At 42.4% G+C, this 57,671-nt stretch carries 48 protein-coding genes and 2 pseudogenes (1 of these 50 running past the window's edge); 28 read left to right on the top strand and 22 right to left on the bottom strand.

Annotated elements, in window-relative coordinates:
• From BFC17_RS12600 to BFC17_RS12575, 6 genes are all read right to left on the bottom strand, one after another.
• Positions 1-652: the 5' portion of an STY4851/ECs_5259 family protein gene (locus BFC17_RS12600; RefSeq protein WP_070176831.1), read on the bottom strand. The gene continues 2,579 nt to the left of window position 1, outside the view; only the first 652 of its 3,231 coding nucleotides appear in the window; its start codon is at positions 650-652; its stop codon lies beyond the left edge, outside the window.
• A 140-nt stretch (positions 653-792) separates the two neighbouring features.
• Entirely contained in the window at positions 793-2,793 is a 2,001-nt protein-coding gene (locus BFC17_RS12595; RefSeq protein ID WP_070176830.1) for an EH signature domain-containing protein, read from the bottom strand.
• Complete coding sequence (locus tag BFC17_RS12590; protein ID WP_070176829.1) at positions 2,780-3,442, bottom strand: OmpA family protein; 663 nt, start codon at positions 3,440-3,442, stop codon at positions 2,780-2,782. Before BFC17_RS12590 ends, BFC17_RS12595 begins: the two co-directional genes overlap by 14 nt.
• A 2-nt stretch (positions 3,443-3,444) precedes the next feature.
• The gene (locus BFC17_RS12585; protein ID WP_070176828.1) at positions 3,445-5,526 is read right to left on the bottom strand and encodes a coiled-coil domain-containing protein; all 2,082 of its coding nucleotides are present in this window, start codon (positions 5,524-5,526) and stop codon (positions 3,445-3,447) included.
• A gap of 11 nt (positions 5,527-5,537) precedes the next feature.
• A complete protein-coding gene (locus tag BFC17_RS12580; protein WP_229680940.1) occupies positions 5,538-5,930 on the bottom strand; it encodes a hypothetical protein in 393 nt (130 codons plus the stop codon).
• A gap of 91 nt (positions 5,931-6,021) precedes the next feature.
• On the bottom strand, positions 6,022-7,524 hold the full coding sequence (locus tag BFC17_RS12575) for a sigma-54 interaction domain-containing protein (RefSeq protein ID WP_070176827.1): 1,503 nt from the start codon (positions 7,522-7,524) through the stop codon (positions 6,022-6,024).
• Between the two features lie 322 nt (positions 7,525-7,846).
• Here BFC17_RS12575 and BFC17_RS12570 point away from each other — a divergent pair, with 322 nt between their 5' ends.
• A complete protein-coding gene (locus tag BFC17_RS12570; RefSeq protein ID WP_070176826.1) occupies positions 7,847-8,161 on the top strand; it encodes a hypothetical protein in 315 nt (104 codons plus the stop codon).
• 122 nt (positions 8,162-8,283) lie between these two features.
• Here the strand turns inward: BFC17_RS12570 and BFC17_RS12565 are convergent, their stop codons facing one another.
• On the bottom strand, positions 8,284-9,468 hold the full coding sequence (locus BFC17_RS12565) for a tyrosine-type recombinase/integrase (protein ID WP_070176825.1): 1,185 nt from the start codon (positions 9,466-9,468) through the stop codon (positions 8,284-8,286).
• A 748-nt stretch (positions 9,469-10,216) separates the two neighbouring features.
• On the opposite strand from BFC17_RS12565, the gene BFC17_RS12560 reads away from it, so the two are divergent.
• Together BFC17_RS12560 and BFC17_RS12555 are read left to right on the top strand one after the other, a co-directional pair.
• Positions 10,217-11,155 (top strand): PEP-CTERM sorting domain-containing protein, encoded by a 939-nt coding sequence (locus tag BFC17_RS12560; RefSeq protein WP_070176824.1) that lies wholly within the window; start codon positions 10,217-10,219, stop codon positions 11,153-11,155.
• 446 nt (positions 11,156-11,601) lie between these two features.
• Positions 11,602-12,459, top strand: a complete 858-nt coding sequence (locus BFC17_RS12555; RefSeq protein WP_070176823.1) for a PEP-CTERM sorting domain-containing protein — start codon at positions 11,602-11,604, stop codon at positions 12,457-12,459.
• Positions 12,460-12,481: 22 nt separating this feature from the next.
• Here the strand turns inward: BFC17_RS12555 and BFC17_RS12550 are convergent, their stop codons facing one another.
• Both BFC17_RS12550 and BFC17_RS12545 read right to left on the bottom strand, forming a co-directional pair.
• A complete protein-coding gene (locus tag BFC17_RS12550; protein WP_229680941.1) occupies positions 12,482-12,769 on the bottom strand; it encodes a Na+/H+ antiporter NhaC family protein in 288 nt (95 codons plus the stop codon).
• A gap of 92 nt (positions 12,770-12,861) precedes the next feature.
• Positions 12,862-14,730 (bottom strand): DUF885 domain-containing protein, encoded by a 1,869-nt coding sequence (locus BFC17_RS12545; RefSeq protein WP_070176821.1) that lies wholly within the window; start codon positions 14,728-14,730, stop codon positions 12,862-12,864.
• 843 nt (positions 14,731-15,573) lie between these two features.
• On the opposite strand from BFC17_RS12545, the gene BFC17_RS12540 reads away from it, so the two are divergent.
• Positions 15,574-17,118, top strand: coding sequence for a methyl-accepting chemotaxis protein (locus tag BFC17_RS12540; protein ID WP_342341842.1), 1,545 nt, complete (start codon positions 15,574-15,576; stop codon positions 17,116-17,118).
• 12 nt (positions 17,119-17,130) lie between these two features.
• Complete coding sequence (locus BFC17_RS12535; RefSeq protein ID WP_070176820.1) at positions 17,131-19,365, top strand: putative bifunctional diguanylate cyclase/phosphodiesterase; 2,235 nt, start codon at positions 17,131-17,133, stop codon at positions 19,363-19,365.
• Positions 19,366-19,565: 200 nt separating this feature from the next.
• Here the strand turns inward: BFC17_RS12535 and BFC17_RS12530 are convergent, their stop codons facing one another.
• Positions 19,566-21,071, bottom strand: a complete 1,506-nt coding sequence (locus BFC17_RS12530) for a Na+/H+ antiporter NhaC family protein (RefSeq protein ID WP_070176819.1) — start codon at positions 21,069-21,071, stop codon at positions 19,566-19,568.
• Between the two features lie 151 nt (positions 21,072-21,222).
• Between BFC17_RS12530 and BFC17_RS12525 the strand changes: the two genes are divergently transcribed.
• From BFC17_RS12525 to BFC17_RS12470, 12 genes are all read left to right on the top strand, one after another.
• Positions 21,223-21,915, top strand: coding sequence for a cupin domain-containing protein (locus BFC17_RS12525; RefSeq protein ID WP_070176818.1), 693 nt, complete (start codon positions 21,223-21,225; stop codon positions 21,913-21,915).
• A 206-nt stretch (positions 21,916-22,121) separates the two neighbouring features.
• Positions 22,122-22,799, top strand: a complete 678-nt coding sequence (locus BFC17_RS12520; RefSeq protein ID WP_070176817.1) for a DUF2202 domain-containing protein — start codon at positions 22,122-22,124, stop codon at positions 22,797-22,799.
• Between the two features lie 313 nt (positions 22,800-23,112).
• Positions 23,113-23,757: a GntR family transcriptional regulator gene (locus BFC17_RS12515; RefSeq protein WP_070176816.1), complete on the top strand. Its 645-nt coding sequence runs from the start codon at positions 23,113-23,115 to the stop codon at positions 23,755-23,757.
• Positions 23,758-23,911: 154 nt separating this feature from the next.
• A complete protein-coding gene (locus BFC17_RS12510) occupies positions 23,912-25,606 on the top strand; it encodes a M1 family metallopeptidase (RefSeq protein WP_070176815.1) in 1,695 nt (564 codons plus the stop codon).
• A gap of 163 nt (positions 25,607-25,769) precedes the next feature.
• The gene (locus tag BFC17_RS12505) at positions 25,770-26,402 is read left to right on the top strand and encodes an RNA polymerase sigma factor (protein ID WP_070176814.1); all 633 of its coding nucleotides are present in this window, start codon (positions 25,770-25,772) and stop codon (positions 26,400-26,402) included.
• Between the two features lie 90 nt (positions 26,403-26,492).
• Positions 26,493-27,122: an anti-sigma factor family protein gene (locus BFC17_RS12500; RefSeq protein ID WP_070176813.1), complete on the top strand. Its 630-nt coding sequence runs from the start codon at positions 26,493-26,495 to the stop codon at positions 27,120-27,122.
• Complete coding sequence (locus tag BFC17_RS12495; RefSeq protein ID WP_070176812.1) at positions 27,122-27,529, top strand: hypothetical protein; 408 nt, start codon at positions 27,122-27,124, stop codon at positions 27,527-27,529. The genes BFC17_RS12500 and BFC17_RS12495 overlap by 1 nt, the downstream gene beginning before the upstream one ends.
• 9 nt (positions 27,530-27,538) lie before the next feature.
• Complete coding sequence (locus tag BFC17_RS12490) at positions 27,539-30,682, top strand: CHAT domain-containing protein (protein ID WP_083271712.1); 3,144 nt, start codon at positions 27,539-27,541, stop codon at positions 30,680-30,682.
• 155 nt (positions 30,683-30,837) lie between these two features.
• Positions 30,838-31,275 (top strand): RidA family protein, encoded by a 438-nt coding sequence (locus BFC17_RS12485; RefSeq protein ID WP_229680943.1) that lies wholly within the window; start codon positions 30,838-30,840, stop codon positions 31,273-31,275.
• Between the two features lie 80 nt (positions 31,276-31,355).
• Complete coding sequence (locus BFC17_RS12480; RefSeq protein WP_070176810.1) at positions 31,356-31,955, top strand: YigZ family protein; 600 nt, start codon at positions 31,356-31,358, stop codon at positions 31,953-31,955.
• A 142-nt stretch (positions 31,956-32,097) separates the two neighbouring features.
• Positions 32,098-32,733: a PAQR family membrane homeostasis protein TrhA gene (trhA, locus tag BFC17_RS12475; protein WP_070176809.1), complete on the top strand. Its 636-nt coding sequence runs from the start codon at positions 32,098-32,100 to the stop codon at positions 32,731-32,733.
• A gap of 24 nt (positions 32,734-32,757) precedes the next feature.
• Positions 32,758-33,228: a protein-tyrosine phosphatase family protein gene (locus BFC17_RS12470; RefSeq protein WP_070176808.1), complete on the top strand. Its 471-nt coding sequence runs from the start codon at positions 32,758-32,760 to the stop codon at positions 33,226-33,228.
• Positions 33,229-34,354: 1,126 nt separating this feature from the next.
• Here BFC17_RS12470 and BFC17_RS12460 read toward each other — a convergent pair.
• A complete protein-coding gene (locus tag BFC17_RS12460) occupies positions 34,355-34,996 on the bottom strand; it encodes a hypothetical protein (protein WP_070176806.1) in 642 nt (213 codons plus the stop codon).
• Positions 34,997-35,196: 200 nt separating this feature from the next.
• A complete protein-coding gene (locus BFC17_RS12455; RefSeq protein WP_070176805.1) occupies positions 35,197-35,637 on the bottom strand; it encodes a MarR family winged helix-turn-helix transcriptional regulator in 441 nt (146 codons plus the stop codon).
• Positions 35,638-35,743: 106 nt separating this feature from the next.
• On the opposite strand from BFC17_RS12455, the gene BFC17_RS12450 reads away from it, so the two are divergent.
• The 3 genes from BFC17_RS12450 to BFC17_RS12435 all read left to right on the top strand — a co-directional run bounded on the left by BFC17_RS12450 (position 35,744) and on the right by BFC17_RS12435 (position 37,929).
• Positions 35,744-36,169 carry an organic hydroperoxide resistance protein gene (locus tag BFC17_RS12450; protein ID WP_070176804.1) on the top strand — a complete coding sequence of 142 codons (426 nt, stop codon included), beginning with the start codon at positions 35,744-35,746 and terminating at the stop codon, positions 36,167-36,169.
• Positions 36,170-36,630: 461 nt separating this feature from the next.
• Positions 36,631-37,122, top strand: a complete 492-nt coding sequence (locus tag BFC17_RS12440; protein ID WP_070176802.1) for a VanZ family protein — start codon at positions 36,631-36,633, stop codon at positions 37,120-37,122.
• Positions 37,123-37,218: 96 nt separating this feature from the next.
• Entirely contained in the window at positions 37,219-37,929 is a 711-nt protein-coding gene (locus tag BFC17_RS12435) for a metallophosphoesterase (protein WP_070176801.1), read from the top strand.
• 67 nt (positions 37,930-37,996) lie between these two features.
• Here the strand turns inward: BFC17_RS12435 and BFC17_RS12430 are convergent, their stop codons facing one another.
• On the bottom strand, positions 37,997-39,163 hold the full coding sequence (locus BFC17_RS12430) for a nucleotide sugar dehydrogenase (RefSeq protein WP_070176800.1): 1,167 nt from the start codon (positions 39,161-39,163) through the stop codon (positions 37,997-37,999).
• A gap of 320 nt (positions 39,164-39,483) precedes the next feature.
• Here BFC17_RS12430 and BFC17_RS12420 point away from each other — a divergent pair, with 320 nt between their 5' ends.
• From BFC17_RS12420 to BFC17_RS12385, 8 genes and pseudogenes are all read left to right on the top strand, one after another.
• Complete coding sequence (locus BFC17_RS12420) at positions 39,484-39,903, top strand: 3-phosphoshikimate 1-carboxyvinyltransferase (RefSeq protein ID WP_070176798.1); 420 nt, start codon at positions 39,484-39,486, stop codon at positions 39,901-39,903.
• Positions 39,903-41,081 carry an outer membrane beta-barrel protein gene (locus BFC17_RS12415; RefSeq protein ID WP_175439565.1) on the top strand — a complete coding sequence of 393 codons (1,179 nt, stop codon included), beginning with the start codon at positions 39,903-39,905 and terminating at the stop codon, positions 41,079-41,081. Before BFC17_RS12420 ends, BFC17_RS12415 begins: the two co-directional genes overlap by 1 nt.
• A gap of 5 nt (positions 41,082-41,086) precedes the next feature.
• The gene (locus tag BFC17_RS12410) at positions 41,087-41,644 is read left to right on the top strand and encodes a polysaccharide biosynthesis/export family protein (RefSeq protein WP_083271710.1); all 558 of its coding nucleotides are present in this window, start codon (positions 41,087-41,089) and stop codon (positions 41,642-41,644) included.
• Positions 41,645-41,658: 14 nt separating this feature from the next.
• Positions 41,659-43,866, top strand: coding sequence for a GumC family protein (locus tag BFC17_RS12405; protein ID WP_070176796.1), 2,208 nt, complete (start codon positions 41,659-41,661; stop codon positions 43,864-43,866).
• Positions 43,867-43,948: 82 nt separating this feature from the next.
• A complete protein-coding gene (locus tag BFC17_RS12400; protein ID WP_070176795.1) occupies positions 43,949-45,259 on the top strand; it encodes a lipopolysaccharide biosynthesis protein in 1,311 nt (436 codons plus the stop codon).
• Positions 45,260-45,471: 212 nt separating this feature from the next.
• Positions 45,472-45,912: pseudogene (locus BFC17_RS12395) on the top strand (integrase core domain-containing protein); the annotation flags it as partial.
• A 76-nt stretch (positions 45,913-45,988) separates the two neighbouring features.
• A pseudogene (locus BFC17_RS12390) lies at positions 45,989-46,333 on the top strand (integrase core domain-containing protein); the annotation flags it as partial.
• 46 nt (positions 46,334-46,379) lie between these two features.
• Positions 46,380-48,077, top strand: a complete 1,698-nt coding sequence (locus BFC17_RS12385) for a hypothetical protein (protein ID WP_070176793.1) — start codon at positions 46,380-46,382, stop codon at positions 48,075-48,077.
• Positions 48,078-48,096: 19 nt separating this feature from the next.
• Here BFC17_RS12385 and BFC17_RS12380 read toward each other — a convergent pair whose 3' ends face one another.
• The 9 genes from BFC17_RS12380 to BFC17_RS12340 form a co-directional block, all read right to left on the bottom strand.
• Positions 48,097-49,095 (bottom strand): acyltransferase family protein, encoded by a 999-nt coding sequence (locus BFC17_RS12380; RefSeq protein WP_070176792.1) that lies wholly within the window; start codon positions 49,093-49,095, stop codon positions 48,097-48,099.
• A gap of 383 nt (positions 49,096-49,478) precedes the next feature.
• A complete protein-coding gene (locus BFC17_RS12375; RefSeq protein ID WP_070176791.1) occupies positions 49,479-50,585 on the bottom strand; it encodes a nucleotidyltransferase family protein in 1,107 nt (368 codons plus the stop codon).
• Positions 50,569-51,669, bottom strand: a complete 1,101-nt coding sequence (locus tag BFC17_RS12370) for a glycosyltransferase family 4 protein (protein ID WP_070176790.1) — start codon at positions 51,667-51,669, stop codon at positions 50,569-50,571. Before BFC17_RS12370 ends, BFC17_RS12375 begins: the two co-directional genes overlap by 17 nt.
• Positions 51,669-52,679, bottom strand: coding sequence for a glycosyltransferase family 4 protein (locus BFC17_RS12365; protein ID WP_070176789.1), 1,011 nt, complete (start codon positions 52,677-52,679; stop codon positions 51,669-51,671). The genes BFC17_RS12370 and BFC17_RS12365 overlap by 1 nt, the downstream gene beginning before the upstream one ends.
• Positions 52,676-53,578, bottom strand: coding sequence for a sulfotransferase (locus BFC17_RS12360; RefSeq protein ID WP_070176788.1), 903 nt, complete (start codon positions 53,576-53,578; stop codon positions 52,676-52,678). Before BFC17_RS12360 ends, BFC17_RS12365 begins: the two co-directional genes overlap by 4 nt.
• Positions 53,565-54,773, bottom strand: a complete 1,209-nt coding sequence (locus BFC17_RS12355; RefSeq protein WP_070176787.1) for a hypothetical protein — start codon at positions 54,771-54,773, stop codon at positions 53,565-53,567. The genes BFC17_RS12360 and BFC17_RS12355 overlap by 14 nt, the downstream gene beginning before the upstream one ends.
• Positions 54,770-55,792, bottom strand: coding sequence for a glycosyltransferase family 4 protein (locus BFC17_RS12350; protein ID WP_070176786.1), 1,023 nt, complete (start codon positions 55,790-55,792; stop codon positions 54,770-54,772). The genes BFC17_RS12355 and BFC17_RS12350 overlap by 4 nt, the downstream gene beginning before the upstream one ends.
• A gap of 3 nt (positions 55,793-55,795) precedes the next feature.
• Positions 55,796-56,692, bottom strand: a complete 897-nt coding sequence (locus BFC17_RS12345) for a sulfotransferase domain-containing protein (protein ID WP_070176785.1) — start codon at positions 56,690-56,692, stop codon at positions 55,796-55,798.
• Complete coding sequence (locus BFC17_RS12340) at positions 56,682-57,662, bottom strand: SDR family NAD(P)-dependent oxidoreductase (RefSeq protein ID WP_070176784.1); 981 nt, start codon at positions 57,660-57,662, stop codon at positions 56,682-56,684. The genes BFC17_RS12345 and BFC17_RS12340 overlap by 11 nt, the downstream gene beginning before the upstream one ends.
• Between the last annotated feature and the right edge of the window lie 9 nt (positions 57,663-57,671).

Raw genomic sequence — 57,671 nt, 5'->3', positions numbered from 1 at the left:
CCATAGAGTCTAGGTAAGGCGCAGGTTCAGATTGTTTTTCCAGCGAATAAGTATCAATTAAGCCATATAAGTTGGCTACCATATCGTTGAGTAGCATGACCGTAGACTCAGTTTGAAATGCATCAGGCATTTTCTCCAACTGGGCCTGTATTGCGGGTATGGGTGATTGTCCAAAAGCTTTGGCTCTATCGAAATCACTTAATAGCTTTTTAAATAGTGATTGGAATCGACTACCTTCAGAAGCTAGCAAACCAAATGGCAAACCACCTTCTCGACATACAGTTCCTAAATAGTCATTACGAGAACTTTCACGTCGATTAATGGGGCGTCCCCAGAAACTCATGCCTTTGACAACTATATCGGTACGATAGTTAGCGTCAATATGTATACCTAAGTCGTCGTCAATCCCAGCCCATGTCCATCCAGACGCATACTCTCGACGATACCACTCGGAACTAAATAAGCAGAATTCCGCACACCAGATCTGATTTTTGAATGATGCTGAGGACGAAGTACGCCTGAGTGTGGCTTTGAGTGATTGGTACTCTTCTTCGGTCAATTGATATGTGAATAAAGGCTCTTTGGTCGGCGTCTCATAACCTCTTCTATGAAGAAGCTCCGAAATCCAATTCACTTGAACTGTACTATCCATACTCCAGTCTCCTAAACTGTTACTTTAACTACCCAGCAACACTGCCATTTACAGGCCATCTTTCAAAACCAATAAAATCAAAGCATTAAATTCAAAACAAATATTAAAAGGTAATATTTATTATTTTTTAATGAGAAAAATTACTTAACATTAAGATGTTCGATTAATGCTTTCACTCTAGGAGTTTGCCTTCTACCCTCAAGCTCATTGGCAATAATCAGCTTGTCAAAGTAATTTAAGCTGGCATCTCCGGCTACAATTTCTAACTCATCAATTTTAAGAGACATATACGGCCGTTTATCACTTAAACGAACTTTTTCTTTAATCTCTGCTAGTGTGCCCGCGGGTTGCGCACTTTCATCTTCGATACCCAAACTCTCATCAGCAGGCTTTACGGCCTTCTTCTTTTTTGAGTCGCGAGAAACTTTTTGATATGTAAGATAAAACTGTTTGCAAAGTTTTTGGGCTGGCACGTAACCAAAGGACGCCGAATCACGAAGCATATCTTCGGCTTCAATTTTTTCTGATTTCTTTGATGAACTGTAACTCAAAATATCTAATGCCAGTAGATATTTAGCCTCAAGGCTACCTTGATGAGATGCTTCACGAAGTAACTTCCTGAATCCCGTTGTATCACCTTTTAATTTGCATAATTTGGCATATTGGAGTTGTACGAAAGCACTACTGTCATCATTTAAGTTAAGAGCTTGTTCTCTTTCTCTAAAGGCAACGAGCCAGCTATCTAAATAAGAACCGCGTTGATTAATCAACTCTTTTGAAGGTCTATTTAATCCTTTAACGGAATCGTAGTGCCCATACTCCTTTTTCATTCCATTAAAATATTTAATCCCCTCATTTGGGTATATATCTAGTTGCTTGCGGAGCACTTGTTCAAAAAAGAACTGCCATAATGTGACATGATCATGAATTTGTAAGCATGCCGATTTTCGAATTTGCGTTAACGTTAACGTTTTATTTTTGAAAAAACGGTTTCTGTTCCTTGAATTATTCTCAAACAGTCTTATTTCGCTCGCTCTTCCAGTTAGCACCACGATGGCAATAACTTTTTCTAACTCAAACAGGCAAACCGGATTATCTCCGTCCCTTTCGTTATCGTGACTAAGAACATAATCCAACTCTGCAAATCGACCTTTAAGCTCTGACTCTAAGTGCCAGTTTGCAGGAATAATAAATTTCATTTGGCCAATTTTTTCGCTGTAATTTGACCAGAAGCTGACACGACTCCTGAGTGTTCTCTTCTCGTGCTCTTCTAATTTCTCTGGAGCATTTTCGATAAGTATGTCAACGAATGATTGGAAAACCAAAAAGCTGCCCAGTTGAAATTCTGACTTTAATCTTTGTCTGGATTTCTCGCTTATCTCAAACCAGATAGTGTCGGCAGACTCTGGGTGACAAACCTCTGTCAACCAATTCAAAAATTGGGAAAAGACGGACTCCTTCTTCACTAACAAAGAGTCGACAATTTCAATCATTTCTAGTCGAGTGGACTTTGAAAATGCTCTCTCCAACCAAGTTCTGGTTTCTGCACCCAAATTGGCGGTGACAAATGAAAGTAATGCGTTTTGAAGATCTCGCCTGCAGCTTGTCACCAGTGGCAGGTTTAAACTTTTAGGCACATCTGTTGGCACGCATTTAAGTTCAAAAGCCAAATTTACGCAGGCTTTATATTCTTCAGCTTTTAGTCCTATCAACCAACTAACACGATTTAGATGAATACCTTTTAACAATGGTTTTGCGACACTCATTGAGTCAATAAGTAACTTAGGGAACTTATCGTTTTGACCATTGATTTGTAAACCTGCCAAGTACAAAGCGATTCTGCTCAATCGCTCATTCTCACTAATTGCCTGCCAGATCAGACTTGCTGCTCTATATCCCTCATCATCTGTTTCGAAAAAGAGTTCCTTACGAAACAAATTCAGCCACTCCAAAACAGTGATGGCATCAGAAGAACCATTCTCAATTAACCTGAGGATCTGTTCTATTCTAAGAGGAGGATAAGATGGTATTTGGCGATGGGAGATAGCATTTGCCACGCTCCCACCTGACGATACTTTCCTTAAACTATGGCTTTTGGGCACTCTAGGAATAGGAAATTGAATGCCACTATTCACTGACATGTTTCAAACCTTCCTGTCCAACTACTTTCTGGAATTCCTGCCCTTTAAACTGGAAGCGGAAAACTACCTTTCTATCCTCTTCATTAGCTATGGATTGGTCAGCTTCGATAGCACCTCTACCTGAAATTAGTAGCTTGGTAAAAAAAGCGTTTTTGTTAGGAAAATCCATCAGGCTAATATATTCAAACACACTGTTTGCGCGCAGAACACTTAAGCGCATGTTGTGTTCGAAGTTACCTTCGCTGCTTGAGTGGCCTTCAACTACGATCCTGACCACCTCGTCGGCAGTTGCCTGATTTTGAAATACGACCTGGCTATAGATAGGGATAAACTTGTCCAGAAAGCTCTTACCCACATCTTTTAGCAGATAGTCATCCTGCTGAAATAATACAGAGTTGGTAATCGATATATCACCCGTTTCTGGATTAGGCGCGGCGTCGATGCCTGCTGCTTTAAAACCATCTTCCAACCCCTTGATGATCATAACCCTGTTGTTTTTACTCTTCTCGGAAACTTCAGCAATTTGAACTAATGCACTAATGAGAAGCAGAGCAAATATCATAAGTAAAGCCGACATCAGATCGCCGATGGATAACCAAGAGCCGCTATCATCTATCTGATTATCAGGTTGTGACTCTCCAGCAATCATAATTAAACCGCCTCGGCCGTTTTCTGATCAATTTCAGTAAGGCGGGCATCCACGAGGAAGTCGGCAGCTTGTGACAATCTGTTGTGGATTTTACTTGCAGCTTCGTCAAATTCTCTAAAGAACACTTCGGTGCTTTGGTTAGCTTGCTTGAAGTAATCTTCCATTGCAGCTGGCATGCCCTCTGAAATTTCACGGAATACTTTTGAAGCTTGTTCATAATCTCGTTTAAGTTCGCCGATGTGGCGGCCCATAGTGTGAGCAATATCCTGTAACTCTGAGAAACTACTTGCTTCAGTCAATCCAATAGCCTTAACCAATTTTTCTATTGTTGCAGCAGACTTTTGCAGATGGGAATGCTGCTCGGCTAAGTCCTGAAGTAAGGTATGTCGTGTCTTATATTCTTCCTCAAAGACGTCTTTGAAACGATTTACTACATCAACCAAGTTATTTGCTTGCTTGCCAAGCGTATCTTCAAGAAGGTTATTCTGATCGTTGAAGAATTCAGTAAGGTTTTGTTGATATTGAACCCTGAACGATTCCAGCTCTCTTTGTACCGTTTGCGACATGTTTGTTACTTTGGTATCAATATCTCCTAAACCTTCTTGCAGCTCCTGTTTAGCGTTTTGCATTAGCGCACTGGCTTCTTCACCAGTAGCTCTCAATACAGAATTTTGCTCCTCAAAACTTTTACTGGTTTGGTGAAGCAGATTTTCAATTCTTTGCTCTGTTGCTTCAAACAGGGCTTTTTCTGTTTTTGCTCTGTTCTCCAATGCCTGGCCTAACTGCTCGCCCATCCCCTTGAATGCCTCTGAAGCTTTGCTCGCACTAGCTTCGAATGCGGTTCTCTGAGACGCCATCCCTTCTTCACTTAATTTAAGAACATCGTGAACGCGCTGCGTAATATCCTGCATGGTGCCTTTGGTGTCTTCTTTAAACCCTTCAAGAACAGTACGTAGTGATTGAGCAAATTCCTGAAGTTTGGACATGGTGTCCTGATTAAAGCGATCAATTGTCTCAACCGTTTGAGCCATATTAGTTAAAACATTTTCAACGTTAGTATTGAGCTTTTCAGATACGCTATTGCTTGCGTTAACCGCTTCAGTTGTTTTGCTTAATTCTTCTGTTACAGGCTGTATTAGTTCCTGCTTAATAGTGTTGACGAGATTAGTAAGAAGCTCTTGCTGGTTGTCTTCCTTAATTTTTCGAAGCGTTTCTAATTCTTGTTTAAACTCAGTGAGCACCGGAGCAACTGAGCTTTGCATTGTTTTATCGATGGCCGTGGCAATCTGCTCCGCCATTTTCTCGCCATCAAGGCTTTTGCCTATTCCTTGTAAGCCACCAAGCAGTTGGCTTATCTGACTACTAACTTCAACCATTGCATCAGATGACTTTTTCTGCGCCTCTAGCAATTGGTGATCTTGTTCACGCTCTGCAATTTGTTTTAAATATTCAAGACCTGAAGATTGCGCAAGATTTTTTTGCAGAGAGAGATTAATACTCTCTACGCGTCGTCTTAGATGTGCATTAAACGATTGCATGATGATCATGATAATCGCTGATCCAGCCAAGCCTGCCAGAGAGGTGTAAAACGCGGTTTTCATACCATCAAGTAGTTGGGAGGCAGACTGGAGCAGAGAAGCAGTTCCCTGGTCGACACCATTGAAATTAAATTCAGATAAACCAACGGTTATTCCAAGGAATGTTCCGGCTACACCAATACTGGTTAACAATGCGGGTAAATTTTTGCCGTGCGGTGTTGGTAAAGGGATCATTGATGAAGCTATCGAACCCAGTGTTAAAAATCGACCATTATGTTTCTTGGCAACTAACCAGTCATTTTCAGTGTTAAGTATTAGATGTTGTTTTACCCAATCCTGTTGGATTGTAGTTAGAGATTGAACGCGAATAACGTCGTCTTCATCAAGAGTGTCTGATATTTCTTGGTAATGCTTTAACTTTCCTAATGAAGAAAAGTAGTGCTTAACCTGTGCAATCACGCCAAGGAAAAATAAAAGCCCCACAAATATCAGGATAGATTTAGTGAGACTATCTACTTGGAAAAACGCGTTTAAAACAAAATCCATTGACTACACTCCTAACGGAATAATTTTTTTAATTCTTCTGGGGTAAATAGCTCTTCAGCTATTCGTAACGGCATATGCTCGGCGTCCTTCTTGAGGCTGCCATTTATGTTAATTGGAGTTGATAAACGAACGCTGAGAAGCACTTCCCCATCAACATTGTCTTCATCTTGCTTAAAGTAAGCAGCGTCAGGGTAATAACGAAGTAAACTGGCTTGCCAGGAAGCTTTTTGTCGGCGAAGTGCCGTTGTGATGTTATTTTTCGCTCCAAAATCATCCCTGGCAATTTTCCAGGCATGATTTAGAGATATGATTCTGTCAAGGATATTATGTATATCAAGGCGCTTTAAACCGGAGGATTGGTGGCCAGCTCCATACGATTTCAGAGAAAGTTTATCTCGTTCCATATCAATACAACTTCCTAAGCTTCAGGCATTAAGAGTTCCTGAAAGCAATATGCCTCGTTTAATCTACTCAATACGCAGACTGAAGGTCTATTTATTTATCTATTTCAATTTCCAGCTTAGACATCCAATCCTTGAGTCTCTGATGGCTCTTCAATCCCAGCATCCTTGCCGCTTTCGTGTAATTATTGCCACATGCTGATAACGCAGCTAATACATATTTTTTTCTATATTTATCAACCATCTGTTCGATATTGATTGAATCGCCATAAACTAAAGTAACATCCAAAGCTGCTGTGGCATCATCTCGCTTTATCACCGAATTTGCAACATCACCTGTTTCAATAATCTTTTGATTTGTCGTAATAAATGCTCTATTTAACGTATTCCATAGCTCCCGAATGTTACCTTTCCAGCGTAACTTAGAAATATAATCAATAGCCTCATTTGATAGTTGCTTTGGTATGTAATCAGGGTTCAGACTTCCTGCCTGATTAATCCTTGCAGTTAGTTCTCTCAGGATAATAGGAAGATCTGTACGCCTGACTCTCAATGGTGGAATTCGAATTATTCCGACAGCCAAACGATAAAAAAGATCCTCTCTAAAGTCTCCCGCATCCATCATTTTCACTAAATTTCGATGCGTTGCGGCAATGACTCTTACATCCACACTAATTGTTTTATCGTCCCCGACTCTGGTCACTTCACCTTGTTGAAGAGTTCTAAGCAACTTAACCTGAATCTCTGGAGTTAGCTCGCCCACTTCGTCAAGAAAGATAGTTCCACCATCAGCTTGCTCAAAAAGCCCTTTTTTATCTGACACCGCGCCTGTAAAAGCCCCTTTCACATGTCCAAATAGTATTGAATCAACTACTGTCTCTGGTAACGCACCGCAATTAACCGTGATAAATGGCTTGTCATTTCTTAATCCCGCAGACCGAATAGCCTGGGCCATAACTTCTTTACCGGTTCCGGTTTCACCTAGAATCAAAATTGGGACTTCAGTTTGAGATAGGTTTTCTGCTAACCCTACAACTTCTTTCATTTCCTTCGATTCAGACGTCAGGTTCGCAAAACTCTGTTTAAAGTTCGGCTTTGTAACTGCTTTGGCCGCTTGATTTTTCTGGGCGGAATGTTTGTATTCCTTTACAAAGTCAACAGGGATTTCAGTGGGTATCAATTCATTTTGAGGTGAAGCTTGCAAAAAGCTGGTATTAGATTTTCCTTTGCCAATCAGAATACTAAGAGAAATCATTGCTGGCGTACCAGAAGTCAGACTGATACATAACTTTGAGCTTTCCTTAGAAAGTTTACTTATCCATTTTTCCGCTTCTAGATGTATCGATGCATAATCTATTGGTGAGTTAATATGTACCGGTATGATTTGTACCGTCTGACATGGCCTACCCGCCATTTCAAGCTTGTTTTGAAGCCAGGATTTGTATTTTTCCCAATGCACTTCGTAGGCGTTTGCGAGAATGATAACTTTGTCGAATGGTTCTGGATGTTTAAGCGCAATTGTTGCTATGGCCGCTATATTTCCTTCACGCATGTTTTCAACATCAGTTTTACCTAACCATGTGAACAATGAATTCAAGTCACCCTCTGCTTTGTAATAATTTTTACTTAATGTAAATATTTATACAGCAGAGTTAGTCTAATTTTCAATTATAAAAGTTAATCGTTCCATTCACTAAACAACAGACTTAATACACATTCAGCATGAAACAATGCTCCACTCATCAGACTGCAAGCCACTAATTACTCACTTGTGAAAAGATACAACTAACCTTATTTCGTTTACGCAGTAATCGTTCAAGTTCGATATTTATCCAGTTGATTATCAATCTCAAAAAATCACTTAAAACCACAAATAAACTTATGTTATATATCAGTTTTCTCCCAACGTGAGGCATGTAATGGCTTATATAAAGCTAAAACAAGAAGACGTACCTTTGTATTCACCCTTTTCAGGAATTTGCATTTACGGCGAAGAAGAGCCAGCTGACTTTGAAGAAGATGAAACCGTTTTATATGCGTGTTTTGAGAGTGAAGGTGTTGGACATATTTCTGAGCGAATCCTTGATTCTCTGAAGAAGCAGAACATTTCAGATCCAGAGGCACTCACTCCGGCTGAAATTGCTGAGGCAATTGATATTCCTGATGCCATTCTCTTCGAATATGATGGCGGCTTTAACGGCCTAAGCTGGTTTATATTTGCTCCAGCAGCCTAACTAATCAATGATCCTTTTTAATTAGAAAGAGGAATATTGGTTCGGCCTGATTCATGAACGAGTTAAACTACAACAGCCTCTAAAAGCTGTTGTAGTTTTTAGCATTATTACTTAAAAGAACGTTACAAAAACTTAAAAGCTCCATTCAGAGACTCTCGAACCTGATCAACATTGGTGTGTGCGTAAATCATCGTGTGCTTTAATGACGTATGGCAAAGCGCTTTGGCCACAACACTAACATCAGCCCCCGACTGTATTTGCCAGGTGGCAAACGTCCTTCTCAGATCATGCGGTCGCGGTCGAATATTCGGGTTCTCGTGATAAAGCCCCGCGATTAACAAAGCTTCCTTCCAAACCTGATCGCCACCGGTCATATATCCATATTTGGATCGCTTCTGAGAAGGAAATACGAATTTACTTGAGGTTGAATTGAGCTGTCGACGTTTAAGTAACTGCACAGCCAAATCATGCAGAGCAATCTCATAGTGTTGTTTGGTTTTTGTTCGAGTAGCGGAAACCAACCATATAGCAGCATTAAGGTTAATATCGCCCCATTCCATTTGTTTTACATTGGATATTCTTGCGCCGGTAAACAAAGCCATTCGATAAACATCGGCAGCATCCTGATTATCCACTTGCTGAAAAGCACGCATTAAGCGCCTCGCCTCATCGTGACTCAGATATCTGTTCCGAGTTACGCCTGGCATTTTTTTAAGTCGCTCGAATGGGTTCACAAGTAAGCCAGCAGCATCTTCATAGTCGATTACATAATTGCATGCGGCTTTAAGAACACTCAGCACTTTATTATGGGTGCAATAGCCCTTGGCTTGTAATTGCCGGAAAAACTCTCTGGCTCTCTTTTTATCAATGTCCGCGACCAGGCACTTACCTAACGAATCACGAACATGATTGTTGAAAGCCACCTTGAGAGAATGCGTTCTTCCAGCTACCGTAGCTCGGAATTTTAGCTCTCCCTCACAATACAATTCGAAAAGGTCATTAAGGGTCAGGTAGGTGTTGATATCAGCTTTATGAAGGCTCGAATTTCCTTGAGCAATGTCTCTTTTATAGTGTAGTTGATCAGCGAGCAAACGTGCCATGGCTACATTGAGCTTATCTATACTCCCCAACTTTTGCTTTAAATCCTGGCCATCACGTTTGCCACGATAGTAAAAGGCTTTAGCGCCACTCGGCCTGACCATTAGTTTTAGGTAAGGTCTGTCTTGATCAGCGAATACAGCGATCGCTTTTTTGCTAGTTGTCTCTCTTACAAACTTATCAGTAAATACGGTTTTGATTTCTGACATGTTCCACCTTTGTTCCATACTTTAAAAATTAATAAAAGTGGAACAAAGTGGCTCAAAGCCCCTAAAAACGGGGTTTTTTGCGGCCCCAAAACTCACTAAACCATTGATTTAAAACCCCTTCCTGTTCAGGTGGGGCCACCATTTCAAAATACAATTCAATTAAATCAATATCTTGCTCAAATTAAAGGGATTTCTGTTCCACTTTTGTTTGACCTTCGAAAAGACTTTAAAACAATCTGCGAAAGCTTCAGTCAGCTACCTGCCACCAAACCACTTCGAATACCAAGGTATTTCGTCAGTATCAGCTCCAAAATTAAAAATACATTAAAATACATATACTTACTTAATACGTGTAAAAATTTCTGACAACCAAATAACTACCGCTAAACCCACAAACTGGCTTTGCCTGAATACATTGTCATGGTGGAATTCGCTTCAGTCTAAGTTTTCGAAAAGATAGCCTTCCCCCTATTGCAGCCCTTTAAAACAAAGGCCACCAAGAGATAAAACCTCGCCAGACAATGACGGAAATACACACTACAAAGTTCAGTTTTCTCCTCACGGTTAGCAGTAAAGAACACACCCAACAAGGTTATCTAAATGTTAATTTTGTGTTTATATTTTTTACACAAATTACCAAGTAAACTTTCTGATTGATGACAAAATAATTACTATCAAAGAGTTACAAAACTGGCACAAATATTCCTTACGGTAGTACCGAGCCTTGATGTAAGAGGAAAAGCCAAAAATGAAAGCCATGAAATTACTCCTGGGTGCAGGCATGGTCGCCGCATCAGCCGGTTCGTCAGCTGGGATTTTATATAGCACCAGCACAGACACCAGCAGCACTTTTTACGCCATGGACACTACTACCGGCATATATACTCAAAAAGCTTCGGTTAATACCCGGTCGACATTAGCCAGTGACATTAATGGCAATGTTTACGCTTTGGATATTAACAACTCCATTGTTAAATATGATGCGATGATCAACTCCTGGCAGTATGTTATGGCAGGTAATTCTTTTGGGGGATCTAATTACAATTTAGAAGTGATTGGTGAAGATAAGTTTTTAGTCACTCAATATAACTCAAGTGCTTATCATCTTTACAACGGTTCATCATGGACCACCGGCAGCCTTAGTTTTGCGGCCAGTATGGTTGCAGGCTACGATGTGGTAAACGATATGATTGGGCTCACTCAAATATCGGTAGACCGAACCTTTTTCTTTGACTCTGATATGAATTTTATAAAAGTTCTGGGAACGGGTCTGGGTACAGGCGAAAGAAAACGCGATGCCGCTTTTTATAACGGCGTTTATTCCTACCTTTTTAATACAACGCTCGCGACAACCAATTTTGATCTAAATACAGCGACTACGCAATCAGACCCGCATTGGTACGGAACCTCCGCCGTAAACATAGCCAACGGTGACAGATTTTATTCCACCATTGGTATTGGCTACAATACCCCAACCACTAAGGTAGATAGTAACGGCATTACTACCAATTTTAATACTTCAAACCTGTCCGGTTACCACTCCACCAGTGTCGTGGGCGGCAGTGCTTATAATGCAGAAGCAGAACCGCCAAGCGAAATTCCAGAACCATCGCTACTTGCAATGATGGGATTTGGCCTCTTCGGATTGTTTTTCGCTAAATTTCGTAAAACTAAAGCAGAAACTTAACAAACCAACGAATTAATCCAGAGAAGGGCCTTATGTGTGTGCAAGGCCCCTTCTTTTTATAAACCTACTATGCCTCCGCCCCCCACAAAAACACCAACTGGCGCATCAACGCCGCAACCAAAATAACCTGATTGGCCAGACATCCAGCCACTCAAAAGACTATCGCCGCTGTAGCGCCATTCATGAGTGCGTAGGGCAATTGCGTTTTAAAATGCTCAAACTGATTTGGGTAAGTAACTGTCTTTGTGTTTTGTGCACTACAGCTGACATTAATAAAGTCAGGCATATCATTGTCGATTTATTTTACACCCCTTACTTACATCGAAATTAAGCGCCTAAAAATCAATGAATTAAAAATGGCATAACTTCTGCTTTATCAGTGATAGAACAAATTTGTACCTGATATGGCAGCCGTTCCATCCAGGAGATGTTTTGGAAGTAAAGTTATGAAAATTAAATCCTTGCTGGCCTCTCTGGCTTTTTTAGCAACCACCGCAAACGCAAGCTATATTACCTATCAATACGGTGATATCGACAACCGCGCTACCACTACAGGTTTTGGCAGCACCATCACAGATAGAGTTTTACAAGGCGATCACTCATTTAGCATTGGCGGTTGGTCTACCAGCTTCGCTAGCATTGTATCGGCCTCCGTTATGCTGGGTTACGATTCTCTTGGCTATCGTGGCCCGGGTCCCCGCGGCGCTGCCAATTTAATTGTAAATAATGTCAACACCATCAGGTTGGTTGACTCTGACGGCTGTGACGGTAGTCTGAACGGCTATACAAATTGCGTACACCCGTCTGCAGGACAGGCCTACGCAAGACCAAGCTATAACCTGAGCAGCGCTACTTTTTCAAGGTTTGCCGCCGGTTCTGGCTTTTTTCGGTTTGACACAGGTAGCGACTCGTGGATTTTAGATTTTGTCCGCTTAACCCTCAATGTTGACTACCGCCCGCAAATCCTGAGTATTACTCAGGACCTGAATTTATTTACCGGCGAATCTTTTAATTTTGGTGTGGATACGTTTGATCGCGATAACGACGCGTTAACCATCGACTGGGATTTCAACAGCGATGGCCAGTATGACGATTTCAGCGGCGCCAGTGGTAGTTACTCCTTTACCGACGCGGGCATTTACAACATGTCTGCCAAAGTGAGCGACGGTAAATATACCGTATTCGAAACGTTTGCTATTACCGTTGAGGCAGCCGAAGTAGAAGTGCCCGCCCCCTCTACTTTTGCACTGTTCTTATCCGGCATGCTGGCTCTCATTGGTCTTCGCCGCAAAGCACTCAAATAAACAAGCACCATCTACTGGCAGCTCAATAATCACATTGAGCTGCCTGCTTTGAATACACTTGCTTTATCCCCCAGAGCAACACCAACTGGCATACCAACGCCGAGAGTAAGATAACCGGACTGGCCAACCATCCCGCCACCAAAAAAGCTATCGCCGCTATAGATCCGTTCATCAGTGCATAAGGCAATTGCGTTTTAAATTGCCCGAACTGACTACAGTTAGCGCCAGTGGAAGAAACAATGATGGTTTCAGAAATGGGCGAACAGTGATCCCCAAACGAACTGCCGGATAACTCCTCGTCGATACTCACCACCAGCGGCGCATCGATGGCACGCGGTATATCCTGGACGGTATGGCACCATTTAATTTAGCTTCTTCAGCTCTATAAAGAAGCCTGCAACATTAAATATTTGCCATCTTGCTAGCTATCCAGTCATCAACTATGCGCTCCAGAATAGTCAATGGGACTTCTCCATTACCCAGAACCAGATCGTGGAATTCACGAATATCGAATTCATCTCCAAGCGCAGTTTCTGCCTTTTTACGCTGCTCCTGAATTTTTAACATACCAATCTTATATGCAGTGGCCTGACCCGGCCACACAAAGTACCGCTGAACTTCGGCTTTGATTTGTCCGTTAGAGATTGGGGAATTGTCTTTAAAATACTGAATAGCTTGTTCTTCGGTCCAGCCCTTAGAATGAATACCGGTATCTACAACTAAACGTATCGCTCGCCATATTTCGGTTACCAGGCGACCAAAGTCAGACATCGGATTCTGATAACCGCCCATTTCCTTCGCTAATGACTCTGCATACAGCCCCCATCCTTCAGTGTAAGCGGTGACAAAAAAAGTGGTTCGGAATTTGGGGACACCTTGCAGTTCCTGAGCAATGGAAACCTGCATGTGATGGCCCGGAATACCTTCATGGTAAGCAATGGCTTCCATTTCATTTTTCGGCATCGACTTCATGTCGATTAAGTGTGCGTAGTACACACCGGGTGTAGTGCCATCTGTCGAACCAGCAAAATAATGTTGTGGAGCACCAGGCTGTTCTCGAAAAGATTCTACGCGTTTAACGACTAATTTGGCTTTGGGTAAAATACCAAAAAATTCGGGCAGCTTAGCTTCAATATCTTCTATAAAAGCAGTGGCATCATTGATATATCCCTGACGGCCTTCATCAGTATTCGGGTAATAGAAACGTTCATCCGACGTATCCGATTTTATATAGGAGAAAAACGCCTGAAGCGTGCCATTAAAACCTTCTTTTTGCTTGATATTTTCCATTTCCTGGCGAAGACGGGTGACTTCCTGTAATCCCAGCTGGTGTATTTCATCCGCCGTGAGATCAGTCGTTGTGTGCATCTTCAGCATCGTGTTGTAATAGGAGTTACCATTGGGCAACGCCCACACTCCCTTTGCTACCGTGTCTAAATTGGATAAGTCGTCTTCAAACTGATGAATTAACGCGCTATAGGCAGGTAATACATCACTTAATAACTTTTGTTCAGCGGCTTTTATGAATTTATCCGCTTGTACCTTATCCAGTTGTTGAGTATCGATCAGTGAGCCGATTTTCCTTTTAATATCAACAAGCAATGAAGAGTCTGCTTCGCTCGCGGGCTCAAAAGGTCTACCTGAAATAATACTTTTGCTTTGTTTGATAACACCTTCGTAGGCAAAATAAGGGGCTTTTACCCCCTCATCAGCATGAATTGCAACCCGACTGGTAAGTTGCTCGATTGCGCGGCCGATACCTGACAGGCGAGAGATATAGGCTTCAATATCAGCAGCATCCGAAACCTTATGATAATTGATCATCAACGTAGGAAGATATGATTGCATCCCCCACATTTGCGTTAATAAATAACGATGACGACTATACGCATCAATCAATCTGGCCTGTTCATATTGGTAGAACCACAGGTCGTAAGAGATTTTGGCATCGTCATCAAGTTTGCTGTAATCAAACTGGCTTTTCAGTTCCTCAACCGATGCTGCCATCCAGGCCAACTTTGCGGCTTCGCCCTGTTCTGACATATCGTCTATTTGATCATATAACTCTTTTCGTCCCAACCGAGTGAGCGTTAAAGGTGAAAATGCCAGTAGCTCTTCATATTTCACGTCAAACCACTGATTGAGTTTTTCTGACTCCGTCAGTTGCTGAGATTCCGCCACAGTCGTGGTTGAGGCTGGCGGAGATTGAGGGACTTCGGTACAGCCAATCAGTAACAATAAAAAAACACTAATACACAGAGATTTCTTCATGTTGTTTCCTGTTGCTCGATAAGATTAAGAGGAACAACATATGACAATCTCCCCGGTAATATTCAGTAAACCGATTAATCAGATGATTTGCAAGGAAACCTCCGCCTGTAAGCAGAAATAAGAAACCAGGTCAGACACCACATTACGCTATAAAAGCTAATATTCAGGCCTTTGGTTTGAGTCCGGATGAAGCCTCATTATTTCCCTTTACGTAAAAAACTTACTAAAAAATACAATCATCTAAAACCGCCTGTCCGCTTGGCAGCCGTGTATTGGTAGTGACATTCAATTTACTTATATTCCTACTACCTCCAGTACAACTTACATCGTTCTGTGAAAAGTAAAGCTTTCACCTTTCAAAAGGTAACTTGAAATAGTTCCTGGAGCAGAAATTAAGAAAAATCCGAACCTACGTAAAGACATGCCCACCAAACCGCGCCACAAATAAAACACATATCAGTTACCTATATTTTACAGAATACTTTTAAAACAAGGCTTCACGTCAATTCAACGACGCTAAAACGACAAAAAAATGACCATTTTTATTATTCTTTAGCCTTAGAGGTCTGACCAGCCAAGATTTCTCAAAAATAATTTGTTACTACTAAAGTTAAAGATAATATTAACCCTACCGCATATTGAAGTTCTTCAATAATTACAATTATCACAAAGTTGATATTTCAAATTCTGCGAAATTAACAAAAACAGCACACGGCTGTTTTCTATCTGCATCTGGCCAAAAAATAAGCTTTTTTATAACAAGCCGGAGCTACAAGCTGTTGTATTTTTCATATCGAGCGGTTTCGGTACGCCGCCATGTATTGATAGCAAGGAAAATGTATTGTGGTGAATAGGCGCAATAATCACGTGCTAGACAAAGAAGTTACTTTTACTGAACAGGAAGAGTTGGTTTCCATCACTGACACCCGCGGTATTATTCGTTATGCCAACAACGCCTTCTGCCGGGTAGCGGGTTTTAAAGAGGCGGAGTTAATAGGCAAAAATCACAACATTGTAAGACACCCGGACATGCCTAAAGCCGCGTTTGCCGATATGTGGCAAAAACTACAGGCCGGCCAGTCATGGCGCGGCGCGGTTAAAAACCGCTGTAAAGATGGCAGCTATTATTGGGTAGATGCCTTTGTTACCCCGGTTTTTGAAAACGGAGAGTTAACTGGCTATCAGTCAGTTCGTACTGTACTGGATCCCACAATAAAGGCCCGCGCACAGCGGCTTTATCAAAAAATCAATGCCGGACATTCGGTATCAGAAACCTTCTGGCAGGCCAGTCTGCCGCGTTTGCTCACTTTTTGCGTGGCCTCGTTAGCCTTAAGTACCGGCGCGCTGTTTTTTGCGTGGCTGGCCTTTGCCCTGCCAGTTGTTGCGTTAATATGTTTTTATCCCGAAATATTCAGTACTTATGCTGCTATCAGGCGATTAAAAGCCGACTACGACAGTGTATCCCGCTATGTTTTTTGTGGTCGCTCATCGCTCAGTATCGTGCACTTCCACGATCTGATGCACAGGGGCCGAACCCGAACTATTCTGGGCCGGGTATCAGACGGAGCAAAAACGCTTCTCTCAAGCGTACAACGGTTAGAAGATACCGCTCAGCAAAGTCGTACCGGCGTTGAACAACAAACTCATGAGCTACATCAGTTAGCTACTGCAATGGAAGAAATGTCGGCCACAATCCAGGAGGTTGCCACCAATACCACACAAACGTCGGTAAAAGTGGAGGCAGTCCACCATGACTGTGAGCAGGCCACACGTGCGATCACCGATACTATGAAATCGGTATCCCGCTTAGCGGCCGAGGTTACCGATTCGGCTAACTCAGCTGAAGCCCTCGCGACCAATGCCGAACAAATAGGTAAAGTCACTACTGAAATTCAGGGAATAGCTGATCAAACTAATTTACTGGCTCTCAACGCCGCAATCGAGGCTGCGCGCGCTGGCGAACACGGGCGAGGCTTTGCGGTGGTAGCCGAAGAAGTCAGAGCCTTATCCACCCGCACCCATAAAGCCACCGAGCAAATCCAGGCGTCAATGGAACATATCCAGACAACCTTGCATTCGCTCGCCGCCACAATGCGTAAAGGAAAAATATCAGCAGACACCTGTATTAATGATACCGAAACCACCGTTTCAATTATCAATCAGGTTTACGAAGAGGTAACGCTGATTGCCGATTTAGCTATCCAGATTTCAACGGCAGCAGAAGAACAAAGTGCGGTAGCACAGGAAATTAGCCGTAACGTGGAAGCTATCAATGAAGTCTCAGAGCACAATCTGGTGCTAGCCAATAATGTGGCCGAAAATGCGTTTAACATCGACGAACGAGCGCAATTACTGGCATCAATGCCACTGACATTTAAACAACGATAGAGCACTCAGATTATGCAGCAATTACTCAATAAACTGGCTCTTGGCACCTATAGTGAATTTAGTCAGTTAACCCGAAATATCACTGTGGTCATCAGCAATGCACAATGTCAGATTATGGCGGTATCCCGGCAAGAACACAGTATTGCGTGGGCAGCCAACCACCCACAACAAACGCCCCCGGCCTACCAAAAATGTTTTATTGAGCCTGTATTTCATGATGCGCTGCTTAATCAACACGATACTTTTGCTGAAGCCGATGCTAAATCGCTGCAGGCAATTAAATCACTGTTAGGTAATAACACAGCTACCCGGGCGCTTGGTATTGGCTCGTCGAGAAGCGGCGATCCAGACACCTTCTGTATGTTTTTATTACTGTTTAACGACGCAGAAATAAGCCAGAACAATCTCACCTCGTTACTCAATGCGTTAAAGCACGATATTTTGCAAACCTGCAGCGACTATTGCGAAGTGCGATTACTCAATAATCTTGTGAAGGCTTCCACGGTTGATACCATCAGTCAGATTGAGAAGCTTACTGAGTTTAATCAAAAGCTAACAGACAACATTAATGATGCACTGGTAGTAATAGACCACAAAGGCGAAGTCATTTCTGCTAATCGGATGGTGGAGTCGTTGCTCGGCTATACCGAAGCCGAGCTGTTAGGTAAAAACGTTTCCGTGCTGATGCCCGCCCCTTACGCCAGTGCCCACGATCATTACCTTAAACATTATATTGAAACACGCCAGGCACATATCATTGGCCGCCCACGAGAGCTTCCTGCAAAACATAAATCGGGCGATACGGTGCATATCGAACTCACCCTGACCGAAGTAGAACACCAGCAACAAACCTGGTTTGTAGGCATGATGCGCGATTTAACCGAACGCAAAAATCACGAAGCGCGTATGCGAAAAATGGCCTATGAGGATCCCATTACCGGCCTGCCAAATTTGCAGGCGTATCATCGCGATAGCAGCAAATGGTTATCGCTGGCCAACACACCTGAGTCTTACCTTTACGTGTCAATTATTGATATCGACCGCTTCTCTGAGGTTAATCTGGCCTATGGAAGGGAAAAAGGCGACCACGTACTGGCCATTATGGCCAAGCGGATACTGGCAATCTGCGGCCAGGAATTTGTGGCTTACAGGGGGCTTGGCGACAGCTTTATCATTGCGCGTCTGGCGCCACTAACCAGCCCTACCGCTGAGGATAGGTTTGCGCTTACTCAGTTTGAGTTATCATTACAGGCCTCATTAGAAAACAACATTGACATCGAAGGTCACCAGCACCAGAAAAGCGTGTCCATAGGCAGTATTTTTAAAGTGGTCGATAGCGACGAAACCCCTGAATCACTGCTCTCGTTAATCGACTACACACGAGCGGAAATCAAGAGTGCAGAATGCCGCACTATCTATCGTATTAGTCATGCCGACTATCAAAGTTTTGAACGCCAGAAAAATATTCGGCATGCCATCCTACCGGCCCTTACCAACAATGAGTTTCATGTGGTATTACAGCCAAAGGTCAATGCCGAGCGAAAGGTTATGTCATCCGAATTACTGATTCGCTGGAATTCGCCTGAACTTGGTGCTGTCAGGCCTGACGAGTTTATTCCTATTGCCGAAATCTCCAGTGATATCCACGATATCACCAAGTGGGTGTTGGAGCAGGCCTGCATCAATCTCGCTGAGGCAAAAAAATACGGTCAAAATACCCAAATTGCCATCAACGTAAGCGCCAGGGATATCGTCAGGCCGGTATTTGAAGAAACCATTATGAACATGTTGCGGCGCTACAACCTGCGGCCACAGCAGCTTATACTGGAATTAACCGAAACCGCCCTGATCCAGGATCTTTCAGCGGTAAGCGAAAAACTTAAAATTCTGTCAGATTATGGCCTGAAGATTTCTATCGATGATTTTGGTACCGCTTACTCATCAATGATCAACCTGTATATGCTGCCTATCAGCGAGCTGAAAATTGACCGCATTTTTACACTTGAGATGGAGAAGAACTTTAAAGCAAAAGGCATTGTAGAAAGCTTACTAGCGCTGTCTAAGCGCATGCAAATAAGCACAGTGGCAGAGGGTGTCGAAACTGCACAGCAAGTGGAAATACTGGAAAAAATGGGCTGCGATCTAATGCAAGGCTATTACTTTGCCAGGCCGCTTCCGCCTGAGGAATGGCTGGCATTCCTGTTAAAAGCTAATAAAAGCACAGACGAAACAATAGCAAACCAGTGAGTTTTTCCGTTCAGAGCTACCCAGCCACAAGAATATGTCCAACAATGAGCCGCAGAACCCGTTTACTCTGGTCTGCGAAGCTCCGGGGGACCAGCCTTTTTCCTGGTCACACAGATTCGCACTATTTTTATCTGGCATGCTGGCGCTGGTTAGCCTTCGCCACAAAGCCAGCAAATAAACAAACGCCCTGTTCCGGCAGCTCAATAATCACGTTGAGCTGCCTGCCCTGAGTGCAACTGCTTTATTCCCCACAGCAACATCAACTGGCACACCAGCGCGGTGAACAAAATTACCGGACTGGCCAACCATCCGGCCACTAAAAAAGCGATCCCCGCTATCGCACCATTCATGAGTGCGTAGGGTAATTGCGTTTTAAAATGCTCAAACTGACTACAGTTAGCACCGGTGGCAGAAAGAATGGTGGTTTCAGATATGGGCGAACAGTGATCACCAAACAAACCGCCGGATAATACCGCGCCAATACTCACAACCAGCGGCGCATCAATGGCAAATGCAGTAGGAATAACCAGTGGCAACATAATGGCAAAGGTTCCCCAGGAGGAGCCGGTAGCAAAAGAAATCACCGCCGACAGTAAAAACGCCACCAGCGGTAGCAATGGCGCGGGGAAACCCTGTTCGGCTAACCCGGCAATGTAGCTTGCGGTGCCAAGCTCGTGGCCTAGCGAACTTAGTGTCCAGGCCAGTACCAGTACAATAATTACCTGCATCATACCGCCCATGCCTTGCAGGTATAGGCTGATCCCTTCCATAGCGGGTCTTACCTTATGCCATGCCATCAGGCCAATTAACGTGCAGGCCGCTAAAAAATAAGCGCTGGCCAGAGCCGCCCGAAATACCGAACCGGGCACACTGGCAAAGGGGAATCCTTCGGGCACCAGCATCATCAGCAGTACACCAGCCATTACCAGTAACGGCAAAAACACAAAGCTGGCGCGGGCATTCTGATGCGTAAAAGGCTGTAATCCTGAGTCAGTCTCAGGCGCGTTTAAGTCGGCTTTAGCTGCCAGCGCTTCGGCCTTTGCCATAGCGCCCACCTCCGCCTTTAGCAATAAAGCCGCCGGGATCACTGCAATAGCTAACAGTGCATAAAACTGAAAAGGCACTACTTCAATAAACACCTGCCAGCTATCCAGCGCAAGACCGGCGCGATCAAACTCCTTTTGCATCAGGCCCATTATGTAAATACCCCAACCAATAAACGGCACCAGAATAGCCACCGGCGAGGCGGTAGAGTCAATAATAAAAGCAAGCTTTTGGCGCGACACTTTTAACCGGTCGAACAGCGGTCTGAACACTGGGCCAATAATCAATGGCGTCCCCAAATCAGAATAAAAAATGAAAATGCCGCCAAGCCAGGCAGACACCTGCGCTTTTGCTTTGCTGGTAATCAACCTAATCATTTTGCTGGCAAATGCCGGCCCGCCTCCCGACTTTTCCATTAGCGCAACAAAGCCGCCAATAAACACCATCAGTACGATCACGCCAGCATTGTAGCTATCAGTCAGCGTTCCCACTAAATGCGTTTTTACCAGTTCGCCAAGCACCTCCAGCGGCTGCCAGCCGGTTAGTAATACCACCGCACTTACCACGCCACCAAATAAGCCTATCACCACATGTTTGCTGTACAGCGCCAGCGCAAGGGTTACCAGAATTGGCACCACCGAAATAAAACCAGGTTCAGTCAACGTTCTGTTCCACAGGCTAAAAAAAATAACCTAATCAATTAATTATAATTTATCCAATCTAGCGTAATTGGCAGGTCATCACAATAAACTAAGCTTTTCAGGCAAACATACGTAATACTTTGCAATGTGAAATATTGTCAGGATCCGTTACATGCAAATAAACAGTGACTTTAATCAGCGAGTGGTTATACAACCCCAGGACTACCATTTTGTCGATTCACCGCTTAAAGGTGTCAGGCGTATGATGCTCGACAGAGTCGGGGCAGAAGTTGCCAGAGCCACCAGCATAGTTGAATACGATCCGGGGGCTGGCTTTAGCGCCCATACTCACGATGGCGGCGAGGAGATTCTGGTACTAAGTGGTACCTTTAGCGATGAGCATGGCGACTATCCCGCTGGCACCTACCTGCGCAACCCACCGGGCACATCGCACACGCCTTATTCTGAAACAGGTTGTACGCTGTTGGTAAAACTCTGGCAGTTTTCGGTAAGAGACAGCCAGCAACTAATCATCAACACCCGCCAGGTAGCCTGGCAACCCGGGCAAGCAGAAGGCTTAACCGTATTGTCATTGCACGAGCATGAAGGCGTTAATACGGCGCTGGTTAAATGGGCGCCTGACACACAGTTTGGCCCGCATACCCACCCCGGCGGCGAAGAAATTCTGGTGCTCGAAGGCGTGTTTAATGACGAACATGGCAGCTATCCGGCCGGTAGCTGGATACGAAATCCGAGATACAGTACGCATACGCCATTTACTGCCAGCGAAGGTGCGTTAATTTATGTCAAAGTCGGCCATATCGGTGCTAGTTTACTGGGTAACCGCTTTATTAATAACGCCTGAGCAAACCGCGTGTCATTGTTGTCACACATACCCAAACGGTTGTGACAACAATGGCAAAACATCCCAGCATCCAAAAAATATCTTTTAAAAATCAGCCAAATAACTCAACTAAATATCAGGCATCAAGCTTGCAATGTCTACGGTAGCAGTCACTTTTCATTAATGCGTGCTTTTCACCCGTTAATGAAGCGCAACCGGAGAGCATTATGCAGCGCTTACTATTGGTAATTTTGTTGAGTTTATCCGCCGTCCTCACAGGGTGCGGTGGTAGTGATAGTCCATCGCCATTAAATGTGGATCAAAATGGCCTGACGACCTTTAATGTCAGTCAGCTCAACACCCAGCTTAATACCTACGCACTGGGCGATCTCACGCCAATCGAAACCGAAGGCGTATTGCTGATGCGCGAAGAAGAAAAACTCGCCCACGATGTGTACATCACCCTCTACAACCAGCACGGTCTGGCTATATTTAATAATATTGCCAGCAGCGAACAAACCCATACCGATGCCATGCAGGCGTTGCTGGAACGGTACCAGCTTGACGATCCGGTAACCGATACCACCGTTGGTGTATTTACCAACAGCGAACTCGCCTATTTGTATACGGTACTTACTGAAAATGGCGCGATTTCTGTTTTAGAAGGGCTTTATGTTGGCGCCCGGATAGAAGAACTCGATATCTATGATCTGATGCGTCTGAGCGAAGACCTAACAGACAACCCCGATGTACTAATGGTGTACAACAATCTGCTTAAAGGCTCGCGCAATCATTTACGTTCTTTTTATGCGCAAATCCTTAATAACAATGGCACTTATCGCCCGCAATATATTAGTCAGGCGTTATTTGATGAGATTGTGAATTCGCCCATCGAAAAAGGCTAAGATCATTAGCATTGTGCAGCAGCGCTTTTTTACTTTTCCACATTTGACCCGTTTTAAGGTGCTGCGCCTTACCCGCATTCAGTCTCATGCTTGGCAAAAACAAATTAAAAATCACAATTTAAATCTAAATTGCTGAATAAAATAAACTTTATCCTTAACATCTGGCTAAAAAACCCGCAAACAAAACCGCAAACGCTATCGGGCCTAGTTCATTTAGTATACTGTATTACATGAAGCCTGTCGCAAAAAACAAACAGGCCAACGCCTACAATAATAAAGCAACACCTAACTTCTTTTCAGGAGTCATTAATACATGTCAATTGTGGTTAAAACATTGTCGGAACAAGCCTACGAAATTATTCGTGAGCGGATCCTTGCCAACGATATGTTCCCGGCAAAACCCATTCGTCAGGATGCCCTATCCCAGGATCTGGGAGTAAGTAAAATCCCGCTGCGTGAAGCACTCACCCGGCTGGAACAAGACGGATTATTGGTTTCTCATCCAAACCGTGGTTTTATTGTTCGGCCGCTAAGCCTTGCCGAAGCGGAAGACGTTTTTCAGCTGCGTACCACGCTGGAGCCAGAAGCCGCGGCCCAGGGCTGTAAAAAAGCCACCGAAGAAGACAAAGCCAAAGTCACCGAAATCTTCAAACGCTTACAAAGCATGGCTAACGAGATAACCCCGGAAGCCGTTACCGTAAACCGCGAGTTTCATTTAGCCTTGTCAGCCCCTGCCGGTCGTAACATTACTCAGGAACTGCTGTTTAAGGTTCACCTGCTGTCAGAACGGTATGTGCGCAAACACCTTGAGCCACCCGATCGCGAGGCCGACGCCTACCGCGAGCATGAAGAAATTTATGCAGCGTGGATGAACAAAGAACCCAAAAAGGTAAAAAAACTGCTTAAAGAGCATACGCAAAGCACGCTGGAAGATCTTCGCGGCGAACTTTTCGAATAACCTCAGGGTGTTAGTATCAAAAAGGCGGCTCAAAGAAAGTCGCCTTTTTTCGTTAAACTCCCATATAACGCGTTTAACGCGCTGCTCTCGTCCTCACTTTGCGCCGAATACCGTTATAATCTAGCCATTATCACCGTATCTGTGGAGTGCATTCATGAAACCAGGCATTGCCTGCAATGGTATTATTCTTTCACTTGCTGTTGTGTTAAGTGCCTGTAGCACAACACAAAACGCAACTACCGCGTCAGTCGAATCAACCGCCTACACCTTAAAAAGCGGGGGACATATTCCTGCTCTTCAGCAGGGTGTCAGCGTAGAGCATGCCACGCTTAATTTTGCTTTTGACTTTAATAACGAGGTGCTGTTTGGCGATACCACGCTGCGCCTTACCAGCGAGTCTGCCAAGCCCTCTGTGTCGGTTGATTTGGATACCGTTTTTACTATCGACGAAGTACAGCTAAACGGTCAGATTATCCAGCCTGAGCATTACACCAACACCCATGGCGAACTTATTATCACCCCCACCAGCGCCCCGGTTTTTCCGTTAACGGTTAGCGTTAAATACCATGGCCATCCGCGTACTCCGCCTAATGCGCCCTGGGATGGCGGCGTAATGTGGGAGCAAACGCCCAATGGCAAGCCCTGGCTGGCAACAGCTGTACAGGGCGAAGGCTGTGATATTTTCTGGCCGTGTATCGACCATCCCATGGGCGAACCGAAAACCGCGGATATTTTCATTACTGTGCCCAAAGGGCTGGTAGCCGCCAGTAACGGCGTACTGGTAGACACCACAACCACCGCCGAACAAAGCACTTATCACTGGCAAACCCGCTCGGCCCACAACACCTATGGTATTGCGCTAAACGTCGGGCCCTACGACAAAGTCGAGAGCACCTACCACAGTGTTTACGGTAACAGTTATCCCATTGTGTATTACTACCTGGCGGGTAATGGCGATAAAGCCCAGCAACTGTTTGATGAAATTCCGCCTATGCTGACCTTTTTTGAACGCATGATTGGCCCTTACCCCTTTGCCGATGAAAAAGTCGGCATCGTGCAAACCCCGCATCTGGGCATGGAACATCAAACCATTAATGCCTATGGCAACGAGTACAAAAAAGATGAGTTTGGTTTTGACTGGCTGCTGCAACACGAATTCGCCCATGAGTACTTTGGTAATCAGGTGACTAACGACAACTGGGATCACATGTGGATCCACGAAGGCCTGGGCAGCTACATGCAGCCACTGTTTGCCCAGTACTTAAATGGCGATCTGGCGTATAAAACCTACCTCAATAACCAGCGCAAAGGTCTTATCAATACCCACCCGATCGTGTCTGGCAAAGAAATGGAAGTAGAACAGGTTTACGAGCGCGGTGTAGGACCGGCGCTGGACATCTACTACAAGGGCTCCTGGATCATGCACACCCTGCGCTATCTTATTGGCGATCAGGCGTTTTTTGACTCGGTAAAAATCCTGCTGTACGGCACAGCAAACCCCATGCCCGGCCAGTTCAGTACCCTGTATCGCAATACCGGCGACTTTATTAACATTGTAAATAAGCAAACAGGGCAGGATCTTAACTGGTTTTTTAATGTTTACCTGTATCAGCCTGAATTGCCCGAGATCCTCCAGCAGCGCAGCGATACCAAGCTTAAGCTAAGCTGGCTCACGCCCGGGGATTTGCCCTTCCCCATGCCTGTTGAGGTATCAGTAAACGGTAAGGTAACCACCCTGCACCTGCCACAGCAAAATACCCTGTCCGTTACCCCTAAAGACGTGGTGATTGTCGATCCGCAAAGCAAATTGTTGCGGGTAGAGCCCCGCTACAACCATGTTAAACGCTAAGTCAGTAAGGTTTATGCGCATTGTTCCCCCCGGCCAGTGCGCTTTATTATTTAAAACCCTGCTAATCATCGGTTTTTATCGGCCAAGTCACCGCTATTGCTTGTAATGCATGGCCTGTATCTGTAGATTCATCAGTCATCAACTTATTGCATTGCAAGCGCTCATGGACGAACCCGCGGTACTGGTAAGACAAATAGCCCAAGGCAACAAAGCGGCCGAGCAAAAGCTGCTGTGCCATTTTTTTCGTCCTTTGTATTCCATAGTCGCTTACAAGTGCGACGACCCCACCCTGGCCCAGGACATAGTACAAGAAGCCCTGCTCGTGGTTATCCTTAAGGCCCGTAATGCCGAAATAGAAAACCCCGATGCCATTGCCGGTTTTGTCCGCCGGGTGGCAGAAAATCTGATGATAGCCAGTTTCCGAAAAACCAAACGCCAGCGCACCGACACCTGCGAGGATATCGATTTAACCCCCCATACCGCGCAGCTAACCGAAACCAGGGTCAGCTCCGAAAAACTGCTGGAAACGGTAAAGCAAGTGCTGGCCGAACTCACCGTCGAGCGCGACAAAGAATTGCTCAGAGCCTACTTTTTTGAGGGCAGGGAAAAACACGAACTCTGCGATCAACTCGATTTAAGCACCGAACATTTCGATAAAGTCCTGCATCGGGCCAAAGCCCGGTTAAAGCAGGCCCTGGCGTTAAAATGTAATGTGGAACTCAGCAAACAGTCGCTGTTTACCCTGCTGTCGGTATTTACCGTTGTGTGTTTACTCAGCATTATGTTTAATAAATAAGCAGCCAGATTGAGAGGGAAATGAGTTTGCCGACACTAACCAGCTATACCAGCCCGCACGGCTAAGCAACTCAAAACCAAGTTACCCTATATGGATAAGCAATACATACAAACCCATCATATTATTCAGCGCTACCAGCACGGCAAGCTCACCCCGGCCGAAGCCATCGAGTTTGAAGAGTACCTGTTAACGCATCCGGCTTTAGCAGAAGAGTTTGAACTAAGCGCTATTTTTAAAAAGACCCTGTCACCCGCACTACACAAACCAGATACTCCCCTAAGCAGTCGCTTACGCCAGCTAATATGGCCAGCTGTGGGTGTATTTATCGGCAGCGCCGCTACCTGGTTAATGGTGGGCTACAAAGTACCGGCGCACACCGCCTCGGCCATAAGCCCCGACATTATTTACATTGGCGAGATGCGCGGCGCAAGCACAACTACAGCGCCACCGGTTGCTGCCGTGCTGGAGCAAAACAGCCAGCAACAGGTACTGGTGTTAGATGTGAGCATGGCCAGCGGCCAGCTGTTTGATGTAACGCTGCAAGCCGAAAACGGCAAAACCCTTAACCACTGGCCCGGCCTGCAAAAAAATGCCCAGGGCGAACTGGTAATAACCACTTCGCTACAACATGCCGGCATCTCAGCGGCCATTATTTCAGTTACCCAAAGCAACAAGGATAACCTGGTACTCAGTGCCACCATAATTACAGGAACCAATTAATGCATCACTCATGGATGAGTATGTTTCCCCCGGCAGAACAACCACTACTCAGCGAAAACGAGCTGAATACCCTGGCTACCCTGATGCTGCCCGGCGGTCACAAAACTTCTGCCGGCGCTGTGCCCGCATTTAGCGCCCCGGCAAATAAAGCCCCGGAAAACGACGAAGACGAGCTCGATCCGGATGTACTGTGCTCCAACAATTTATCCATAGTTAAGGATGGCGGCTACCCCAAAGACACCGCCGCCTTTACCGACAAATACACCGATGTGTACTTTACTATTACCTATTCGATTGATGCCGATGGCAAACCTAAATACACCACGGCCAGCCACTGGAATAAGGCCGAGCAAGGCACGCTGTTTACTATAAAAAGTGCACCGGCTTATGCCTGGAAAAATCACTAACAGCGCCTTATGTGTATGGTCGACCGGTTAATTTCACCCTTACTCATTGCCCTCGGCCTGGTCCTGCTGACCGGGCCGCAGGTTAGGGCAAACGAGTATGAGTTTAACGTTACCGCCGGTCCCGGCGAGCTGATAGTTGTTGCTTCCCCCAGCGCCGAATTTACCCTTAACCTGGCAGGCAGCCCACCCGCCTACAGTCATTATAGCTATAACCACACGGCCGTTATTGCTCCGCAAACAAGCACCACACAAAGCCTGACGATAAACGTAGTAACCGACCCTTCAGCCACAACGAAAGCCAGTGAATTTACGGTATATACCGCGCCTGATTCTGCTGCCTGGCAGTGGTTAAACACGTTATCATCAGCCCGGCAATTACCCGAAGCTGAGGCCCTGCTGACTGCGTTTAACCAGCCAAACCAGGCCCCGCAGCAAACCTGCCTGATTGCCACCGTGCTGGCCCGGCACTATCTGTCCGAGGGCAATAAGGACCAGGCTGAGACTTTACTTGCGCCACCCCAGAGTTATGCCTGCTGGCAGCTGGCTGCACTGGCTATGCAAACCTACTTTGACCAGTACCGCTTTGCCGAAGCCAGTCAGCTTGCTATTAGCCTGTTGCCGGATGACTTTGCCAGTGCCAGCGAGTTTGCCAATGCCGCGTTTCAGGCCGCCGACTGGCCAGTAATGCAAGATAGCATTACTGTGTTTAGCGAAGATGCTATCGCCATACCTGCCCAAACCAGTTATCTTTCCATCCGGCTATTGCTTACCCTGGGCTTCAGCAACGTATTACACGGCTCGACAGCTTCTTCCCAGTCGCTGATGCAGGCGGGTAAATATTCGTTAGAACAGGCGTTAAACCATGCCAGCACTTATGCCTACCCGGGCCTGCAGCCAGAAATTTACAACGGCCTCGCCACCTACTGGGCGCTGGCTAACGATAATGCCGCCTCGGCCCGGTATTTAGAGCTGGCCATCGCGGCAACCCAAGCCAGTGACAACGGCAAAAATCAAGCCGAGTTAATGAACAATCTGGCGCTGGTGTATTTATGGGACGGTCGCTGGAACGATGCCCAACAAACCCTGCGCGAAACCTATCAGCAGCTTTCTGCACAAAACGAATCGATAACCGCAGCCGTAGTCACCGCCAATCTGGCCAGCAGTTATATGTACCTGGGCGACTGGTACACTGCCCGGCGTTACTATGAACGCGCGCTGGACTTAAGTAACACAACCTTAAAGGATGAGGACACAACCTACATTGCCCTGGCGCTGGCGCAAATAGCCATGGCCCAACAGCACTGGTCAGCAGCACAGCAAACCTTAGCCGCAGCGGCTCAGCTGGCAGAAACGTTACGCCCGGATAAACTCCCGCTTATTTACGCCTTACAGGCCGAATCACTGGCCAGTAGCAACCGTTTATCTGACGCCCGTATTGCACTGAATCAGGCAGAGGATAAGCTGCCTGGGGTAATACGCAATGCAGAACGAATTAACGCCCTTACCGCCATCGGCAAAGCCCGGCTATTATTGGGCGATTATCCTGAAGCCGGCAAGACCCTCGCGCAGCTTGAAGCCCTGATCGACCCAGAGCACCCGCAGCAAATTACCCTTGCTGCACTAAAATACCAATGGCAGCAAGCCATAGAGCCAGACAACTTTAACGCCCTTTACCACACCTTTGCCGGTGCCAGTGAACTGGTGTTTAACCTTAGCGAAACGCTTGATGCTTACCAGGCCGGGCCACACTGGTTTAATAAGGTAAGAACCCTGTACGATGCCCACCTCGATACTCTGCTTACCAACCCTGCAGCTAAGCAGATTAACGAGGCGTTAAGCCTGCTGGATGGCTATAAATATCAGCTGATGCGGCGTAAACGCAGCGATCTTAACCGCCAGCGTGTGTTTAGCCAGCCCGCAACAGAAAGCCTGTGGCAACAGCGCATGCAGTTAGAAAGCGCGCTGGTAAACCACAGCTCAGAACAACAAAAACAGGCCGTACAGCTGCAACTGGATAACCTGCTGGAGCAGTGGCAACACCAGATACCCCCGGAGGACTCTTCCACCGATGTAGTGACTAACACGGCTGTAAACCTGGCAGACATTCAGGCAATGTTAACGCCAGCACAGGCAATTTTGCGCTATATACAAACCCGCAAACAGTGTTACGTAGTGGCCATAACAGCCGGGCGCAGTGAAGTAAGCACCATTAGCTGCCCGCCAGAGCAAACACCGGGCGCCTCCGGCGCAGAAATTACCCACCAGTTCAGCGCCATACCCGCACAAACGTATATCCCGGACTGGGTGCTTAACAACAGGGCCATTAGCGATCTCATCTGGTTACCCGACGGCCGCTTTTACCATCTGCCCATGGCGCTGCTTAAAGGCCCGGATGGCACTTATGTAGGCAGCCGTTATACCCTGCGCCAAACTCCGTCCCTGCGGACCTATTTACAACCAACAAACGACAAACCACTGAGCCCGTTTACGCTGGGGATCTTTGATGCACCAACTTACAGCGCAACGCAGGAAACCTCTGATGGCTGGCGCAGTAAACTGCCGCCGCTTAACTGGGCACAGGCCGAGGGAGATGAACTTGCTACGTTGTTTAAACCGTATCAGGTAAACCGCTATTCGGGGGCAGATGCCACCCAACAGGCGTTGTTAAACAGCTCAATGAGTCACGCTACTTTGCTACACATTGCCACCCACAGTTATTTTGATCCCAATACGCCGGAAATAGTAGGACTTGCCGTGGCGGGTAATAGTGGGAAGGCCGCGCTAAACAGTGGTTTTTTACCGCAAAGCGCTTTGCTGGCGCAGCACTTTACTAATCAGTTGGTAGTGTTAAGTGGTTGCGAAACCGCCCTTGGCCGGGAAATGGCCCACGACGGCCTGCAAAGCCTGGCCTACGGTATGTTAAGCGCAGGGGCCGATTCGGTAATAAGCACCCGTTGGAAAATAGCCGATAAAGCCGCCGCTACCTTTATGGGGCATTTTTACACTCACCTGAAAACCAACGGTAACAGTGCCCATGCCTTGCGCTACGCCCGCCAGCAAATGCAGCATCACCCCCGTTTTAAACACCCTATGCACTGGGCGGGCTTTACCCTTACGGTTATACCGCAAAGCGCCGAACAATTTAGTTTTTAATATACACATCAAAATGCCGCCAAACGGCCCGAAACTTACCGTAAAAAGTGGTTAACTGGGCTTAAAACCCGCACTTTTGCTTGTTGTTTGTAAAGCGCTAAGTAACTATAGACCTGCATAATAATAACGTACCGACAGATAAACAGGAGCTTGTGGTGAACTTAGTAAAGTTAACCCTGATTATACTGCTTGCAGGCTTTAGCCAGCTTTCTCTGGCCAAAGTAAAATATTACCCTCATCCTAACGCTAATGCCCCGTATTCGCTGGCCACCCAGGTAGATAATGTGATTTATCTTTCCGGGCAGATCCCGCTGGATGAAAACGGCGATATGCCGGAAACGATGACAGCCCAGTCGCAGCAGGTAATGACCAACATCAAAAACGCCCTGCGCACTATTGGTTTGGGCATGGAAGACATTTTTAAATGCACCGTGATGATTGACGACATTAAAAAATGGCCCGATTTTAACGCGGTATACACCACTTACTTCAGCAAAGGTGCCTTACCGGCGCGCAGCGCCTTTGGGGTAGATGGCCTGCCCCTGGGAGCCATGGTAGAGGTAGAATGCATGGCGCACCTGCGCCGCATGTAATAGCTGGTTGCGCGTGGCGACCGATAAAATCGCCACCGCCCTATTCGGTATCACTGCGTTTTCGGTTACACTAGCGCCCGATGTCTTACCAAACTCCCAGCCAGGCACTTGAAGTGCTTTACGAAATCAAAAAAAGCAAATTCTTTGCTTTTGCCGCCTGCGCTCCCGACAGAGAAACCGCCATGCAATGGCTGGCCGATAAAAAGGCCCAGTACCCCGATGCCCGACACCACTGCTGGGCATATTTATTTGGCCGCCCCGATATGCCACAAAGCGTAGCTTGCTCCGACGACGGCGAACCCAGCGGCACCGCAGGCAAACCCATATTAAATGTGTTGCAGCATAAAGACGTGGGCGACGTAATGCTTATTGTTACCCGTTATTTTGGTGGTATTAAGCTGGGCGCGGGCGGATTAGTCAGGGCCTATTCCACTGCAGCACAACAGGTAATGGAACAGCTGAGTGTGACGCAACACATCGAATTGTGCAACATAGTGGTAAGCGCCGACTTTAAACACGAACAGTTTGTAAGACACTGGGTCGGTCAGCAACAAGGCCTGGTAACCGACTGCCAGTACAGCCATAAAGTGACCCTGAGCGTTGCCCTGCCCGCCCCCGAAATCGACGCTTTTACAGCCATGTGCCGCAATCAGGGCATCGACATCGTAACCACCGCATAACCCCCAGGAACTCTGACCAGCACAAACTTAGCTGCGATATGGCGATTAAAAAGCACCGATTGTCGCAAAACTGTCATAAAAATTTGAGTGTACAAGTGTTCGCCCAAACATTACACTGGGTAAAGACACTTAGGAGACACTGATGACTGCTATCACCAAACAAGCTTATTCCGTTGCCGAAGAATGGCTTAACAGCCTGAGCCACGGTTTGGGCTGCATTGCCGCCATTGTAGGCTTGGTGTTTATGCTACTGCGCGCCGAAACCTCGGTAAGTGTAACCGCGTCGGCCATTTACGGCGGCACGCTGATTTTTATGTTTCTGGCCTCAACGGTGTATCACGCCGTTACCTCCAGGAACGCCAAAGGCGTGCTAAAGCTGTTTGATCACAGCGCCATTTATCTGTTAATCGCCGGTACCTACACGCCGCTAACCCTGGTGGCCATCGGCGGCACACTGGGCGTGCTGGCAACCGCGTTTATCTGGCTGCTGGCCATTGCTGGCGTAGCATTTAAACTGATTGCCCGGCACCGTTTTCCTAAAGTATCGGTAATCACCTATCTGGTAATGGGCTGGATAGCGCTGGGATTAATTTATCCGCTCTATCAGGCGTTACCCGGCTCCGGTTTATGGCTGATTGTGGCTGGCGGTTTATGTTTTAGTATTGGGGTGTTGTTTTACATTGCTAAATCAACAAAATTCACCCACGCCATCTGGCATTTGTTTGTAATTGGCGGCTGTTGTTGCCATTACTTTTCAATTTACTATTATGTGGTGTAGAGCACTTCAACAAAAAGAATCGTTATGACATACAGCCTTAAGTGGTTTACCGTTGGTGCTGGCCGAATTACCCTGGGCGCCAGACCAACGCCAGAGTATTTGCAACAGTTACGCCAGCAAGGTGTTACCCACATTGCCACTATTCAAACCTCAGAAGAAAACAAACCTGAGTTAAAAAACGATGTTACCAGCGCCGGCCTGCACTGGTTATGGCTGCCCTTTAACGTAGCCGATATGTTTGTAAACAACGATACCGAAAAAGCGTTTTTACAACAGTATTTACAAGAAGTGGCCGAAACCCTGCGCGAAGGCAACTCGGTATATTTACACTGCGACGGCAACTGCGAACGCTGCCGCTTATTCCTTTACGCCCTGTGCATTTACCAAAGAATACCCGCCAGCAGCGCCTACAACATTATTCACAGCTTCGGCGGCGATAAAGCCAACCAACTCTCCCGAAGAGAGTTACAACAAGCCGCAGAAATAGTAGCGTAAACAATCCAAATCATCCCCAAACATCCCCCGTCATGCCGGAAGTTGCAACGCAACTATCCGGTATCTCCCAGGCACGCTTACTGAACTCAAAAAAGGGGATTTCACGTGAGTAAAACTACTCAGGAGATCCCGGCTCAAGGCCGGGATGACGGGGAAATATTGGCCGAAATGACAAAATGAAATCGGCCGGGAAAACGGAACATATTGACCAGAACAACGAGACAATACGCCACATCAAACCCAAACCTCCCCGTCGTACCGGAAGTTGCAACGCAACTATCCGGTATCTCCCAGGCACACTTACTTAACTCAAAAAAGGGAATATCCCGTGAGTAAAACGGCTCAGGAGATCCCGGCTCAAGGCCGGGATGACGGGGAAAGATTGACCATGCCGACGAAACAACACATCAACCCCAAAACTACCCCGTCGTACCGGAAGCTGCAACGCAGCTATCCGGTATCTCCCATGCACGCTTACTGAACTCGAAAAAGGGGATTTCACGTGCGTAAAACTGTTTAGGAGATCCCGGCTCAAGGCCGGGATGACGAGAATGTGGGCCGGGATGACAAAATGAAATGGGCCGGGACAACGGAACATATTGACCAGAACAACGAGACAATACGCCACATCAACCCCAAACAACACCGTCGTACCGGAAGCTGCAACGCAGCTATCCGGTATCTCCCAGGTACGCTTACTTAACTCGAAAAAGGGAATATCCCGTGAGTAAAACGGCTCAGGAGATCCCGGCTCAAGGCCGGGATGACGGGGTAGTATTAGCCCAAACTACCCCGTCGTACCGGAAGTTGCAACGCAACTATCCGGTATCTCCCAAACACGCTGACTTAACTCAAAAAAGGGAATATCCCGTGAGTAAAACTGTTCAGGAGATCCCGGCTCAAGGCTGGGATGACGGGGAAATATTGGCCGGGATGACAAAATGAAATGGGCCGGAATGACAAAATTAAATGGGCGGAGAAAACGGCATATATTGACCGGGGCAACGAGACAATACGCCACATCAAACCCAACCCCAAAAACAAAAAAACCAGCCGATAACTGACTGGTTTTTAGTAACTAAATTATGCGTATTCAGCCCGAGCCATGCCGCTCAGGCGATATAAATTAAAACAACTTAGTGCGACGACGCGCAGCAAACAGGCTGCCCAGGGCGAGCAGTAAAATGCCCATGTTACCCGGAGTAGAAACGTCTGAAGCAATCTTGTCGGTATCCACTAAAAACAGAGTGCGAGAACCACCGGCCAGAATCACATCGCCCCGATTAGACAACAACATGGTTCCGAACGTTTCGTCCTGATAGTTGCTACCAAAAGAGGCATTCATTGGATCCATTGCCAGGAAAGGGCGACCATCGCTTGAGCCATTGGCTGAATCGTCACCAAACAGAATATCGAACACTACGTTACCCGCGATGGCATTAATAAATACAGAAAGAATGCCCTGATCGCTTTGGTTGGTCAGCGTCCATAAACCCAGAGGATAACCTACAAAGTTACCAATACTGTCACCCGCCTGAACTAGCGACCAGTTATTACTTTGTACACCACCTGAAAAACCTTCCAGGTAATCAACGCTTGGGTCTTGCGTAAATGTTTGCCAAACCAGTGTTTCGCTAGAATTGTCTTCAAAGGTTACGGTAACTTCCATGCCCGCCATATCGGCACCGGTAACCGTGCTAATAAAACTCGCATTTGCCTGGCCACATGCAAACAACGCTACTACTAATGCCAACACAAATTTTTTCATGATACCCGCTCTTCAACTACATAAGGGTTTAACTTCTATCTCCACAAAAAGCACAAGTTATGCCAAAACAAAAATAACAAATAAATACAGCCATTTAAAACAAAAACCAATACCCAAAAAACACAAGATGTAAAAATTCCTGACAAACGTTTGGCGATAAATCAGCCAACATTGCTACCCATATAAACCAGGCCCACTACTTAGCTATGCGTTAAATCGCAATACAGTTTATCGATTAACCCAGTAAGCATTTGCAGCTCATCCATACTCAGGTTTTTAATGTGGCATAACAGCGCTTTGGGGATCTCAGCGGCATCGTTTCTAGCGGCACTGCCCTTACCGGTGAGCACCACTTGCTTAACCCGTTTATCCAAGGTAGAGGGCGTAATAGCCAGATAGCCTTTTTGTTCCAGCTTTTTAAGAATTAGCGTAAGCGCACCGGCATCTATACGGCATTTATCTACCAATGCCGAAATGGTTAACTGCTTATGCTCCCACAACGCCAACAGCACCAAATACTGCGGGTAGGTAATATCCATTTTTTGCAGCAATGGCCGGTAAGCACGGGTTAACGCGTTAGATACAGAATAAAAGCGGTGGCAAAGCTGATTGTCCAGCTTTAACAGGTCGTCGTCGGTCATAGTGTGATCACCTCTTTATATATTTTGCATACAAACAAATTGTCAGGCAACGCTTTAATTGCTACATTTATTTTGTATGCAAAGTAAATATAGATAAGGAGCCCACATGCATAAATTAGATTCCGTAGTGTATACCGGTATAGCCACCGTAACCGGCGGCCGCGCCGGCAAAGCCGAATCAGACGATGGCCGCCTGCAAACCGATTTATCCGTACCCAAAGAACTCGGCGGCGACAGCGGCCCGGGCACCAACCCGGAACAAATGTTTGCGGCAGGCTATGCCGCCTGCTTTATTGGTGCACTGGGCTTTGTGGCCGCACAACAAAAAGTAAAATTACCGGCTAACGTAAAAGTAACCGGCGAAGTAGGTATTGGCCCCATTGCCACCGGCTTTGCCATAAAAGTAAAACTCATTGTAGATTTGGGTGATACCGACACCGATAAAGAAGCCCTGGTGGCCAAAGCCCACGAGGTATGCCCTTACTCCAATGCCACCCGCGGTAACATAGAAGTTACCTTTGAAGTACTGTAAGCAGCCTCTTTCAAAAGCTAAAAGCAAAAAGGCACTGCCAGAAGCAGTGCCTTTTAAATGAAATTAAATACCGGTGATAAACCGTTACAGGTTGTACATGATCACATCGCCGCCAACACCATTGTAAGTGTTGCCCCCCCAACTCAGGGATCTCGCGTTCAGATAATACACAAAGTGAGGCGAGGTCTGGCGGCTCATGTATTTAGTGCCATTCGCAAACGCCCAGCCACCGTTTACCCAGAGGCCAACGCAACGGATCCCCCCGACAAAAATTTTTTAACCTAAACCAAATTGCCCGCCACACAATATTTACCGTTAAATCAATCAATATCAGTACCACCTCCGGCAAAACGGTTGAAAACCTGATCCCGGCCTGTCCTACCAGCGTAAAGGGTTGTACTAACCCCGGATAAATACGCTATAGTAGGTATTGACGCCGATATTATACGATCAGGACACCAATGAATGTTCAGGAAGAACCCCTTATAAAGCCCCGCACCACTTTATCGCTAATACTGGTGTGCGTGCTGGTATTCTTTGTTCTCTCGGCGCTGTTTTTTATTCCTGTTCCCAAAGAGCTGCAAAACAAAGTGGGCGGAGCCGTATTAAATACCGGCCACATTATCTTTTTTAGCCTGTTTGCGCTTACTTTTTACCCCTTTACCAAAGGCCGTAACCGCACCCGGCTACCCCGGTTTTTATTTATTGTGTTTATGTTAAGCCTGCTGATAGAAACCATTCAAAGTACGGTGGGGCGCACTTTTCAGTGGGAAGACATCATGCGTAACGAGCTGGGCGCTATTTTGGGCATTAGCATTCAAATGCATTTTCAGGGGCCACACAAAGCCCACTGGTTGCTGCGCATAGGCCTGCTAATTACCATTGTTACCGCCATTTTGGTAGAGCGCATGCCGTTAATCGAAAAAATCATAACATTAGCTGCCAACAACTAGTTATCACCCCAAGGCGGTTTACAACCCACCGCTAAATTTGCTACCAATACGGGTATAGCCAAAACCTAATCAACCCCAACTAAGCTGTTCAATAACATGAAAGTAAAAACCAACGCGATTGCCAAAGCGCCGTTAAGCAAACATATCAGTATCAGTAACGACAAACGCGTATTTGTGGTGGGCGATCTGGACGGCGACTTTACCCGCCTGCAAACCCAGCTGGATAAAGTAAACTTTGATCCCAGCCAGGACGTGCTGTTTAGCTTGGGCGATATTATCGACCGCGGCCCCGACAGCGTTAAGCTAATCGATTACATGCAAGAGATTGGTGCCCACGTGGTACTGGGTAACCACGAACACATGATGCTGGAATCACTGCTAAGCCGCGATACCTTTGCCCTAAGGCTATGGACCCAAAACGGCGGTAAATGGCATCAAACCACGCCGTTTCAAACCCTGGTAGGTATGTGTAAATGGCTGTTACAACAGCCGCTGGCCTACACGGTAGAATATCAGGGCCACACCATTGGCATTTCTCACACCTTACCGCCCACCTGGAGCTGGACCACCCTGCCCGGCAATACCGAAGCCTGCGTAATGCCGCTGCTGTGGGACAGAGAACGCTTTACCAAACGCAAACATCAGGTAAACCACGGCGTGGATTTTTCGGTGCATGGCCATAACTCTACCCCAAGCTGTATCTGGATTGGTAACTCGCTGCATATTGATACCAGCTATTACGGCCACCCCACGGTGATCAATTTAGCCGATACCATTACCACCTTTAAGCAAAACCCGCCCGCTTAAAAAAATCACGCAAAAAAATGGCGCTGTAAAAAGCGCCATTTTTATTAAAATAACTCACACTTGCTGGTTAATCGCTACCAAACAGATCCCGCGTATACACTTTATCGGCAACGTCTTTAAGTACATCGGCCTGGCGGTTTGCCACAATCACATCCGACATGGCTTTAAACTCTTCCAGATCGCGAATAACCTTACTGTTAAAGAAGTCATCACCAGTCAGCTCCGGCTCGTATACCACAACCTGAATACCCTTGGCTTTAATCCGCTTCATAATGCCCTGAATGGCCGAGGCGCGGAAGTTATCCGAGCCAGACTTCATTACCAACCGGTACACGCCAACCACGCTGGGCTTTTTGTTAATAATGGAATCGGCAATAAAGTCTTTACGGGTGCGGTTAGCCTCTACAATGGCCGAAATAATATTGTTAGGCACGTTGTTGTAGTTGGCCAGCAGCTGCTTGGTATCTTTTGGCAGGCAGTAACCGCCGTAACCAAAGCTGGGGTTGTTGTAATGGCTGCCAATACGCGGATCCAGCCCTACGCCTTCAATAATCTGGCGGCTGTCCAGGCCATGGCTTTCAGCGTAGCTGTCCAGCTCGTTAAAATACGCCACCCGCATAGCCAGATAGGTATTAGAGAACAGCTTAATGGCTTCGGCTTCGGTGCTGTCGGTAAACAGTACCTGCACGTTTTCTTTTTGCGCGGCCTGCACAAACAGCGCAGCAATTTTTTCGGCGCGCTCAGAACGCTCACCCAACACAATGCGCGACGGATGCAGGTTATCGTAAAGGGCTTTACCTTCGCGCAAAAACTCCGGCGAAAAGATAATATTCTGGCAATTAAAGTCCGCTCTTACCGACTCGGTGTAACCTACCGGCACGGTAGACTTAATTACCATTACCGCGTTAGGGTTAACGCCCATTACCTGTTTAATAACGCCCTCTACGGTACCGGTATTAAAGTAGTTGGTGTCCGGGTCGTAATCGGTAGGCGTGGCAATAATCACCAGCTCAGCCTCGGCAATGGCTTCATCGCCATTACTGGTAGCCACCAAATCCAGCTCTTTTTCGGCCAGAAACAGCGAAATCTCTTTATCTTCGATTGGTGATTTGCGGTTATTCACCAGGTCGACTTTTTCCTGGACAATATCAACAACCTTAACACTATTATGCTGAGCCAGCAGAACCGCATTAGACAGCCCCACGTAACCCATACCAACAACTACAATTTTCATCAAATTGTTCCCTTTTGATTTAAGACACTTAATCGAAGTGGTTTTAATAAGGGAGGAAAATACCACCCTTTTTCGATTAGCTCAAAGCACTAATGTACTTTACCGCCATTGCAATGATATGAATCTAAAGCATGCCGCGTTAGATGTCATTAAGCAGTCACACAAAAACATAACTATTGTGGATACAAATTTGCATACTACACAACAAACAACTTTAGTATTAGCGCTAAACAAATTTTTGATGCAATATGGTACGCATATTAGGCATAATATGATCCAAAACAGTGCATACAAAAATGCCAGTGGCAGTGTAAAGGAATATGGTGGAAAGCAATAAAGCAAACAGCGCGCAAGATCCGGCGCTAAAAAGTTTACTCGAGCGCATGCCGCCCGAAGTGGCTAACAGCTTTACAGAGGAGCAGCTTTCCCACTTGCATAGTGCGTTAGGCGCACGCAGTTGGAAAAAGCATTCGCTGGACATTCGTTCAACCTTCCCTATCCCTTTTGCCAAAAGCAGAGTGTACTTTGTACTGCTAATGGGCCGTAACCGCAGAGAACTCACGCGCAGAGAAAAACAAATTTCTGCTATTACTTTTGCGTTGTTTGTTGCGGTTTTCATCGGATTTTCGACACTATTTGGCCTACTTGTGTTGTATTTGATTAAGTCCGCCTTGGGAATTGACATATTTAAAGGTTATTCCTTTGGCGTTTGGAAATGGTTTAAGGAATTATGGAAGTAATGAGAATTGGTAACTCGAATATTTTTTTATTTTCCGCACTGGCGGTTGCAATTAGTAGCTCACCAGGACTTGCACAATCAGATGAAAAACCGGGTTTATTTGCATCGGCAGATATCTCTATAGTACATGATGATAATATTTATCGTGTTACTGATGACCTCGCCCAATCCGATACATTCCTTAGATTGGCTCCAGAATTAAGCGCTTTAGGAGGTATCGGTAAACATCGATTCCAACTTTCTTACACAGGCGATTATGCAAAATTCTCCGACGCAAGCGAAGCTGATTATGCCGATCATGATTTAAGAGGCAGAATAGACTTAGAGCATAGCTTACGTTTTAGTTCTCGTTTCGAAGCCGGTTATCAAAAAGATCACGAGGACCCAGGTTCTATAAACCGTCTTCAGTTAGACATGACTGAATACAACAAATACGATCAAAATTTTTTGCTGGCAGGTATAGCATATGGCTCAGAGCAAGCTATTGGCCGTCTAGCATTTAACTACCGTCGAACTGATAAAGACTACACCACAAACGATTTAGATTATTTAGATTTTGTCAGCGATCAACTTACTGGACGATTTACTTATCGCATAGCCCCAAATACCAGAGTGTACGCAGAAGCAATAATTTCAGAATTAAATTACACCCCCAGAACCACCTTTGAGCTTGACAATACATATAAACGTTATCGCGCAGGTATTACCTGGGACTTCACCGGCAAATTAACCGGCGACGTAAATGTAGGTTATCAGGATAGAGACTATGAACTTGATACACTTCGAGATATCGATGGTTTAGCTTACGATGGTGAAATTACTTGGTCTGTAAATACTTTTACAAAAGTGGTGGGGGCGGTAAAACGTGAATCTATTGATTCGTCTATAGAAGAAACTGGGGGGTTTCTAAGAACATCTTATGGAATTAACCTTAAACACGAATTAACGGAGCGTTTAAAAATTACAGCAGATGCAGGTTACTCTAAAGACGAATTAGTGTTCACGGCTAGCCGCGAGGATAAACGACATGCTTATCAGTTTGGTTTAGATTATGAGCTAATGCGTAATATTAAATTAACCGCTAATTATACCTATGAAGAAAGGGATTCCACATTATCAATTGCCGATTACCAAGCCAACTCAATTGGTATTGGTGTAATCGTATCATTGGATGATTAATAATTATGCTGACTCAAATTCGTTTCATAAAAAAGTTGTCACGCTTTATATGCGTTTTGTTTTTTGCATCAATCGCAGCTTTTACTTCTTATGCACAAAATTTACAAGATTATCAATTAGGTGCAGATGATGTAATCAGCGTGACGGTATTTGATGAACCAGACTTAAGCTTGAAAGAAGCTCGGATTTCCAGTACGGGCACCATCGCTATGCCTTTGATTGGTCAAATTAGCGTTAAGGGACTAAGCGTAGCGGATGCAGAGCGCTTAATTTACAACTCATATCTAGGTGATTACCTAAAAAAACCAGACATTACTATAACTATAGTTGAATACAGGCAATTTTATGTTAATGGAGAAGTAGAAAAGCCGGGGGGGTATAGTTACCGGGAAGGCATGACAGTACAGCGGGCCATTACATTAGCAGGAGGATTTACGGAACGAGCATCCCGCTCTAAGATTCGACTAACACGAGAGGGCGCATCTAATGGACCTATAGATGCTGTAATGAGTACTCCCGTTCAACCAGGCGATGTAATTACGGTTGAAGAAAGCTTTTTCTAACAAGGACTTGAGGTATGCAACACTTGGATTCCAAGAATGGATTTAATAAATACAACAGCGAACTGATCGACTTAAGCCAATATTTACGCGTATTAAGAAGACGTAAATGGACTATCGTGTTCATTACTATTGTATCTATTGCTTTAGCAATATTTTACATTAGTAAAGCTACACCGATTTACCAAGCTACTGCAAAAATTCAGGCTGACCCAGTTCAACCAAACGCTACGTCTCAAGATCAATATATAATGAATTCAATGGTTTTTCTGTTTTATGAGACACAGTACGAAATCATTCAGTCTCGAAAAGTAGCGGAAACTGTTGTAGACAAATTAGGGTTGGTTGCGAAATTTAAAAAAGAAATTGCTGAAGCAAAAGAAAATGGCGAAAATGAAAGCATTTTAAAGAAAATAAAGAAAACCATTAAATCATGGTTACCCTCTGATTCAGAAGAAACTACTCCCTCTCCGTTAAGTGATTCACAATTACGAACGATGATTGCTCAGACAATTCAAGCAGGATTATCTGTTGAAGGCGGAACTCAAAGCCAGGTAATCAATATTGGATACCAACATGAAGATCCGGTTTTAGCAGCGGCTATTGTGAATGCAATAAGTGAGTCTTATATCGAATTTGGACTGGAATCTCGTTTAAGCCAAATTAAAGATACTGCTGAATGGTTGTCCGAACAACTTGAAGATTTAAGAGCGACTCTTCAAAACTCTGAAGATAGACTGAGAAACTTTAGACTAGCTCAAAACCTCATGGATACTGAGCAACAAGAACGTTTATCTAATACCCAATTACAAACACTCAATACTGAGCTAGTTCGCGCGCAGTCCGCGCTATCAGAAGCAAAAGAGCTTTATGGACAAATAATTCAGTTAGAACAAGAAGGAGGGGACTATAGATCGCTAGGTCCAGTACTTCAAAGTAATACGATACGAGACTTAGTGAGGGAGGAAAGCACACTTAGTCGAAAAGTTCAGGAACTTAGTGAGAGATATGGCGAGAAGCACCCTAAAATGATTGCGGCTCGTTCAGATTTAGCAAGCGCACAATTAAATTTAGATCGTGAAGCAGCAAAGATTGTAGAAAGTATTAAAAAAGAATATCGCTCAGCACAAGCACAGGAAAGAAATATACAAAACTTGATAGCGAAAACAAGAGATGAATTGCAATCATACCAAGGTAACAGCTTTGAACTTACTCGTTTAGAGCGAGAAGTAGAAAATAATCGACGTATCTATGAGAGCTTTCTTGGCAAGCTAATGGAAGCGGACGTTTCTGGTGATTATGACGCGTCTAATATAAGGGTAATCGATAGCGCGACTATTCCAGAGTGGCCAATTAAGCCAAATCCAACGCTCATTTTTGCAGCAAGTGTTGTAATTGGAGCAATGTTTGGAATCATATTTGCGTTCATCCGCGAATTTATGGGGAATGTTTTCCGTACTCCAGATCAGCTAGAGCGAGAATTGTCACTTCCTTCTTTAGGAGTTACACCTCTTGTTAAGAAAGGAAAAAGCACTGCCCCTCCTGAAAAACAATATATTGCTGACCAGCGGAGTACTTTTGCAGAAGCAATTAATACGATAAGAACAGGATTGCTTTTCTCTAATATTGATAATCCACCAAAAACAATATTAATAACTTCAACAAATGGTTCTGAAGGTAAAACTACACTAGCTATAAATCTAGCCGTAGCACTTAGTCAAATGGATAAAACCTTATTGATTGAAATGGACCTCAGAAAACCAGCTGTAGGTAAAGACCTAGGAATAAAAGCAAATCTTGGCTTAAGTGACTTACTTAGCGGGAAAACAGATACAAATGTGTTTCATAACGTTGAAGGTGCTCCTAACCTAAATGTAATTACATGTGGCACAATCCCACCTAATCCCATGGAATTAATTTCTAGTAAGCGATTTGCTAATTTACTTAACTCACTACGAGACCGTTTTACACATATCGTTATAGACAGTCCTCCAACGTTACCAGTTAGCGACTCATGTGTATTAGCTAAAATGGTCGACGCAACGATAGTAGCTGTAAAAGCAGAAGATACTAAAATTAGTACTGTAAAAGAGACTATATCAAGGTTGCATAAAGTAAATGCAAACATTACCGGCGTAGTGCTAACTCAGGCTTCACCACAGAAAATGAGTTATTACGGTGAGCATTATTATCAAGATAGTTACTACGGTGTAGAAAAAAAATGAACGTAGAACTAAGATTCATGAAAATATCTACTACTGAACATTTGTAATAGAAAAGAAGTAGAAACTTCAGGAGTACATTTTTGTGATTAGGAGATTTTTTAATAATAAAAAATCAAATGCCTCCCTATATAAAGCAATATCTCTTAGCTTGGTAATGCGAATTTTAAGCGCTTTTTCAGGTTTAATAGTATCTGTATTTATTAGCCGCAAGCTAGGTGCAACTGAAGCAGGATTATATTTCTTAGCCTATAGCATTGTGTTTTTTTTGGCAGCATTAGTCCGTATAGGACTAGATGAGACAATTGTAAAATTTACAGGAAGAGTATATGGTAGCCCTGAACAAGGTAGCTTGAAGTCAGTTTTATACAAAGCAATTTCGATAGCGATAACGCCTACCATAGCAATAGCACTTCTACTCTTCTTATTTTCTGATGAAATCTCGGTATATATATTTGAAAAACCAAATTTCTCACCAGTCCTTAGAAACATTGCGTTTGCTTGTTTATTTTTGCCACTATCTATTTTTATATCAAAAAGCCTCCAAGGTTGTAAAAAAATAGTATCTAGTGCTTATATATTAAATGTATCGAATAGCATACTACTTATCTTGATGATAGTAATGTTTGGAAAAATCGATGCTGTAGAATTATCTTTTTACTTCTTAATATGCACAGCTATTACGTTCACAACATCAGCCGTTATATGGTTGTTTCACAACAATAATATGGACTATATTAACCTCCCTACTCAAGATATATATAAAAGTTGTTTGCCACTTTGGATTGTCGTAATCATGGGACAATTTGTACAATGGTCTAGTCAAATAATATCGGGATTCTATTTACAAGCAGATGAAATTTCACTATTGGCAACAGCTCAAAGGATGGCAACATCTACAAGTTTTGTGCTCCTTGCTGTAAACATGGTAGTTGCACCAAGATTTGCTAAATTATATGGTGAAAACAACATCATAAAACTTGAGAAGCTAGCTAAAAGCTCTATTCGGATAATGCTGTTTATTTCAGTACCGATTACAACTTTTATAATGTTATTTCCTGAATTAATAATGAGCATATTCGGAGCAGAGTTTAAAAAGGGAGCGAGCGTTCTACAAATAATCTGCCTAGGCCAAGTCATTAATGTATTGACCGGCTCTGTTGGCTTATTGTTATCTATGTCAGGGCACGAGCGTGATCTTAGGACCGTCACACTTATATCAGGCCCAATAGCATTAATTTTACCTTTTATGTTAATACCTATTTATGGCATAAATGGTGCTGCCTATTCGACAGCTATATCAATGATTACTCAAAACTTGATTGCAGCATTTTTAGTAAAAAGAAGACTGGGTTTTAATACATTAATATTTTGGAAGATGGAGTATAAGACTTAGCTCATTTGGTAAAAAATATAAAATCCTCCCATCATCACCTGACCTTTCCCCCAAAAATAACACCATGACATTGATGAGATTTCCAATAAACTGGAGACAATGGAGATCTCAACATGAAGAAACGTTACAGCGAAGAGCAAATCATCAAGGCAATCAAGCAGCATGAAGCTGGAGCCAAGGTAGACTGTCCACTTCCCCTTTAATGGGACAGTAGGCGCTTCCGCGTTCTGAACGTGGTTGATGATTTCTCTAGAGAAATGGTTGGCCAATTTGTATCAATTTCGATTAGCGGACGACAAGTCGCTGGTTTCCTCAGTCAACTGATTGAGCTTCGGGGAAAGCCTAAAAAGGTGATTTGCGACAACGGTACAGAGTTCACCAGCACGGCGATGATCTTCTGGAGTAAAGAAACAGGTGTTGAGCTGGGATTTTCCGGGGGGATTACAATCCAGCCAGGCAAGCCTACACAGAATGCATTTGTCGAAAGCTTAAACGGCAAATTTAGAAATGAATGCCTGAACCAACACTGGTTCAGAACCCTGGATGAAGCCAGATGTGAAATTGATCTATGGCGCGAACATTACAATAACGTTCGACCACATAGTTCACTGAATTTCCTGCCGCCTGTTGAGTATGCAAAACGGGCAGCATAATATGAAAAATCTCATCGAGAGATTGGTGCTAATTCTGGGGAAAGGTCATTGAACCTAAAGCGCAGAACTAGGCGGGTACTGCGGTAAACGGTTCCGAACGTTGAATGTGATGGATGAAGGAACGCGAGAGTGCCTTGCCATCGAAGTTGATACGTCTTCACCAGCAGGCCAAGTCGTATGCGTATTAGAACAGCTTAAAGCAGAGCGCGGACTAACAACTCAGCTGCGTATGGATAACGGGCCAGAGCTAATTTCTACGACGCTGACAGACTGGTGTGAGAACCATAATGTTGAACTGGTATATATCCAACCAGGTAAACCACAGCAAAATGGTTTCGTTGAACGCTTTAACGGATCATTCCGCAGAGAGTTTCTTGATGCTTACCTGTTTGAAAATCTCATTCAGGTAAGAGAAATGGCCTGATGCTGGCGTATGGATTACAACGAAGAAAGATAAGGGAGAACATGTGAAAGAATTAATTTTCAATTCAGATTACGACAGCGAAACTCCGACTCTAATTGACGGAGAAAGATTATTATTAGATAAAGAATTAGTAATTAATTTAAAGCATAACGAATCGCTAAATTTTAATATAAAAAAAATAAGAAAAAAAAATGAAAAATCAAAGATTATTTTTCGTTCTGAATTAAAATTAATTGGTTCTTTAAGCGATGTAGTAGCAGGAACATCAATTATTGAATTATCAAACGAGAACATAAGAAAAGGGAGCTATATTGTAATTGAAGGATTAATAGTCCACGAAAACTATGTACCAAGTCGATTAACATCAGCTAAAATTTGTTGCCAAATTAAAAATATAAACCAGGGGCAACTGCAACTAGACAGAGAAATACCATTTTCATTAATTGAGGTGGTTGCATATGAAGTACCAACATGTAGTCTCAATTTTTCAGGCCATTTGGAGGACATTTCAGTACATATTGAAAACATAACTCACTTAAACTTGGATTTAAAGTTTACAGGGTCTATTAAAGATCGTGGAGTATTAGTTAATATTGATACTTGCTCAGAGCTGAAGGGGGAAATAGATTTCAAATCATGTAACTGCATGATTGGAATTGCATTAAATAATGTCTCAAGTGGGTTCTGTGAAATATCTCAAACAAATACTGGTGCAGCATACAGTGACTCTAAAGTTGTTAGAGCTAATGCGCTAATAAATTTTTCAATATCTTACTGGGGCAAACATGCAATATTCCGAGATATAGGAATTCATGGAGCTAGAAATGTAACAATGAATGTTAATTCCAGTCAAGGAGGAAGCGAACTTTTTGAAAGAAAAGATAATTCGGCAAATAGATTAGAAACAGTGGTTTTAGCAGAATGCCAACATGTAAATCTATATGCAAATATTGATGAAGCAAATGATCAAGGTTTAGAGCTTATCTCATGCAACGACATAAACATCTATGGGCGCATAAGTAACTCAAAAAAAACGGAATCGACTGAAGGAGCCCTTATAATTAAAGGAGAATCCAAAGATATCACTGTTGAAGCTCTAGTTTATGCGTACCAATCGAGAGCTATTAAAGTTGAATGTTCAAGGGGTGCTAAGAATATTATATTCACAGAAAACACATTTGCCTTTTCAAATGATAACGAAGCCATATCAATAAGAGATAGCAATGAACCATACGACACCAATATTGAGATTTATGGTACATATAAAGCCGCAACACCAATCTCAGTAAGAAAATTCTCTGATGGATGCACTATTGATGCAATAGTTGATATGTCTTTCGCTGAAGTTGGTGTAGTAATCCAATCGCCAGTTAGGATAATAGAAATTGAAGCTATTGAAACGAGTGAAAATAAACAGTTGTTATCAATTGGTGGTTCTTGTAACAAATATGTTTTCGGTAGTATTTCCGGTGATAGTCCTGAATGTTATATACAACTGAATAGTGATGCTCGACATTATTTTAACTTTAAAATTACTAAGCAACTAAATTGCCAAGTAATGATAGCTGGAGACTCAACAATAATTACTTTTGTAAATGGAATACCATATAGTAATACTCCACCAAAATTTGGCAATTACGAAATAGGCGACATGTTCATCAAAAAAAATGGACCAATTGAAAATATAATTAGCTCTCATTATAAAGAGTATAGTGTATTTATTGGTTCAACTTGGTTATAAAACATGAATCAAAAATGAATTACAGTTTTCCTCTAATATTATTATAATAATAATTTCGCATGAGCTTCAAACTTGGCTTTTCGATGAAATAAGTGATTAATGTTGCAAGCATTAAACAAGTAAAAAGAGCTATACAAATAGCAAAATACGGACTAAGGCCATATAAATAAGACTTATTTATAATTAAATAACCGATATTCTGATGAACAAGATACAATGAATAAGAGATACTTCCTAAAAACAGAAAGGGGGTAAAAATAAGAAACTTTAAATGACCTGCTATTGCCAAATAGAAAACAGCAAAAACAAATAAAAACATAATCGTCAAATAAACGTCATAGTAAAAATATACCGTCGAAAGCGATATCAATAACAACGCCAACCATTTTCCAGAAAAGTCTTTATGAATGAAGCTATATAAGCAAACCCCCACGGAAAAGAAAGGTAAATGTTTCATTATGAGCAACTTATCAACTATGTTGTTAGGCGGCAAGAAATCCAAAACGGATAAAACTGAAATCAACAAAAATAAAATTAAAAAATATGCTATATTCTTTAATTGGTTAAAGATAAAAAATACAAAAACCCAAAAATAAAAAGTTAATTCAACTGTTAAAGTCCAGTAAACACCATCAACATGCTTAACCCTTAGAAATTCTTGAATCATACTTAGGTTTATTATTACCTCATATAGTGTGACATTTCTTCCGTCCAGCCCGAAATATAATAAAAACGAACTCGTACAGATTACAGCAAACCAATAAGCTGGATAAAGTCTAGAAAACCTAGAAACTATAAAATCTAAAGGTTTATGAGTGCGGTTTAAAGACCAAAATATAACAAAACCACTAACTACGAAAAAAAGTTGCACCCCGTGCTTTCCATAAATAGTCCAGTCTACGGACACTCCCTCATGGCCATATAAAACATTATACCTGTAGAAATAATGATAAAAAACTACCGCTATCGCAGCGATTCCTCTTAGGGCATCTAGCTCCAGTAGTCTAACTCTACTCATTGTAAATAGTTCCTAAAAATATAAAAAGAATATCTGAAAAGAAAATACTTTGTAAAATACTATTATCATATTTTGTAGTTATAGTTCGAAGTATCTGAATCCCATAATTCGTAAATAAAATTTTATTATCCTTGACATTCACCATACTTGGAAAAAATATTAAAAATCAATTTCTTCGACTTCCTTATAGGTAAGTTCCGTTCATAAATTCCAGGCAAAAAATATCTAGAAGCAGGCCTTACCTTCGGAAACAACTTCATATCTAACAGACTTTTTTCTCATTAAAAACTGAATTAACTCTGGGATTGCCGAGTTTCACTTTCTTCGGGATAGGTTTTGTCTTTTTCACAATTAGAAGTCCACAAATGATATTACTATTAAAACTATCGAAACAGTCCGAATAGAATTCGTTTGATATAAAAAAAAATTAATAAGTATCTCGGAAAATCACCATACTTTTTCTGCATATGCTTAACACTTGGGAATAAGACTTGAAAAATTGACTTCCAGCCTCCAAGCTTATATAGAAAATAATACTTTTTAATTTTAAAAAAAGTATGACTCTCATGTCGTGTAATGTAATCAAATCTTTTCGAATGACTACTATTCATTCTTCGCGACATCATTTCTAACGACTTCATAGGTAAATAATGTTCACAATTATTCAAAAAATTAGCAGTCACACTAGTAAAACCAGTCTGATTTATTAAAGAAATAAAAACATCTTTTTCTTTGGTTGACATGGTATTAATTAACATATAAATATCTACAAACCATATCAATTTATAATTTTCTTTATTTTTAATATGTAACGCCAAATGAATAATAGAATGAAGTAATGCTATGGGTCTATCGAATGCAAACAACTTAAAAGGTCCATAGTCGACTAATACGGAATGTTTTCTAAGAAGGTCGAAATCTACTGCACGAGAAACTTTGGGATCAGGACAAAACTTATAGTGTAAATCAACTTCAATATAATTGTTGTCGTATAGCTTTTTCCTTAAACATATTTGAAACTTACTGAGTTCTGGCTGCCATCCGTTAGCAATAAAAAATCCATTTTTTAAAAATATCTCTTTAGTTTTTTCATAATCACTATGCTTAACAAGTAAGTCAATATCAGCAGCAGGTCTTAAATAGCTTTCGGTATACAAAGTTCTTTTTAAACACCAACCTTTCATTAATATTATAACTATTTCTTCAACTTCAATTTGACTGAAAATTGTTGAAATAGCATTTAAAGTTAATGTTTCGACTAGTAACGCTTCTTGCTTAATTTTCTTCGCTAATGATTTTTCAACATTATCCAGATTTGAATCATACTGATTATACAATAACGGAAGTAATCCGTTTTTGAAGTAATCGTTTTTATATTTCAATAAATCCTCAAAATTCGAACTAGTTTTCGAACTATCAATAATTGTACTGAGTAATAATACTTCAAGCTCAGTTAAATTTAAAAATCGATTTTCAATTTCTTCCGTCATTATTCTTTACTATATTTAAAAATTTTTCTTTAAATATCTGAATAGAAAATGTTTCTGCATGCTTTCTAATAGCTTTATGATCGAAAGACAGAGATTCAAACCTTTTCACTGCATCTATAATTGCATCTTCATTTTGAGTCGAAAAATGAACTCCTGTTATTCCATCTACTACGGTTTCTAAAGAACCGCCTTTACCATATGCTATCACAGGAGTTCCACAAGCTTGTGCTTCTACTGGAACAATACCAAAATCTTCTTCAGCAGCGAAAATGAACGCTTTAGCCCCTTCCATAAAGGATTTAAGATCCTTAAACGGCAAATACCCCTTCAATTCAATGTTATTAGTTGCTATTTTCTTAATCTTTTCATAGTCAGGACCTGAACCAATTATAATAAGCCGCTTTTCAGGCATAAAAGTAAATGCTTTCGCAATTAAATCAATTCTCTTATATGGGACCAACCTACTACAGGTTAAATAATAATCTTGTTTATCCTCTATTAGATTAAACTCTTTAACATCTACTGGTGGATTTACTACTTCCGCTTTTCTTCTATATGTTTTCTCAATTCTACGGGCTATGAATTTAGAGTTAGCTATAAAAGTATCTACACCAAATGAGCTCCTAATATCCCATATTCTAATTTTGTGTAAAAAATAGCGAGCTAACAGTCCAGTCAGACCTTTATCCTTATTTGTTTCCTTTAGATATTGGTGCTGTAGGTCCCAAGCATACCGCACAGGAGAATGGCAATAGCAAATATGGCGCTGATCTGGCCCAGTTATTACACCTTTCGCTACACAATAACTACTTGATATAACAAGATCATAAGCTGAAAGATCAAATTGTTCTATTGCGTAAGGCATCAATGGTAAGTATTGTCTATATTTACTTTTTGAAAATGGCAGTTTTTGAATAAAGCTTGTATATATTTTGTGCTTTTTTAGATACTCCGCGTGTTTCAAATCTATAAAGTTCACTACAGTAAAAATATCAGCATTTTTATAAATATCTAAAATTTCTCTAAGAACACATTCAGCTCCACCTGCATCTGTTAGCCAATCGTGAACAACTGCCACTTTCATTATAAAAATCCTTCTAAATATCTGTAAGTCTCGACGCCACATTCGTCCCAAGAGTAATTCTTCACCCTAGCTTTAGAGTATTCACTATATTGCTTATGTAATGCAGTATTAGAAGTAATCTCGATGATTGAATTTAAAATTTCATCAATGGAATTTGGGTTGAAGTATAAAACACTATCGCCACCTACCTCAGGTAAAGCAGTGCTATCTGAAGAAATAACTGGTAGGCCAAAGGCCATTGCTTCTAAAACTGGCAATCCAAAACCCTCAAACAATGATGGATAAATAAAACTATGAGCATTCTGATAAATAGCTTTTAGTTCTTGATCGTTTACATATCCAGTAAAAATTACATTTTCAACATTATGATTGAAAGTAGCCTCGAAGTTTTTACTATTTCCACCGACTACAACTAAATTATAAAGTTTATTTGATTGCTTCATGAACTTACCCCATGCATCTAACAGCGTGGAAATATTCTTTCTTGGATCCATTGAACCAACTGTTAGCAAATAAGGGCTATTTATTTGTAATTTATTTATAATGTTCTGTGAAATATTTTGATCTATTTTATGAAAGAACTTTGTATTGATCCCATTAGGAATTACTTTTACAAAATCTTGCTGAATACCTAAAGCAGAACATATAACTTTTTTTGAAAACTCAGATACAGTAATTATTCCCAGAGAGCTGTTAGCAATTCTAGGAATTACAAATCTTCTCCAATATCGATACTTCTTCGAAAACCATTTAGGGTTATAAAACACCGCACAATCATGTAAGGTAACTATCTTCCTTGTATTAATTAATGGGGCGCTATTTGTTGGGCACCAGAGCAAATTAGAATGTGATGTTCTTAATGATTGTTCCCACAAACCGATTGGTTTGATACTAGGAGTAAGAAGCTGATAGTTATAGTTATTTTTTTCCCATACATTAAGTATCTCAAGAGCGTATCTCTGAACGCCTGTAACCTTCTGGAGCTTAAATTTTCCATCTACAGCGATCATTTGACTTTCCAAAAAGCAAGATCAATGTTTAATAATTTTTCTACTTCAACAATATCTTTCGAATAAGCTTCAGCGAGGGAACTCTTTACATCGTCAGGTAAAATAGGTTTCTTATCGTCCATAGTGAATTTCCGTACCGACTCCATCAATTTACTACCGAATCCCCTTGGCACTAGAGCTCTTAGCATACTTCTCAGATAACTTGGCTTATTTACAATGGCTGCAATAAAAGGGCGTTTAACTGATCCAGTTGAATTGAATCGTTGTTTAGAAAATGTAGCATCGTGCAACGCTGGTATATCTAAAAAACTCGAAAGCTCTTTAAAGAAACCTTCATTATCTTTTAATATTTCTTCGTATATAAAGAATTTAACTCTTTCACCGAAAATCTCTTTATACCTTGCAACTTGAGTAGAATAAAGACCAAGATTAAAGTAATGCCAACTGAACTCGTAGCAATCGAATATTCTTTTATTTTCATTTTTTAAAGCTTCTTCGAAAGTAAGCTCCTCACGACAATCACGGACCAAATGAAGGTAATGTGACCATGCTCGATCTATAGGATTCCTTAAAATTACAACTACTTTTGCTTCTGGGTTATAGTTATTAATTAAATCAGGCGCTGAGTTATCATATAGATAGGATACAGAAAAGTCGCATTTATACTTTTCGTGTAAATTAGACTTATAATTCTCTTCATATTTGCGTAAGTCTCTGATTACCTCTGTTGCATATTGATCACCTGGTCCTTTGCCCGGAACCTGTGAGCTCCCAATATTGAAACAATTTGGCTCTTTCACTATAGGCAAGTTAAAATCACTATAATCCATTAAAGTCTGATAGAGGCTAGTAGTCGAACTCTTTGCAGTACCAACGAAAAACAAGTTAACTTTTTGCAACACTGCCTCCTGCAATATCATTTATAAAGTGATAACTGTTGCTGAAACGTATCTTATCAGACCATGCTAATCCGAATAGAAACCAAAACATTGAACCAACATTATCTTGAAATACGTTTGAAACTAAAACAGCTAAAAATAAATACTGAAAAAAGGTAACCGCAGGTGTTCTAAAAAGTCTCAATCCAAGATACAACATCATCAATGAGCCTAGAACGCCAAAGTTAACTAAGAAAAATAAGATACCACTTTCAAATGCGAGACCTAAATCCTGTTCATACCAGCCACTTTCTGACTGATATATCATTCCTTCGGTAAAATTAAAGCCGGAGCCAAAAATAAAAGTTCCCAAAGAGCTAGTTAGCCCTTTAAGGTTTTCGACTACAATTATCTCTCGAATTATCAAAGTATCTAATTGACGAAAAACCTCCTTATCAAGATACTCATTATAAACATAGTATTTAATTAATATACTTAATGAATCTGGTGTAAACAAAAATAAATACAACGGAATAACAATAAAAACGCCAAAAAAACCATACCAAGTTAATATTTTATTTTTGTAGACAGATGCTAACAAGACAGCTAAAACGAATAAAACAGATTTAATTGGTATCAGCAGTGAAGCTAATAAAACCAAAATTAAAACAACGCAATCTATCTTCGTCACTCTTGACATACTAAGCTTGTAAGAAAAATAACCTATAAATATACTAAAAACTACCGTAAACTCTTGTTTAACAAGAATTAAACTAGAGGAAAGCCCGATTCTTTCGGCCCCGGACATTATGTAATATATGGAATTTAAAAATGCTACAATTGCAAACGAAAAGCTGACATACAAAACCGTTTTTGAAATTAAATCCTCTCTATCCTTTACTAATATATTTGCAATAGAGAAAGAAAAAATAAAATACAACATCTGCTTAACTAAAGAAAATTCCTTATAAACAATTGCTTGATAAAAGAAGCAAAACACCAAAAAAAACAGCATGACAGTTGCTAATAGAAGCTCTTGATATAAAAGTCCAATTTTTATAAATCTAGTCACAAATATAAATATAACCAAGAGCACTAATGGTTGAGTCAACGAGATTCCGCCGGGGAGGCCAATAAAGTTGTTAAGGCTTAATGATATAGCCGCTAATGCGAAGTAGAGTGCAATTAAATGAGAAATTGAAATATTTCTAATCATAACAAATATAACCTTTCCTCAATCTTTTGAAGATTCAAAGAGCTATATTTTTTGACAATATTATATCTATCATAATTAACTTCACTAAGATTTAGCACATTCATCAACTCAGATTTCATGCTTTCCTTTGAATTCACATCAAAAAAACAATCCGCATTTCCTATTAAATCTTTGTTTTCTGGAATATTAGCTACAACGATTGGAATACCAGCATTTATTGCATCCAATATTGCATTAGCTGTACCTTCTTTTTCAGATGGATGCGCTAATGCTGCGGAGCGTTTAATCTCATTTTTAATTACATTCTGTTCTTGGTAACCCATAATAAATATTCTATTTTTCGCCTTCGCTGCAGCATCAATACATTCTTTTTTATATCTGGAGTTCTTGAATTTCCCAAAAATACGAAGCTCAATATTTTCAGTATCTGCGACTACTTCTATCAATTCCTTGATTCTTTTATGTGGTTCACCATTACTAATGCATACTATAGATTGACTCTCTTTTTTCCAGTAAGGCTCACCAAATTCATAATAATTATTTATGAATTCGCAGTTTAAGCCAGCAGTATTGAGCTCGTTAGCAATCCTCTGAGAATTACTATATAGATAATTGCAACGTTCAAGTATTTTTTTTCGCCATCCTAGTAGTATCGTTTCGTCGTATTCACGTACCGAATAAACAACCTTTCTTTTGAATATCTTCAAAATTGGAACACAAGGCAAGTACAACTTATTGTAGAAAACATAAATATCACACTTTACCTGCAACAACTTAATTATCAGTCGAATAATATTAAAAAACCTTATCAGATTTCTTAAAATCTTATTTTCTACTCCACTTAATAAAATATCTATCCCAAGTGATTCACATTCACTATTACCAGAAGAATTGGACGCAATTAACTTAGAATCAGAGTTATTTTTTTTAACATATTTATAAAGATAGCTAATTTGTTTTTCTGCTCCACCATAAGGGAACTCTGGAACTATGAAAGCTATTCGTCGTTTGTTATTCATAATTCACCAGTATCTCTTTGCGCCATCGAGATTTTTCTTCCAATATTCCACTTCTGAACTATAAATTTTTTCTAGTAAGTCTCTATCTATAGTTTTATCTGTTTGTATCTCTTTTCTAAAATTTTTAACTAATTTATCCCTTAATAATCTAGGAATGACTTTTTTAATTCCAGGAATATATTTTTTGAAAAAAATTAAAACTTTAGATTTTTGTGTAGCTTGGTTGCTCTTCTTAGGTGTAATATTTGTATCTATCTTCAGATTTATAAAGTTTGATATAGTTTCCATTGTATTATCAAACTCCTTAACAAATTCTTCAAATGTAATTACTAAACAGTCAATACCAATTTTTTTTAAATTATTAATTTTTTCTCTATATATACCTTCATTTATGTAGAGGAAATTAGGTAATAGGCCATTTTCTTTAAAGTCAAAGTTTGCTAGTCCATTTCTCCTGAAAAAATCGTAGTCATTCAAGTCTAGAATAGACCTTAAGTAATCTTCATTTTCTTTCTCAGCGATATAACATTTTATGACTTCACTAATAGTTCTTGATTCGCTCTTACTATACTTTAATTTATTGTGATAATAGGCAGAGTAAAATCTATCTATTGGGTTCCTAATCATCACTATCGCTTTTGCTTGGCTAAAGTTTTCTTTTACATATGCGAGAGCTTTTTCTTCCCAGATATAATAAGTTGAACCATCCATAATTGGACCTTCAGTTCCTTTAAATTTATCCGTATATAGGTTTATATCTTCTCTAAACTTATCTGCTATCAGCAATTGCGGTTCTTTTATATCGCAAATTCGAAATTTTTCCGTACTAGCCAACACGTCGTATAAAGAAGTGGTTCCACATTTCCTAAACCCTGGAATTAAAACAATATCATTTACCATCTGCTGTAGTCTTCGTGTATTCTAAAAACCAATTCACAAAACTTTTAACACCTTCATCGACATTAACTCTTGGTTGATAACCAACTTCATCATAGAGTTTTGTTGAATCTGAATATGTTTGCTCTACGTCTCCAGGCTGCATAGACATAAAGTTTTTATTTGCTTTTTTACCTGTATGTTTTTCCAATGCAGAAATGAAGTCCATTAGAAGAATACTTTTACTATTGCCGATATTGTATATATTTGAATTAGTCGCACTACTTCCATGCTTATTTTGTATTCTAAATATTCCTTCAACTATATCATCGATATAAGTAAAATCGCGTTTCATATTTCCATTATTAAACACATTTATTGTTTTTTCTTTCAACATGGCCTCTGTAAAAAGCCAAGGAGCCATGTCTGGCCTACCTGCAGGACCATATACTGTAAAGAATCGTAATCCCGTAGTCTTTAATTGATATAGATGAGAATAGGTCTTAGCCATTAGTTCATTAGCTTTTTTCGTGGCTGCATACAGTGATACTGGCTCATCTACTCTATCATCTTCTGAAAATGGAACTTTCTTATTCATTCCATAAACCGAACTAGATGACGCGTAAACTAAATGGTCTATCTCGCTATTTCTACATCCTTCTAAAATTGTTAGAAATCCTGTTATGTTGCTATCTGTATATTCGAAAGGTTTTTCTATTGAGTATCTAACACCAGCCTGAGCTGCAAGGTGGATAACGCGATCGAACTTTTCGTTTTCGAATAATTTTGCTACACCTTCACGGTCGCATAGATCCATCTTTATAAAATTAAAATTGTCATAGGGCGTCAGAAGATTTAGACGATACTCTTTTAATTTGGGATCATAATAGTTATTCATGTTATCGAGCCCAATAACGTTGTAACCTTCATCCAGAAGCTTTTTCGTTGTATGCATCCCTATAAATCCGGCTGCACCGGTTACTAAAACCTTCATTATTCGTCC

Source organism: Marisediminitalea lipolytica, assembly GCF_001758465.1.
Taxonomy (GTDB): domain Bacteria; phylum Pseudomonadota; class Gammaproteobacteria; order Enterobacterales; family Alteromonadaceae; genus Alteromonas; species Alteromonas lipolytica.
This window is presented reverse-complemented; position numbering and strand designations above follow the sequence as displayed.

What these genes read in the sequence shown, in the direction of transcription:
- BFC17_RS12460 (WP_070176806.1), bottom strand. Translation starts at nt 34,996, where the DNA reads ATGAAAAAATTTGTGTTGGCATTAGTAGTAGCGTTGTTTGCATGTGGC.
- BFC17_RS12495 (WP_070176812.1), top strand. Translation starts at nt 27,122, where the DNA reads ATGCATCACTCATGGATGAGTATGTTTCCCCCGGCAGAACAACCACTA.
- trhA (WP_070176809.1), top strand. Translation starts at nt 32,098, where the DNA reads ATGACTGCTATCACCAAACAAGCTTATTCCGTTGCCGAAGAATGGCTT.
- BFC17_RS12555 (WP_070176823.1), top strand. Translation starts at nt 11,602, where the DNA reads ATGAAAATTAAATCCTTGCTGGCCTCTCTGGCTTTTTTAGCAACCACC.
- BFC17_RS12590 (WP_070176829.1), bottom strand. Translation starts at nt 3,442, where the DNA reads ATGATTGCTGGAGAGTCACAACCTGATAATCAGATAGATGATAGCGGC.
- BFC17_RS12595 (WP_070176830.1), bottom strand. Translation starts at nt 2,793, where the DNA reads ATGTCAGTGAATAGTGGCATTCAATTTCCTATTCCTAGAGTGCCCAAA.
- BFC17_RS12525 (WP_070176818.1), top strand. Translation starts at nt 21,223, where the DNA reads ATGCAAATAAACAGTGACTTTAATCAGCGAGTGGTTATACAACCCCAG.
- BFC17_RS12470 (WP_070176808.1), top strand. Translation starts at nt 32,758, where the DNA reads ATGACATACAGCCTTAAGTGGTTTACCGTTGGTGCTGGCCGAATTACC.
- BFC17_RS12490 (WP_083271712.1), top strand. Translation starts at nt 27,539, where the DNA reads ATGTGTATGGTCGACCGGTTAATTTCACCCTTACTCATTGCCCTCGGC.
- BFC17_RS12420 (WP_070176798.1), top strand. Translation starts at nt 39,484, where the DNA reads ATGGTGGAAAGCAATAAAGCAAACAGCGCGCAAGATCCGGCGCTAAAA.
- BFC17_RS12580 (WP_229680940.1), bottom strand. Translation starts at nt 5,930, where the DNA reads ATGGAACGAGATAAACTTTCTCTGAAATCGTATGGAGCTGGCCACCAA.
- BFC17_RS12565 (WP_070176825.1), bottom strand. Translation starts at nt 9,468, where the DNA reads ATGTCAGAAATCAAAACCGTATTTACTGATAAGTTTGTAAGAGAGACA.
- BFC17_RS12380 (WP_070176792.1), bottom strand. Translation starts at nt 49,095, where the DNA reads ATGAGTAGAGTTAGACTACTGGAGCTAGATGCCCTAAGAGGAATCGCT.
- BFC17_RS12365 (WP_070176789.1), bottom strand. Translation starts at nt 52,679, where the DNA reads ATGATCGCTGTAGATGGAAAATTTAAGCTCCAGAAGGTTACAGGCGTT.
- BFC17_RS12405 (WP_070176796.1), top strand. Translation starts at nt 41,659, where the DNA reads ATGCAACACTTGGATTCCAAGAATGGATTTAATAAATACAACAGCGAA.
- BFC17_RS12410 (WP_083271710.1), top strand. Translation starts at nt 41,087, where the DNA reads ATGCTGACTCAAATTCGTTTCATAAAAAAGTTGTCACGCTTTATATGC.
- BFC17_RS12520 (WP_070176817.1), top strand. Translation starts at nt 22,122, where the DNA reads ATGCAGCGCTTACTATTGGTAATTTTGTTGAGTTTATCCGCCGTCCTC.
- BFC17_RS12455 (WP_070176805.1), bottom strand. Translation starts at nt 35,637, where the DNA reads ATGACCGACGACGACCTGTTAAAGCTGGACAATCAGCTTTGCCACCGC.
- BFC17_RS12500 (WP_070176813.1), top strand. Translation starts at nt 26,493, where the DNA reads ATGGATAAGCAATACATACAAACCCATCATATTATTCAGCGCTACCAG.
- BFC17_RS12585 (WP_070176828.1), bottom strand. Translation starts at nt 5,526, where the DNA reads ATGGATTTTGTTTTAAACGCGTTTTTCCAAGTAGATAGTCTCACTAAA.
- BFC17_RS12350 (WP_070176786.1), bottom strand. Translation starts at nt 55,792, where the DNA reads ATGAATAACAAACGACGAATAGCTTTCATAGTTCCAGAGTTCCCTTAT.
- BFC17_RS12510 (WP_070176815.1), top strand. Translation starts at nt 23,912, where the DNA reads ATGAAACCAGGCATTGCCTGCAATGGTATTATTCTTTCACTTGCTGTT.
- BFC17_RS12345 (WP_070176785.1), bottom strand. Translation starts at nt 56,692, where the DNA reads ATGGTAAATGATATTGTTTTAATTCCAGGGTTTAGGAAATGTGGAACC.
- BFC17_RS12480 (WP_070176810.1), top strand. Translation starts at nt 31,356, where the DNA reads ATGTCTTACCAAACTCCCAGCCAGGCACTTGAAGTGCTTTACGAAATC.
- BFC17_RS12340 (WP_070176784.1), bottom strand. Translation starts at nt 57,662, where the DNA reads ATGAAGGTTTTAGTAACCGGTGCAGCCGGATTTATAGGGATGCATACA.
- BFC17_RS12560 (WP_070176824.1), top strand. Translation starts at nt 10,217, where the DNA reads ATGAAAGCCATGAAATTACTCCTGGGTGCAGGCATGGTCGCCGCATCA.
- BFC17_RS12570 (WP_070176826.1), top strand. Translation starts at nt 7,847, where the DNA reads ATGGCTTATATAAAGCTAAAACAAGAAGACGTACCTTTGTATTCACCC.
- BFC17_RS12435 (WP_070176801.1), top strand. Translation starts at nt 37,219, where the DNA reads ATGAAAGTAAAAACCAACGCGATTGCCAAAGCGCCGTTAAGCAAACAT.
- BFC17_RS12375 (WP_070176791.1), bottom strand. Translation starts at nt 50,585, where the DNA reads ATGACGGAAGAAATTGAAAATCGATTTTTAAATTTAACTGAGCTTGAA.
- BFC17_RS12450 (WP_070176804.1), top strand. Translation starts at nt 35,744, where the DNA reads ATGCATAAATTAGATTCCGTAGTGTATACCGGTATAGCCACCGTAACC.
- BFC17_RS12355 (WP_070176787.1), bottom strand. Translation starts at nt 54,773, where the DNA reads ATGATTAGAAATATTTCAATTTCTCATTTAATTGCACTCTACTTCGCA.
- BFC17_RS12505 (WP_070176814.1), top strand. Translation starts at nt 25,770, where the DNA reads ATGGACGAACCCGCGGTACTGGTAAGACAAATAGCCCAAGGCAACAAA.
- BFC17_RS12440 (WP_070176802.1), top strand. Translation starts at nt 36,631, where the DNA reads ATGAATGTTCAGGAAGAACCCCTTATAAAGCCCCGCACCACTTTATCG.
- BFC17_RS12515 (WP_070176816.1), top strand. Translation starts at nt 23,113, where the DNA reads ATGTCAATTGTGGTTAAAACATTGTCGGAACAAGCCTACGAAATTATT.
- BFC17_RS12430 (WP_070176800.1), bottom strand. Translation starts at nt 39,163, where the DNA reads ATGAAAATTGTAGTTGTTGGTATGGGTTACGTGGGGCTGTCTAATGCG.
- BFC17_RS12545 (WP_070176821.1), bottom strand. Translation starts at nt 14,730, where the DNA reads ATGAAGAAATCTCTGTGTATTAGTGTTTTTTTATTGTTACTGATTGGC.
- BFC17_RS12415 (WP_175439565.1), top strand. Translation starts at nt 39,903, where the DNA reads ATGAGAATTGGTAACTCGAATATTTTTTTATTTTCCGCACTGGCGGTT.
- BFC17_RS12535 (WP_070176820.1), top strand. Translation starts at nt 17,131, where the DNA reads ATGCAGCAATTACTCAATAAACTGGCTCTTGGCACCTATAGTGAATTT.
- BFC17_RS12370 (WP_070176790.1), bottom strand. Translation starts at nt 51,669, where the DNA reads ATGAAAGTGGCAGTTGTTCACGATTGGCTAACAGATGCAGGTGGAGCT.